Source organism: Marinisporobacter balticus (assembly GCF_004345705.1).
Classification (GTDB): Bacteria; Bacillota; Clostridia; order Peptostreptococcales; family Thermotaleaceae; genus Marinisporobacter; species Marinisporobacter balticus.
In genome coordinates, this window is the sequence record NZ_SLWV01000002.1 from 1 (window position 1) to 57,671 (window position 57,671).

The following is a 57,671-nucleotide window of genomic DNA, read 5'->3' on the forward strand; positions in this document are numbered from 1 at the left end:
TTTTATCTTCCACCATTCTTGTTTTTTTCTATTATACATAAAAATACCCTACAGGGTAGACTTTTTTTAATGTCTACTCTATAGGGTACATTTTAAAGTAAGAATGATTTTTTATTTCATACGATAATCTCCAGTCTGAATGTAAACAACTTTTTCACATACGTTTTTTGCATAATCTGCAATCCTCTCAATATGAGAACAAATAAACAAAAAGTATGTTGATTGTGTAATTTTCTTCGGGTCTTCTATCATATAAGTAAGAAGTTCTCTATATACTTGTTTATAGATAGCATCTACCATCTCATCTAAGCCCCATGTCTCCCTTGCAAGGTCTATATCTTTTTTAATAAAAGCATCTAAAGATCTTTTTACCATGTTCGTTGCTAAATCAGCCATTCTTGGTATATCTATGAGAGATTTCATATATTTTTCTCCAGCTAACTTTATCGTTATTTTGGAAATATCTCCAGCATGATCCGCCATTCTTTCTAAATCAGCAATAAGTCTTAAAATAGAACAAATTTCTCGTAAATCGATTGCCATAGGCTGTTGTGTAGCAATTAATTTTATACATTTATCTTCAATTTCTTCTTCTAGATTGTTTATAGCTTTATCTTCATGGATTACTTTCTCTGCTAGATGCACATTTTGATCTTTCAAAGATTTTATTGCATCTAAAATGGATTCTTCCACCATGCTTCCTAATTTTAATAAATCCTTATGCAGCTTTTCTAATTCATTTGATAATTGTGATCTTGACATAATTTTAACCTCCTAAGTATATTTCAACCAAATCTTCCTGTGATATAATCCTCTGTTCTCTTATCATTAGGGTTAGAAAAAATATTTTCTGTTAAATCTGTCTCAATAATTTCACCATTTAAAAAAAAGGATGTATAATCAGAAACTCTTCCTGCTTGCTGCATATTATGTGTAACAACAACAATCGTATAATCTTTTTTTAATTCATCCATTAAATTTTCAACCTTCAGCGTAGATATGGGGTCCAGTGCAGAAGTAGGTTCATCCATCAATATTACATCTGGCTCAACTGCTAAACATCTTGCAATACAGATTCTTTGTTGCTGCCCTCCTGATAACCCTAAGGCAGGTTTATCTAATCGATCCTTTACTTCATCCCATATCGCAGCACCTCTTAAACTCTTTTCTACGATTTCATCTAATCTTGATTTTTCCTTTATGCCATGTATTTTAGGTCCATATACTATATTTTCATAGATCGTTTTAGGAAATGGATTTGGTTTTTGAAAAACCATTCCAACACTTTTTCTTAAATCAATTAAATCGCATTGATCACTATAGATATCTATCCCATCTAAAAGGATTTGCCCATTGATTTTTACATGATCTATCAAATCATTCATTCTATTTAATGTTCTTAAATAAGTTGATTTACCACAACCAGAAGGTCCAATAAGGGCTGTAACCTTATTCTCCATAATATTCATATTAATATCCATCAATGCTTGAAAATCTCCATAAAAAAGATTTAGATTTCTTACCCGCATCTTCATATAATTTGACATTCTTACAACTCCTTTCTAAGATATCGCCTTCGTATTTTTTATATATTTATTCGCAATCATATTTGCTATAAAGTTAATACATAAAACAAATATAATCAATACAGAAGCCGTAGCAAAAGTTTTTTCTTTCGATAAACCTTCTGAAGCTAATAGATATAAGTGCACAGACATAGTTCTAGCAGGATCAAAAATGGATTTTGGCACCCCTAAAGAACTTCCTGCTGTTAACATAACTGCTGCTGTCTCACCTACAGCTCTTCCTATTCCTAATATGAGTCCTGTAAGAATACCTGAAGTACTACTTGGCAATACCACCTTTACAATAGTTTGCCATTTTGTTGCTCCAAGGGCAAAACTCCCTTCCCGATAGGATTGTGGTACCGTTTTAATTGCTTCCTCTGTAGCACGGATCAATGTAGGTAGAATCATGAGTGCAAGGGTTAATCCACCTGATAATATGGACCATCTGAGTTTTAAAAATATAACAAAGAACACAAATCCAAATAACCCAAATATGATAGAAGGAATTCCTGCTAATGTTTCTGTACCAAACCTTATAACTTTTACTAATTTATTTTCCTTTGCATATTCTGTTAGATAAATTGCAGAAGCAACGCCTATAGGTGTTGCGATGGCAATTGATACAAGTGTTAAATAGATAGTTCCTACGATAATTGAAAATATACCACCCTTTCTTCCCATACTTTTTGGCTCTTGCATGAAGAAATCTAGATTGATATGTTTTACACCATTTAAAAGTACATATCCAACGATCGATAATAAAGCCAAAATCGTTAGTACCGCTACAAGATAGATCCACGTCAAAGCCATTTTTTCTTTTATATTGATTTTTTTCTTTCCTTTACCACGCATCCAATTTTCTATATACACCTTTGTATTCACAGCCATCTCTCTATTCACCCCCTAATCTTTTCATTGTCCATGTAGCAGATACATTCAGTAACATTATAAATACAAATAGGATAACTCCTGTAGCAAATAATGCTTTCTGATGCGTAGGTGTTGCATACCCCATCTCCATTGCAATAGTTCCTGTTAGTGTTGATACAGAATCTAATACACTCCCTGGAACTTTAGGCATATTCCCTGTAACCAATATAACTGCCATCGTCTCTCCAACCGCTCTACCCATTCCTAAAACAACAGATGTGATAATTCCAGACTTTGCAGCAGGTAAGATTACTTTAATAATTGTTTCAAACTGTGTTGCCCCTAATGCTAATGAGCCTTGCTTATACTCAATTGGAACAGACCTTATTGCATTCTCAGAGATATTTACAATTGTTGGCAATATCATAACCGCCAAGATCATTGCTCCTGCTAATATACTATATCCTGATGTATATGCTTCTCCATTAAACTTTTGTATGATGGGTAATATATGCATTCTAATGAGTGGCACTAAAATGGCTAATCCAAAGAATCCATACACAACCGAAGGGATTCCGGCTAATAATTCAATTGCTGGTTTAAAGATCTTCACAATAGATTTTGGTGCAATTTCTGCTAAAAAAACTGCACAACTTATTCCCATAGGCACCCCAATGATCAATGCTCCTAACGTTACAGATATAGATCCCATAATCATTGGAAAAGCCCCATAACTCCCATTTGTAGGACTCCATGTTTTTCCAAAAACAAAATGGATAATACCATATTCTTTTAGTATTGGCAGTCCTTCTTTAAAAATAAAGAATGTAATTAAAAATACAGATAATGTTGCAACCGTTGCACAAATCAAAAGAAATGCTTCTATTATTTTCTCGTATTTCTTCATAATAAGTTCCTCCTAAAATTCAATCTTTCTCTAAGATTATTATAATCTGATTCCTTTATTGATTCTTTATATCTAAATTAATTTCACGTTAATTTTGTGTAAAGTTCATAGATTTTTATTCAATCTTCCAAAAAATTTTATAAAAGTATAAAGGTGGACGAATGCCACCTTTATACTTTTCATAAACTAGGAGAATGCTCAATTATTTTTCATGTGCATCTATTCTATCTATTTTACTGAGATAAATTCTTCTTTCACAATTTCTTGTCCTTCATTTAGTACAAACGTAATATATGCTTTTACTACTTCTGATTCTTCTCCATTCGTCAAGTAATTGAATGGTCTTGCTATTTTATAAGTTCCTGCTTTTGCAGTCTCTTCTGTAGCTTCTACGCTTTCAACCTTTACACCCTTTACAGTTTCATCCATAGCGCCCATTGAAATGTATCCAATTGCATCAGGTGTATTTGAAACTGTTTGCTTTACAGCTCCTGTTGAAGGTTGTACTAATGCATTTTTAGTAGTATTATCCATATTTTTACCTTCTGCATTCTTTTCTTCTATTTTTGTTATTTCTACAAATGCGCCTCTTGTACCAGAACCTTCTTCTCTACTTACAACTGTTATTGCTTGATCTTCTCCACCAACTTCTTTCCAGTTTGTAATTGCTCCTGTAAATATTTTCTTAATTTGATCCAATGATAAGTCACTAACTTTGTTTGATGGATTAACAACAACAGCAATCCCATCTTTTGCAATAACATATTCAGTTAAACCTAATGATTTTTCTGATTCTTTAATCTCTCTAGAAGCAGCACCAATATCAGCGATTTTATCAGCAGCTGATTTTACGCCAACGCTTGAACCTCCACCTTGTACTTCAACAGATACTTCTGGATATTTTTCCATAAATACCGCTGCTAATTCTTCTGATAATGGTTGTACAGATGTAGACCCTGCAATAACAATCTTTCCTGATAATGTATTTTCATTTGTTTTTGTTTCTGCTTCATCTGTTGTTTCCCCTTTACTTCCACAACCTGATAACATTGTAATACCCATCATAAGTACTAATACAAGTGATAATATCTTTTTCATTTTCAATTTCCTCCATCCATTTTTATTGTTTTTTATTGTTCAAACTTTATTCTTTCTAAAGCACTGAACTTTATATTCAAAGTATACTGTTACTATGTTAAATCAAAATAAAGAAATTGTTAAATAACCGTTAAAAATAAAAAAAAGAGAAAAACATTTTATCCAAGTTTTCCTCTTCCCAATATAGGTATTCTTACAATAAATTCAGATCCCTTACCTAATTTACTATTTACCTTAATCTCTCCACCAAAAGACAAGACAATATGCTTAACAATTGCAAGACCTAATCCTGTGCCACCTACTTTCCTTGATCTTGCCTTATCTACTCTATAGAAACGTTCAAATAGTCTTGATATATCCTCTTTGGGTATTCCAATGCCTGTATCCTTCACCACAGCAAAAACATGCTCATATCTTTTATAAATTAAAACCTTAATTTGTCCATTTTCTGGTGTATATTTAATTGCATTTTCTATAAGATTCAATAACATCTGTTTAAACCAATCTCGATTTCCATAAATAAAAGGCAGATCCGCTTCTAATTCTGTGATATAGGTTATTTGTTTTCCCTTGGCTAAAGCTTCCGCCATCATGTTCACTTCGTTGATCATCTCATTGATCCTTATTTCTTCTCTCTTAATGGTATTTTTATCATTCTCTATAGCAGAAAGAGTTAATATATCATCAATGAGCCTTGTTAATCTTTCTGTTTCTATATCTATAATATCTAAAAAACGATCCCTTACTTTTTCATTATCCATTGCCCCATTTTTTAATGTCTCAATAAAGCCACTAATGGAGGTTAAGGGTGTCTTTAATTCGTGGGATACATTTGCCACAAACTCCGAACGCATATTTTCTAATTTTCTCATTTCAGTTACATCTTGCATTACAGCCATCACACCAATAATTCGATTTGGATCCATATCTAGTCTTATAAAGTTTGTATAGATCTTTAATATCTTTGTTTCAGGGTAATCTATAATAATTTCTCGTTCTCCAATATGTTTGTTATTCAGTATATCCTCGAGTACATCATGGAGTTTATTGTTTCTAATGACTTCTAATACATGTTTTCCATACACATTTTCATCTGCTATATTAAATAAAGACATGGCCACAGGATTGATTAATATAATTTTATACTCTTTATCAATAGCAAACAAAGCCTCTTTCATACTTCCTAAGGTAGAATGTAGTTTCGTATTTTTATCTCTTATTTCAGATATTGTATCATTTAGTTTTTCTGCCATAATATTAAACGTATTCGCCAATATACCTATTTCATCGTGGCTTTTAATATAAACTTTATCATTAAAATTGCCATTGGCAATTTTTTGTGCAGTTCGTGTAATTTCTTTCACAGGTTTTGTTACACTATTTGTAAACCGATAACCCAATATGGTTGTTACTAACAATCCGCAAAAAGCTGCAATTAACGCATTTTGCAAGAGGTTATAATTCAATTTTTTTATCTCTGTTAGCGGAAACGCCAGTCTCGTTACGCCATAAATTTTATCATTATTCATAATAGGGACTGTAATATAAATGTAATCTATATCCACAGTGGCACTCTTTCTTTCACTTTTCCCAATCTCACCCTCTAACGCTTTTTGAACCTCTGGTCTATATAGATGGTTCTCTATTTTAGATAGATCATCCTGTGCAATTTCTGAATCGCCTATAACCATTCCATCTTTATTAATAAAAGTCACTCTCGTATCAATTTCAGCGGCATACTCATGGGCATATTTATGAAAGTCTATAGGACTAGAAGGATCTTCTTCTATTTCTTTTTCGATGAATTTACTGATCAAATTTGCATTGGTTATTAATTTATTTTCTATGTTTTCAACATAACTTGTTCTTACAAACTTCAGCGTCAATAGTCCTGTTAATATAATACCCAGGAATATGAGTATGGTATATGTTACAAAAATTTTTCTTTGCATATGCTTCACCTATTTCATTTTATATCCTATCCCTCTTATGGTTTCAATGTATATAGGATACTTATCATTATCTTCTATTTTCTTTCGTAGATGTCGTATATGCACATCTACTGTTCTCGTTTCCCCAAAATAATCATACCCCCAAACTTCATCAAGTAACAGATTTCTTGATAAAACTTTTCCTCTATTTTGTGCTAAAATTTTTAATAACTCAAATTCCTTGAGTGTAAGTTCAATTTTTTCATCATCTTTTATTACTTCATGCTTTTCAATATCAATCGTAATATCATTTACTTTTATTGTTTTAATGACCTCTTTCGGAATCTCTTCAGATCTCCTTAAGATTGCCTTAATTCTAGCTATTAATTCACGTACACTAAAAGGTTTCGTTAAATAATCATCTGCCCCTAATTCTAAGCCTAATACTTTATCCATTTCTTCCCCTTTAGCCGTTAACATAATAATAGGAATTTTACTTATTTTTTCAATGTTCCTAATCTTTTTACAAGCTTCAAGTCCATCTATTCCTGGTAACATTAAATCTAATAAAATCACATCAGGAATCTCTTCCTCTGCAATTTTTATTGCATCTTCTCCATTTTCGCTTGTGATTACATCGAATCCATTATTTTCTAAGTTGAATTGAATTAATTCAATAATATGTTGTTCATCATCCACCACCAAGATTTTTTTTCTACCCATTCTCTCTCCTCCTAAGCCCCTATCTTAATGCCATTATTGCTGCCATTCTGCCTGTTAACCCTTGATCCCCGCGATGTGAAAATAACTTTTCTTTATTACACACGGTGCACATATTACTCATTGTTATATTTGTTTCTAAAACCCCAATTTCCTCTAGTGTTATTTTATTAACTTGCCACAAATCCAACATATATTTATTCTTTCCCTTAGGGACTATACATTGATTCATGTTTGTAAAATTCTCTTCAAATTGATCGATTACACTTTGATCCGTTTCATAACAGCATTTTCCTATAGCGGGACCAATAGCCGCTATACAGTCTTTTGGGTTACTTCCAAATGTTTCTTTCATCTTTTTTACTACTTTCTTGCCAATTTTTAAAACAGTACCTCTCCAGCCTGCATGCGCTAGCGCAATGACTTTGTGTTTGGGATCTAATAAAAAAATAGGTACACAATCGGCATATACTGTAGCTAAAGCTACTTTTGGTACATTTGTAATGAGTGCATCTATCCCCACAATACCACGATCTCTCATAATGCCTTTTCCACAATCTTCCTTTGTTACGATTTTTATATAATCCTTATGAATCTGATCTGAACAAACTAAATCATTTGTGGATATCTCTAATGCTTCACAGATTCGTCTATAATTTTCTATTATATTTTCTTCTTTGTCCTCTGTTTTTAATCCAAGATTTAAAGCACTATATTCCCCAGTACTGACGCCTCCAATTCTACTCGTAAAACAATTTTTAGCCATTCCTGTTTCATCAAAACTAGGGACGGAAAAATACACAACACCATTCTTCCCCGTATGTTCTTTAAAATAATTCACGATAATGATCCTCCTAAATCTATAAATAATAGCAAGTTATCATATAACTTGCTATTTTTCATTTAATATTTTTCTCAGTTCTTCCATAAATGTATTAATATCTTTAAATTGCCTATATACTGATGCAAATCGAACATAGGCAACCTCATCTAGATCTTTTAGATGATTCATGACTAATTCGCCTATATAGGTACTTTTAATTTCCTTCTCCATTGTATTGTGCATATCTTTTTCTATATGATCTATGATATTCTCTATATCCTTAACAGGTACAGGTCTTTTTTCACATGCTCTAATGATTCCATTAAGTATTTTATTCCTATTATAAGCTTCTCTATTTCTATCTTTTTTTATAACAATTAACGGAATTTCCTCTATCTTCTCATATGTTGTAAATCTTTTTTTACACTTGCTACATTCTCTTCTTCTACGAATTGTTTGTCCTTCTTCAGTAGGACGTGAGTCGACAACTTTCGTATCAAAATATTCACAAAATGGACAATTCATCTTTCAGCCCCCCTATAAAGCATCGTGAAAATTTAATAACCACTATATGGTGTTATACAAATTATAATATGCCAAATATAGTATGTCTACTAATTTTTTTTCTCTTCCTCATCATTTGTAACAATTGTGTTCTTTAATTCAACGAGTATCACATCTATTCCAATTTTTTTTATTTCATTCCAAGCAATGATATAATCATTATCTTTTCCAAACAGTCCCAAAAACTTGCCTGGTCCAGGAACAATCAAAGCATCGATTCTACCTTTTTCTAGATTTACTTCTATATCTGCCACAAATCCTAGTCGTCTACCATCTATCAGATTGATAATTTCTTTTTCTCTCAAATCAGAACTACTAATCATTTTATCACCTACTTTTATTATTTATCCTTGTTATAATATATAAGCTTGCCTAAAAATATATGAATCTTTTGCATAAAAAATTCAAAGAAAAAACAAAAGCAAAATATTTGCTTTTGTTTTAAACATACTTTCTCATATGGGTCAAAGCTGTTTTTTCTAATCTTGAAACTTGTGCTTGTGAAATACCTATCTCGTCTGCAACTTCCATCTGTGTTCTGCCTTCAAAAAACCTTAAGGTTAAAATGTGCTTTTCTCGGTTGGTTAATTTTCTTAATGCTTCTCGAAGGACAATTCCTTCTAACCAAGTTTCATCTTCACTTTTTTCATCACTTACTTGGTCCATAACAAAAATAGCATCTCCACTATCATGATAAATTGGTTCAAATAGCGAAATGGGATCTTGAATGGCGTCTAATGCAAATACCACATCTTCCCTAACCAGATTTAATTCTTTTGCAATTTCAGATACAGTAGGTTCTTTTGAATTTTTATTGATTAGTTGGTCTCTTACTTGTAGTGCTTTGTATGCCGTATCCCTTAAAGATCTACTTACGCGTATTGCATTATTATCCCTTAAATATCTTCTGATTTCTCCTATAATCATGGGCACCGCATATGTAGAAAATTTTACATTATGACTTAAGTCAAAATTATCGATTGCCTTAATTAATCCAATACACCCAACCTGAAACAAATCATCTACATGTTCGCCCCTATTATTAAATCTTTGTATCACACTCAAAACCAATCTCAAGTTTCCTTGAATAAATTCTTCTCTCGCAGATAAATCCCCTGCATATATCCTTTCAAATAATTTTCTCATTTCTTTATTCGTAAGTACTGGAAGTTTTGATGTATTCACACCACAGATTTCAACTTTATTGATATGCATGACAATTCCTCCATTTCTATGGATTATTGCCCCCTTACACTAAAAATTATTGCCTGATTGTTTTATCTTTATACTTTGATTTTTATCCAAAAAATAGCAAAGCAGCCTTTCGGCTACTTCAAGTTAATTTTTTGATTTCTTTTTTTAATCTTGAAATAATTCTTTTTTCAAGTCTTGAAATATACGACTGAGAAATGCCTAACATATCTGCAACTTCTTTTTGTGTTTTTTCCTCTCCATTATTTAAACCAAATCTTAATTCCATTATTTTTTTTTCCCGTTTAGATAATTTTTTTAGAACAATACCTAATAATTCCCGGTCTACTTCTTCTTCTAAAAACTTATAAATTAAATCATTCTCTGTGCCTAATATATCTGATAATAGAAGTTCATTCCCGTCCCAATCAATGTTTAAAGGTTCATCGAATGAAATCTCAGCCTTTGCCTTACTATTCCTTCTTAGATACATTAAAATTTCGTTTTCAATACATCTTGATGCATATGTAGCCAATTTGATCTTTTTTTCTGGATCAAAAGTATTTACAGCCTTAATCAGCCCTATAGTTCCTATAGATATTAAATCTTCTACGCCAATTCCTGTATTTTCAAACTTTCTTGCGATGTAAACGACTAGCCTTAAGTTTCTTTCTATCAATACCGTTCTTATTGCCCCATCATCTTGCCCTAATCCACCTACTAAAAACAATTCTTCTTCTGGCTTTAGGGGAGGTGGTAAAGCTTCACTCCCTCCAATGTAATATATATTCTCTTCATTTAAAATTTTTAGTTTTCTTAAAATTTTTATAACAAATATCCTTGCTAGTAATTTCCATCTTTGTACAAATGCTAACACTATAACGCCTCCCTTTGATGAATAAACTCACTTCAAAATATCTGGATGTAACAATGCAGTATAGTCTCCATTTTGAGATAATTTTTTTGTATAAATACCTATAATAATATTTTTTATACATTTTAAATCATTTGCATCTTCTAATTTCACACTATCTGGTTTAAACCCCATAAGCATTCCATTTTCTTTTCCTAAAGATTTGAAAGGAATAATTCTAAACCGGTTGATCCATTTAGATGTTTGTAATATTTTTGATATCAAGTCCAAATTAATATCTTGAGATTGATCAAAAACACTTTGTACATCTGTTGGTAACAACTCTTTTATGGCAGTATATTCTACAATAATTACAGGATATTTAGATAATGGGTCTAACAGGGAATTTCCTGTGTCTAATAAAGCATTTAATTTACTCCTATGATTTTCAACTTCTATCCATATTGGCATATAAATTTTGTCCCTTGAAATCTTGACTTGTATATATTCCCAACAAAATCGAATTAATATATACGCAACAATCCCAGAATAAATTAATAATTTTATTGAAAAATTACCAATATAGAAAATTCCATTGCTTAATAAACCATTAAAGTCCGTTAAATAAAATAAAGCAAAAGCTGCTCCTCCAAACATAAATGACATGAGATAAAAAATAGCTAATTTCTTTAAAAAATCCATAAACTTGTACGGCGTAAAAGTAATCAAAACAATCAATATTGAAATAACTACTTTCATTAAAAATGTATACATAAACGCAAGCGCAGGGAAAAAAATTACAAAAGCATAACATGCTCCAACAATAGCACCTATCCAGACTCTATATTTGGAAATTTGCGCTTTACTAAAATACGCAGTCAAATGCAAGATCAACCAATTCATAAGTAAATTCTCAATAAATAGATACTCTCCATATACTTCAAACATATACATTCCTCCATTTAGGAGATCATACTACTTGTTACACGATTATTTAATTGTCCTATGTTTTATGACTATTATAATTTATTTTTTTTTAAAACTTTGTCATTCTCTGAAGTCGAACAAATATAATTTTTCCAAAAAAATTTTCACAATACGACAAAGGATCGTTTAGTTATCTAAACGATCCTTTGCTTATCTTCTTCTTCTTAAAAATGTAGGAATATCTAAATCATCATTTAACGTATTGTTATCTACTTCATTCTTGGGTTCATCACTTTTATTCTCTTTTATTACAGGCTTTGGTGTAGCAACTTTGTTTTCAAATCCAGTAGCAATGACAGTAATAATTAATTCGTCCTTAAGACTTTCATCTATCACAGCACCAAAAATAATATTTGCTTCCGGGTCAGCAGCTTGGGCAACTAATTCAGCCGCTTCATTCACCTCAAATAGTCCTAGGTTCGCCCCACCAGTAATATTAAGAAGTACGCCCTTTGCTCCTTCAATAGAAGTCTCAAGCAGAGGACTCTGTATCGCTTGTTTCGCAGCTTCAGCGGCCCTATTTTCGCCACTTACTCTACCTACACCCATGTGGGCTAGTCCTTGTTCAAACATAATCGTTTTTACATCAGCAAAGTCTAGATTCACAAGTCCTGGAACAGCGATCAAATCTGATATACCTTGTACACCTTGCTTTAATACGTCATCGGCAATTGCAAAAGCCTCCATGATAGAAGTTTTCTTTTCAGCTACTTGAAGCAGTCGGTCATTTGGAATCGTCACTAACGTATCTACTTTATCTTTTAACTGTGTGATTCCTAACTCTGCATGTTGCATTCTTCTTTTTCCTTCAAAAGTAAATGGCTTGGTTACAACCCCTACTGTTAAAATACCCATTTCCTTAGCAATCTGAGCTACCACGGGTGCTGCTCCGGTTCCAGTTCCACCACCCATTCCAGCAGTTACAAATACCATATCAGCGCCTTGTAGTGCTTGATAAATTTCTTCTCTACTTTCTTCAGCAGCTTTTCTACCAATCTCTGGATTAGCTCCTGCACCTAAACCCTTTGTAAGTTTATCTCCTACCTGTATTTTATACTCAGCTTTAGATGTAAATAGCGCTTGTTTATCCGTATTTATTGCAATAAATTGTACGCCTTTAAGCTGTGACTCAATCATACGATTGACAGCATTATTTCCTCCACCACCAACTCCTATAACTTTAATTTGTGCAAACTGCTCCATATCTACATCAAATTCTAACATTAATTTACCTCCTCCACACAACTATTGAAAAATTTAAGTACTATAATCGAATTGGTCCGATTTTTATTTGAAACTAATTTTTATATATAAAAGATTTTTGCCAGTAATGTCCATCCTCTTTCTAAAATATCTTTAACTCCATTGTTTAATTCAACGTATTTTTAAAATATCCTCTTTTTTTTCGTCCTATTTTTGTCCTAATTTTTCAATCAAACTTCTTCTAGCCCTAGCAAAATTATTGAATAACCTTCCACCGAATGTGAAAATTGCAGCATAATAGAGTGGCACCCCAAGCCGATCACCTATATAGGCAAGAAGTCCTGCTAGAATAGCATTCCCAAAAAAACCTGACACAAATATATTTGTGTTAAATGTATCCTCCATATATGCTCTAATTCCTCCAAATACAGTGTCTAGCGCTGCCAATATGGCTACAGACATATATAATGAATAAGATGTTGGGTAAGTAACAGGAAGATACCATCCAAAAGCAACACCTATAATCAAACCAATAATTGCGATTAACAATTTATTCACCTTCTTCTAATACTTTTAAATATTTGAAGTCTACACCTTCAGAATATTTTGGTATTTTCATATTAAGCACCGTGTTCACTTCTACATAAAGACCATAAATATCTTTTAACTTAGCACCATAGCTTACTGGCAATATTAGAGCTGCTTCTAATTTTTTAGGGTCTCCAATGGCTTTGATAATAAAGGGCTGTGCAAAAAATTGATTGTTGATCCGCATGCTATGTCCCCCACAGTTTATTTCACTATTGGCTAATAATCTTTGTCCATTAATAGATATGGCTTCAGCTCCAGCAACTTTTAAATCTCTGATGATATTGAGTATATCTGCATCATGAACCATCACAGCATCTGCTTCTTCTCCTTCGTATAGTTCTCTTGTGCCATCATCTAGTGTCAAGATGACACCTGGACCTTCCACATCCACGAATCCACTAATCAACTTTTGTGCATTTATTTCTTCTTCCATAGTTTCTTTAAATCGACCACCTTCTTCTTTTATTTTTTCATATTCAGTAATTTTATTTTTCCTATCTTCGATCATTTCTCGAAGATTAGCTATTTCTTTTTTTTCACTTTCCATAGCTATTTTATAATCATGAATAACTTTCATGGGCACATACTCATATTGTCCTTGAACATTTTTAAACTGTAGCGTACACAATAACCCTAGTACTATCGCAAACATCAAAATATTAAACTTCCATACATTTCGTTTCATAGATTCACCTCGACTATTCCACATCCTCTACAGGCTTAGCATATCTGAACTTTATCACTTCATTATACCTAGGAATAATAACTTCATCTTGTTTTTTTACAGCTACCTGAAGATTATATTGACTTTTCAGATAATCAACAATACCAAATCTTATATTTAAAGTAGCTTCAAGCGTATCTGGATTTCCAATAGCCTTTATTACAAAAGGTGGTGCCGTGGGTACCGAATTAATATTTACATTACTCCCTGCAAGGTTTATTTCTGTGCGGGATACATATCTTTGATCATTTATAGAAATAGCTTCTGCCCCCGCATCATTTAATTTGTTAATTACACTTAAAAGCAAATCACTATTATACATAATAACACTGCCTGTTGAAAATTCTGGATTAATGGGCGGATCATCTATTATTACCACTACCCCTGGACCTTTTACTTTTCTAAGTCCTGAAATAATCTTATATTTTTCAAGCTCTTCACTCATATTTTTTACCAAAACAGATTTCTTTGACTCAGCTTCTTCTATTTCTTTTATCTTTCCTTCTAATGAAGAAACTTCATTGATTAAATTTTCTTTTTCTTCTCTGATTTTTTTAAGTTCTGCAACCAATTCTTCTGCCTTTTGTGCAGGGGCTGCTCCTTCTAAATTGCTTTGTATTGTTCTAAATTGCAAAGCTAAGACCACCCCTAATACAATACATACAATTCCAATGGCTAACTGCGCTTTAATATTTCTCATGCTACACCTCCTATTCTACAGGTCTGTAACTAGGATATCCTTCATTACTTATGTCAATAATTCCTCTTGTAATATTTTTTTTCTTTAAATCTTCTAATATTTGCTTTAATATTTGTAGCTCATATTCTACAATCTCTCCTTCTCCAATCTTACATATTAAATCATCTGTGAGTTTTATGATGATATTTTCTTTATTGGTTATATCTAATTCTTTTATTGTGATTTCATTCTCATTTATCTTTCTAACGATTTCAAGAGATTTACTTAATTGGTCTTTGTCTTTTGCTCTGAGGATTGTTCCTTCCATAAAATTAGAACACTCAAGTCCTTCTATTATTTTTAACAATTCATTACTAGCAGAAGATCTAAGAACCATCCCCTCTTCATCAATCATTAAAAATTCATTCATAAATGGAATAGCAGCTTCCTCAATTCTCTCTGTCACCTGAATAATTATTCTATTAGGAAGTTTTCTTTTTACCAAAACAGTTTTAATATAAGAATTCCTATATAAATTTAACTGAATATTATTCACTTTTTCTTTAAAAATATGATTCCCCAAAACAATTCCAGAATCAGCTAATAGTTCCTCTTTTGAAATATTTTTATTTCCCAAAATATCCACATATTTCACAGTAAATACATCTGTTTTAAATATAATAATAAAAGATATAACCCCTATTAGTAGCATCATTAAACAAACAAAAATATTTTTTTTTCTTTTTATATTTTTATTAATGCTTTGATTCAATCCATTCATATCTTCTCACCTTATAAGGTTTGTCCATTATTTTTTTATTACTTAAGAGCAGCAAACGCTGACTCTTAATCAATTCTATGAACATAAGCACCCAATCTTTCTAGCATCTTGTCAAGTTGATCATAACCCCTATCTATATGACTAATATGCTCAACAATTGTAACGCCTTCAGCTACAAGTCCAGCCAGTACCAAGGCAGCTCCACCTCTTAAATCCTTTGCACAGACCTTTGCTCCAGTAAGTTTTTTTACACCCTGTACAACTGCAACTCTTCCATCAATCTTAATTTTCGCACCCATTCTTGTTAACTCATCCACATGTTTATATCTGTTTTCAAAAACAGTCTCTGCAATAATGCTGGTTCCTTGGGTCACAGTCATCAATGACATAAACTGAGCCTGCATGTCTGTTGGAAATCCTGGATAAGGTAGCGTCTTTGTCATTTCAACAGCTTTAAGCCTTTGCGCTGTTTTTATTTTTAGATTATGGTCTTTCTCTAGCACCAAACAGCCTGCTTCTTTTAGTTTTACGAGTATTGGTTTTATATGATCAATCACTACATTTTTCAATAAAATTTCTCCACCTGCTATAGCACCTGCAATCGCTAATGTACCTGCAACAATTCTATCTGGCATAATTTTATGTTCTACACGATGAAGTCGACCCACTCCTTCAATAATAATTTCACTTGTTCCGCCACCTCGTACTTTTGCACCCATTTTGTTTAAATACTCCTGCAAGTCAACAATTTCAGGCTCTTTAGCTGCATTTCTGATTGTAGTAATCCCTTTTGCCATCACTGCTATTAGCATGGTATTTTCAGTTGCTCCAACACTTGGATAATCTAAGTGTATCTCGCTTCCTTGTAATTTTACCACATCGCACTCTAAAAAACCATGTGCTTCTGTAATTTTGACACCTAATTCTCTTAAAGCTTTTAAATGTAGGTCAATTGGCCTAGGCCCTATTTCACACCCCCCTGATTATGCAAACACATGGTTATTAATCGATCATTCCACTTAAGCCTTACCTCTAACTTAGGCTGGCATCCTCTACCTTCTATTTCCTTTTGATAAATTGTAATCCTATCAAGGAGTATTTCTATTTGTTTTCTGCCTAGATTCCCTTCTTCTACGATCTCCTTTAATTTATCAATTCCTTTGATGATCTCGTCTTTTGATGAGATCATACTATCTTTCATTTTTCTAATTTCTACTAATTGGTGCTTTAATGTTTTTAGTTCTTGATTTGTTTCAGATGTTAACCCATTAAAAACTTCTTCATCGATCAATCCTTTAGCTAATTGTCTGGCATAATGCTTCATTTCTAATTTTTTATCTAAAATACTTTTTACGAATTTATTTTCTACTTCAACATAATTAAATACTAATTTTTTTTCGTCTTCTAAATCTTGTTCTAGTTTTTCTTTATTAATATGACTATATTCAATCAAATTTTGTAGCTCATTTGAAATAATATTTATGATGTCTTCCTCTTTAATATGATGTGAAGTACAATATTTTTTTCCTTGTGTATGATAAGCACCACATACATAAGCATCTGATTTGTTTTTTCTTTTCCACTTAACCATATACTTCCCACAATCTCCACAAAATAGAAACCCTGATAATAAATTCATCCCATTGGCACCCGATCTTATTTTTCTCTTATTTCGCCGCTTCCCTATCGTTTGCGTCAATTCAAAATCCTCCTTTGAAATGATTGCAGGATGATTATTTTCATATATAATATGTTCATCTTTGGGAACTCTTACTGAATCACCTTTTACTTTTTTTTTCTTGGTCTTACCACATCTTAATGTGCCTATATATACATCATCCGTAATGATTCTTTGCACATGAACAGGTGTCCAAAATTCGGCTACTGCACATTTATGCCCTGTTTGAATTTGTCTATATTTAGAAGGTGTCATGACACAATCTTTATTTAATATCTCTGCAATTTTCCTGTATCCATTTCCTTCTATGTATAATCTGAAAATTCTTTTCACAATCATCGTTGAACTTTCATCAAGTATCAACTTTTTTTTATCATAAGGGTCTATATTATAGCCAAAATAAGGCCTAATAATCATTCCTCCATTTTTTTGTTTTATCCGAATATTTTCAGTAATCTTTCTAGATATATCCTTTACATACCTTTCATTATACCATGTTTTGATACCAATAATATCATCATCATCAGAAAAACTATCGTAATTATCTGAAATACATATAATCCTTACATCTTTTTCTCTTAGAAATTCCAAATATAGAAGCGTTAGTGCGTTATTTCTTCCAATTCTTGATAAATCTTTTACCACTAATACGTTCACTTTCCCTAATTTTATTTCTTCCTCTAACATTGAAAGTCCTGTCCGTTCAAATTTATAACCCGATACATTATCATCCTCATATATTTTAAGAACTTCTTTTTCAAACTTTTCTTTCACATATCCACGAATCATCTGTTTCTGCGTAAGGATTGTCTCATAATTCTCGCCGTTGTCATCTCTAGAGATTCTAACATATCCATAAAAATTCATGACCCATCTCCTTTCATTGTTATACAATTTCCTCTTTTTTCAATTGCATCGTTACTAATTTTGTAACTAATGCTTGTACATCTACATTTAAATCTTTAAGATTTGACGCTGTTATGACTATATTTGTTGCTACTGGACGTCTTTTAAATTTTATTCCGCAAATCTCTCCTTTTGTTATGTGTTTCATTTGACTATTATTCATATCATCAACCTCCTATATCTATTTTATGAACATATAGGAATGTCTTATGAATATAATGTGATATATTCCATCTCAAAGCAGGTTGTAATATCTTATTTCCCTAAATCATAGCACAAATAAATGGTGTGATACATTCCACACCATAATACATATTTTTGCATATCGTTTTTTTATATCTTCTACTAATTAACAAATTATACATATACTTCATTAAAATCTATAAACGAAGCTGCATCTTTCCCATCAAGGAAGAATTGATTTATTTTAAAAAATAATATTACACAATAATCTCATCCGCATTATCATTAAATAGTTCCAATTTTATCCTATAACACACTTATATTATATACTAAACAATACTTATTTCTAACTATTTATAAAATATTCTCCTCAGTCTACTCTTCAATACAAAGCTAACTACGTTGATTCTGTGAATCTCAACGCTTTCTACCAACGCACTTCGATTGTCACTTGATCTTATGGCAAAATTAAAAATGTTTCTCAATGATGCCACTGCTATGAATAATACTAAAAAATCTGTTTATAATCATAATATTGATGTTATTTGCTGTCATAGAGAATATTTTCTATATATCGGTGCTTTTAATGCAGAATGATTGACAACTTATTCAATAAGAATAAGTCGTGACAGCATAAGATTAAGGGGAGGTAAAAAAATGAATGATGAGATTATGAAAAATAGAGTTGGGAAAACACCTTTGATACGTGCAAAAAAACTTGAACAAGAACTGAATATAGGAAATATTTATTTGAAATTGGAAGGAAATAATCCTAGTAAAAGAAAGGCTGACCGTCTAGCCTACATGATTATCAAAGATGCGTTAGATTTAAATAAGAAAACTATTTGTTTAGGGATGGCTCGGGATTTAGCTAAATCCTTAGCTTTTCTGTGTGCGTATTACAATTTAAAATGTGTTCTTGTGTTTCCACAGAAAGGTAGATGGCTAAAATACAGGGAATTTCAGCAAGATTATATAGAACTAATAGAGTACGGAGAAAATGAAATACAAAGTATAGACTATAGTAACGAGTTATCAAAAGAAAAGGGATATTATAATGCCAACTTAGGTGTAGAAAACAATATTTTAAATATGACAGCCCTTTCTTCTATTAGTGAAGAGTTAGCGCTTCAGACAAAGGAGCCTATTGATTCTATCTTTGTACAGATGAGTTATGGGTTTTCAATATCAGGGATTTATTTGGGATTTAGAAAGTTATGGATGAATGATGAAATATCTAAGATGCCATCACTATATAGTTGTACTGTAGACCAAGGTAATATCATTTATGATAAGTATAGAGAAACAAGTGGATCTTTGAAAGAATATACCCCTGTTAAAAAAACAAAATATAATAAGTATGTTAGGATAGCTGAAAGTAAGATGATGGAAAATACATTAGATGCTATTATGGATACAAATGGAACCATTATAGGAATAGAAGAAGATGAGTTGGTTTTCTTTGTTAAATATTTTAAAAACTTAGAAAATATTAAGCTGTCAATTGAAAATGCATATGCTTTAGCCGGATTTATTAAAAAAGCGAAAGAGGGTGATCTGAAATATGGAAATCATATAATTTTGCTAAATGATGGACATATAGATTTAGAAATCAAAACCATAGAAGAGGTTGATGGCATTACTATTATTAAATTAGTTGAATTGTTAAATGCTTGGCTAATGGAATATACGGATCCGTTACAGGGAATACGCGAAGCTGTGAATAATGCACTTAACAATGGATATATTTTATTGGCTATATTAGACAAGCGGATAGTAGGCATATCTGTCATTGTAAATACTGGCTTTAAACCATTTGCACCGACTTATCATTTAGCTTATATTGCAACCGATAAAAATGTTAAAGGAAGAGGTATCGCTACTCAGCTTTTACAAAATGCAATAGATTTAACTGAAGGGAATATTTCATTGCATGTTGAAAGAAATAATAAAAATGCTATTAAATTATATGAAAAAATGGGTTTTAAGAAAAGTTATCTTAGAATGCTACATCAAACGTGGTAAAAAAGTATTTATTAAAAAATCAGAAAGTACAAAAAAAATTTTACTACTTTCTGATTTTTGTTAATTTACAACCTGTCCCCCTTTTGCTTGAAAATTAATGATACCCTCTATGTGCCTTATATTCAGACTCTTATCAAAATATTTATGTATATCAAACAATCCTTTTGTACCAACAAGTTCTGTTACCCACCTGGATAACTAATCTTAATTTTGCCACATCTCGCTAACATAGGGCCCATTAAAAATATGGAAGATCTCATTTCTCTTACTAAATGTTCTGGAATTTCATGAGAAGAGAGTGTACTTGAATCAACGGTTAAAACAGCGTTTTGAAAATCTACTTTACATCCAATCGCTTCTAATATCTGAATCATTGCATGCACATCACTTAGATTTGGGCAGTCAAATAGTACATTTTCTCCCCCATTCATTATCGTAGCAGCTAATATTGGAAGTACTGCATTTTTTGCTCCACCAATTTTTATCTCTCCATTTAATTGTTTTCTACCTTGTATAAAAAACTTGCTCACATATTCCACCTCCGAATTCTATTCCAATACGCAATCATTGCATTCATTATCTATAAATTCACTATTATCATAGAAATAATACATACTATATTATTCATTTTATGCATAATTCTCAAAGGTGTTACGCTAACAAATATATAAAATCATCTTAGAACTAATAAAAAACAATTACCTCATATTAGAATGGTTAATTTCCAATATAAGGCAATCTATTTTTTCTATTAAGTTTCAATTAAATTTAATATATCCGTGTAAATCATATCTGTTGCATTCGGTTTTGCTAACGCTTTGCTTTTACATGCCATTTCTTTTAATAGATCTGGATCCTTTGAAAATTGATTTACTAAATTTATAATTTTTTTATCCGTTAAATCCTTTTCATGCACTAAAACAGAAGCCCCATTTTTTTCTAATACTTTTGCATTATATTCTTGATGGTTATTCGCTACATAGGGCGATGGGATTAAAATCGATGGCAGTCCCATCGCTGTAATTTCAGCAAGGGTTATGGCACCTGCTCTACCTATTATTAAATCACAAGCGCCCATAAATTTCGCCATATCATAGATGTATTCTTTAATCATAATATTTTTTTTTATTTCAAAGTTGTTTTGGTTTAAGCTTTTTAAAATGCCTTCATAATGCTTGCTTCCTGTAACATGAATGATACTAATCTTATGGTTTCCATTGAAATTTTTTAAAACGTTCGCCATGGTTTCATTTATTTTTTCAGCACCCCTACTTCCTCCAAATGCCATTACTACAAAACGATTTTCATCAATCCCTAGAGCTTTACGGGATTGTTCTTTACGCACATCTATAAAATCGTTCCTGACTGGATTACCCGTTACAATGACTTTACTACTATGATTAAAATATTGTTTTGATTCTTCAAAGCTAACCAATACACGCTTTACAAATTTCCCTAACATTTTATTCGTAACACCTGGAATCACATTTTGTTCATGTATTACCGTTTTTATATTGAATAAAGATGCAATAAAAACAACTGGTCCACAAACATATCCTCCTGTGCCAATTACCAAATCTGGCTTAAATTGATGAATAATCTTTATGGCATCTTTTAATCCGAAAAATAAATCTTTTATAGATTTTAATGTATCTAAAGATAAGCGCCTCTTAAATCCACTAACAGTTATTGTTTTTAGCCGATATCCTGCATTGGGTACAAGCTGACTTTCGAGTCCTCTCTCAGTTCCCACAAATAAAATTTTCACACCTTTGATCTCTTGTTTTATTTTATTGGCTATTGCAATTGCAGGATAAATATGTCCTCCTGTTCCTCCACCTGAAATTAGTATTTTCATTATTTCAACTCCTATCTAAATTCGAATATCTAGATATATTCAACAAAATACCTATAGCTGCCATAAATATTGCCAATGAATTTCCTCCCCAACTAATAAACGGTAGCGGTATACCCGTAACAGGCATGGAAGATGTTGCAACTGCAATATTAATGATCACTTGTACTGCTACCATAGCTGTTATACCCGTAGCAAGTAAACAACTAAATAAGTCTGGTGCGTTAACCGCAATTCGTACACCTCTCCAAATTAATAAAAGAAATAGTAGTATTACCGTGACACAACCAATAAATCCTAATTCTTCTCCAATTATCGCAAATATAAAGTCGTTCTGAGGTTCAGGTATATACAGATATTTCTGAATGCTTTTTCCAAGTCCCACACCAAATATTCCTCCAGAACCTAAAGCATATAGAGATTGGATCACCTGATACCCAGTGCCTTGTGGATCTGCAAAAGGATCTAAAAAACCTGTTAATCTCCTCATACGATAAGGCTTTATGATAATCATAACCGCCAAAAATACAAAACCACAAATACCCATAGCGGTAACATGAAGCCACCTCATACCTGCCACAAACATCATAGATGCAATAATCATCGTAATGGTAACTGCTGTACTCATATTAGGCTGTAGTATAATTAGTCCAAAATATACGCCTATAATGATGAAACCCGGGATCACACCATTTACAAAATTTTTTATCTTTTCTGGCTTTCTTGAAAGATGAGAAGCTGCAAAAATAATGGCACAAATTTTTGCAACTTCTCCTGGCATGATTGTAAACCCACCAATAGGAATCCATCTTTTTGCACCATTAACTGAATGCCCGGCTGGTGTTAAAACGAGGATTAGCAAAATTACACTCAAAACAAAAGCATATGGGGCTAATTTTTTATATCTCCAATAATCAAAATTCATGGTGAAAAACATACCCAAAAGCCCTAATCCCGCCCACATTAATTCTCTTTTTAAAAAATGATAAGAATCATTCATTTTAGACAAGGCAAAGTAATGGCTTGAACTAAACACCATAACAATCCCAACTACAACCAGTATGATAACTATAAGCAAAAGGGTAAAATCACTGGATTTTTTTTTCGCCATTCCTACTACCCCCTCAATTTTTTAACGCATTCTTTGAAATGCCTACCTCTAACTTCAAAACTAGGATACATATCCCAACTCGCACAAGCAGGGGACAACAATACAGCATCTCCCTTTTTTGCGATTTTCGAACAGATTGCTATAGCACCTTCCATATTTTCTACAATGCTACATGCATAAAATCCATTTTCTGCTGCTGTCTTTTTAATCTTTTGTGCTGTTTCTCCTATTAACACCATATGTCTAACTTTCCCATTAAATACATGGATAAATTCTTCAAAATTACTTCCTTTATCCATCCCTCCAGCAATTAATACAATAGGTGTTTTCATAGCTTCTACTGCTTTTATTGATGCATCAGGATTTGTTCCCTTAGAATCATTTATGTAACGTATTCCTTCAATTTCATCTACGAATTCTATTCTATGAGCTACCCCCATAAACATTTTCAAAGTATCCGCAATCACTTTTTTATCAATACTAGCCCAATATGCAATTGCAACTGCAGCCAAAGCATTTTCTAGATTGTGTTTCCCTGGCATTTTTATATCATCTACCCTACAGATTATCTCATAGCCTTTATGCTCTTTTTTTACAACAATCTGATTATCTAGTACATATGCTCCTTTTTCTAATACTTTCTTTCTACTAAATGAAACAATATCTGCTTTTGCAAATTCTTTTAATGCATAGGTTTTTTCATCATCTGCATTTAGTATTAAAACATCTGCATCTTCTTGATTTTTAAATATATTTGCCTTTGCATCAATATAGTTTTCCATGGTCTTATGTCTATTTAAATGATCGGGTGTAAGATTTAAGACCGCAGCAATTTTCGGTTTAAAATCTATGGTACTCTCAAGCTGAAAACTACTAGTCTCTGTAACCATAATTCCATCTTTTGATGCTTCTTGTGCTTTAGATATTGCTGCAACACCAATATTTCCTACCACATAGGTTTCTTTTCCTGCATTTTTAAATATTTCTCCCGTTAAAGCTGTCGTCGTTGTTTTTCCATTGGTGCCTGTTATAGCAATAAATTTTCCGCTACATAATTGATACGCTAACTCTAACTCTCCCATGATTGTTATATTCATATCTCGTGCTTTTTGTATAAAAGGGAGATCTGTTGGCACTCCTGGGCTTAATATAATCAAATCGAATGGCATTAAATCATTTGGATGCTTCCCTAGTATGAATTCTATTTTTCTTCCATCTAAATCCTTTAATATATCTTCACATGCTTCTTTGTTTTTTTTGTCATTAACCGTTACTTTTGCGCCTAATTTTAATAATGCTTCTACCGTTGGTATCCCAGATATTCCTAGTCCAACTACTAAAACACGCTGATTTTTTATTAACAATAACGCCACCCGCTTTCATATATCTTTTTTCTTATTCCTCCGTCTCTATATTCATTTAAACCTTTAAGCTAAATAATCCAATAATACATAAAAGTAATGTAACAGCCCAAAATACAATCACTACCTTTATTTCTTTCCATCCCTTTAGCTCATAATGATGATGCAGCGGACTCATTCTAAAAATTCTTTTACCTGTGAGTTTGAAGGACATTACTTGAAGGATTACTGATAATGCTTCTACAAAATAGATTCCTCCAACAATTGGAATAAACAGCGTCATATTCGTTAAAATTGCAATTGCTGCAATAGCACCTCCAAGAGCCATAGAACCCGTATCCCCCATAAATATTTTTGCAGGATGGACATTGAATCTTAAAAATCCTAAACATGCACCTGTTAATGCTCCTGACACTAAAGTAGCACTAGAATTACCATAATACAGGGCTGCTAACGCAAAGAACAAAGAAACGATTAAAGTTACTCCTGCAGCTAATCCATCCAAACCATCTGTTAAGTTTACACTATTTGTTGTAGCAACAACAACTGTTGCAATAAATGGAATATATAAAATACCAAAATCCAAACTTTGTTTCATAAAAGGTACAAATATTTCTGTACCGTATTGTGATGTTTTAGACTGATACACAGCAATAATAATTGCAATAATAATTTGTCCTACCAGTTTTTGATATGCTTTTAGTCCTAAATTTCTTTTTAATACTACTTTTATAAAATCATCAATAAATCCTATTCCTCCAAAAGCAATGGTTGCAAATAAAATAACATATAAATCATTATTTGCATGTCCTGAAGTTAAAGTCGTTATACAAATGGCCGCAATCATTATTAATCCACCCATAGTAGGTGTACCAGATTTTGATATATGCGATTTAGGGCCTTCATCCCTTATGCTTTGTCCTACCTTTAATCTTTGTAAGATAGGTATCGCCAAAGGCCCTAAAATAAGTGTTATAAGAAATGATATGATGATTATTGTTATTAATTGTGTATGTTGTATCATAAAGTTAACTCCTCTCTTGTATATATTCTACGATTTCCTCCATTCGCATTCCCCTCGACCCTTTTACAAGAACCGCATCCTCTTCCTTTAATATTTTTTCTAATATATAAATCGTTTCTTGATTATTTTTACATGAAAAAACTTGTCTTTCGTCCATCCCTGTTTCTTTTGCGCCGTTAGCAATATATCTAGCATCTTTTCCTACAGCAATTAATACATCTACAGCTTTTCCTGCTTCACACCCTACATCATAGTGCCCTTGCTTTGCATATTCACCCATTTCAAGCATATCTCCTAAAATTGCTATTTTTCTATGCTTCTCCATTTTCCTTAGTACAGATAGTGCTGCACGCATTGAGTCAGGGCTTGCATTATATGCATCGTTAATCACTTTTATTTTTTCGTTTGTAGTCATCACATTTAATCTCATTTTACTATTTTTAAATTCTTCTATCCCTTCCTGAATCAACTTCATAGCAACATGAAAATGCAACCCTACAGCAATAGCACATAAAGCATTGTAGATATTGTGTTCTCCTGGAACATTTAATATAAAAGGATAAATCTTATCATGAATGCAAACATCAAAACGAATGCCCTCTTCTCCTAAATCCTTTATATTTATTGCTTGATAGTTACAATTATTTCCAAATCCGATAAAACATTTATTATAATTGCACGCTTTATCTTTTATGGTTTTCAGGAGTGGATCATCACCATTTATGACTAATGTACTTTTTTTATCAAAATAATTAGTAATCTCCATTTTTGCTTTCATAATATTTTCTTGAGAGCCTAAATGTTCAATATGAGATAATCCAACGTTTGTAATAACCGCAATTTCTGGCTTTACTAATCCTGCAAGGAGATCAATTTCGCCAAAACTGCTCATCCCCATTTCAAATATGGCTAGTTCATGTGCCTTCTTTAAATGCAAAGCTGTCAAGGGCAACCCTATATGATTATTAAAGTTTCCTTTATTTTTTAAAACTTTATATTTCTTTGCCAGTACGCAGTATATCATATCCTTTGTAGAAGTTTTCCCCGTACTACCTGTAACTCCTATAATAGGGATATTGAATTTCAAACAATAATATTTAGCAAGATCCTGTAAAGCTTTTAAAGTATCCTTTACTTTTATAATATTTAAATGAGGATACTTAAGAAAATTTTCTTCAGTCCATTCGCTTGTTATTACGGCTATAGCCCCCAAACTTACAGCATTTTCAATATAATCATGTCCATTAAATTTTTCACCCACCAATGGAATGAACAATTCATTTTTAATGATACTTCTTGAATCTGTCGAAACTCCGTAAATAATATCTTCACTATTTCCTCTTACCAATTCCCCCTTTGTACCTTCTATTACTTCTGTTATCCTAATTTCCATCTAGCATTTCCTCCCTCAGTATTTCCTGAGATACTTTTTTATCATCAAAATCAATAATTTTTTTCCCAATGATTTGGTAAGTTTCATGTCCTTTTCCTGCAATTAAAATAATATCGTCAGGTTCACTTATTTTTATAGCTTCTCTTATAGCTTCTTTTCTATCTACTATCATTTTATATTTGCAATTTGTCTTTTTTATTCCTACTTCAACATCTTTTATGATTTCATCTGGTTTTTCTGATCTTGGATTATCACTTGTAATTATACAAAAATCCGAAAGTTCTCCAGCAATTTCTCCCATCATCGGCCGCTTCGTCTTATCTCTATCACCGCCACACCCAAATACAGTAATAATTTTACCTTTTACAAATTCTTTTATAGTATCTAGTGCATTTTCAAGGGCATCTGGTGTATGGGAATAATCCACGATAATCGTATATTTCCCTGTATTTTCAACCGCCTCAAATCTTCCTAACACACCCTTTATAGATTCAATACCTTTTTTTATTTGTTCAAAATTATATCCTAAAACATAGGAAACAGCCATGGCTGCTAATGCATTATACACGGAGAACATGCCTGGCGTTGAAATTTTTATATGCCCTTCAAATTCAGGCGTAACCAATGTAAATTCAGTTCCTTTTGGAGAAATCGTAATATCTTTTGCATAAATTTCCGCTTTTTTTTCAATCCCATAAGTAATAAGCTTTGCATCTAAATTTTTCACTTCATTGGCAATTTCTGCCCCATATTGATCATCAATATTTATAATATTTGCTAGAGAAGTTTGATAGAAAAGCTTTGCCTTTGCATTTTTATAATTTTCTATATTTTTATGAAAATCTAAATGATCACGTGTCAAATTTGTAAACACACCGATTTTATAGTTGATCCCTGCAACCCGATCTAAATCTAGTGAGTGGGATGAAACCTCCATAGCACAGCTATTTACATTTAACCCAAGCATTTCTTTAAATAAGCTTTGTAGTTCTAAAGATTCAGGTGTCGTATTATTTGCTTTATATTCTTTATCCAGAATTTTATGAGATATGGTTCCTATTAAACCGCAATGAACACTATTTTTTTCTAAAATATTCTTTATTAAGTGCGTTGTGGTTGTCTTTCCATTTGTACCTGTAACCCCTATTATATGCATATTTTTTGTTGGATGTTTAAAGAAGTTTGCAGAAATCAAGGCTAATGCTTTCCTACTATTTTCCACCCTTATTATGGTAATTCCTTTTATAGGTGGAATATTTTTTTCAACAATCAATGCTTTTGCACCTTTTTTAATCACTTGCTCAATATACTCGTGTCCATCTGTTTTCAATCCTATAATGCAGGCAAATAAATAATTTTCATCTACCTTTCTAGAATCATACGCAATTCCTGTTATATCTATAGCTTCTTCTCCTACTAAATCCATGATAGCTATATTTTTTAATAATTCATTTAATTTCATAACATCGCTCCTTATGTAAAGGTTTCCCATTTTTTTATTATAGACTATGATGTGCATTCATAAACAAAACTCACGAAAAGGCAACTTAATTCAAAGTAATCTTACTTCGACCTAAGTTGCCTTTGCTATTTGGTTTGTTTCCATTATACCACATATTTTTAAAAATGATTATTTTTACTATTTGCTAAAAGCTAGTTTGTAGCATCCTTTTTTAAATACAAAATAATAATAGAGTTTTCTTCAATTTTTGCTCCTGGTTTTGGAAATTGTTCTACAATGATCGTATCTGGATTTTCAACATAAATCGGTTCTGTTTCATATTGTAATTTACGTTCTCCCAAAACCTTTGTTGCCTCTTTTAAGGATAAATTCCTAACTTCTGGAACAATCACTTCATTTTTCCTATATTCTTTTGCTTCCTCTTCATTAAATTTCGGTTCTACATCTAAATATCTTAATGTATCCTTTAATATTGCATGGGCTACTGGTGCTGCCGTCTGACTTCCAAAGTGGGTTCCTTGTGGCTCATCAATGACTACTAGTACAGCAAGTTTTGGGTCATCTACTGGTGCAAGCGAAATAAAAGAAGAATATACTTTTCCCTTAGCATACTTCCCATCTACAATCTTATCTGCTGTTCCCGTTTTTCCACCTATTCTATATCCTGGAATATATGCTTTCTTACCTGAACCTTCTGATACAACAGATTCCATAATCAATCGTAATTCTTTAGATGTTTTTTCTGATAAAACCTGTCGAATCATCTTTGGTTCATATCGGTTAATCACATTTCCAGAATCGTCTACCAGTTCTTTCACAATTCTTGGTTCCATTAATTTCCCATCATTTCCAATAGCAGATATGGCATTAATCAACTGTAAAGGGGTTACAGATATTCCCTGTCCATAAGATATTGTTCCTAATTCTACAGGTCCTACATATTTTTTATTTTGTAAAATAGCGCGACCTTCTCCTGGTAAATCAATTCCTGTAAGTTTATCAAAACCAAAAGACTCTATATAATCATAATATTTTTCAACCCCTAACCTTTGACCAACTTCTACAAATACTGGGTTGCATGAATTTTGTACAGCTTGTGTAAAAGTTTCTGATCCATGGGGATTATAATATCTCCAACATCTTAGCTTTTGCCCTGCCACCATAATATATCCTTTATCATAAAAGGGTGAATTTGGTGTGACTACCCCTTCTTCTAACCCAGCAGCTGATGTAATTAACTTAAATGTGGATCCTGGCTCATACGTATCACTAATGATTGGATTTCTCCACATTTCATTCCACATTTTTTGCTTAGCCTTGTTGTCTAAGCTTTCATAAAGCCTTCGGTTATTTTCATCTATAGGTATCCTTGGATTATTCGGATCATAATCAGGCTTTACGGTCATAGCCAAAATATCCCCTGTTTTCGGCTCCATCACAATGGTAAAAACTCTCTTAGCTTGTGTTTGTGCCAATCCATCATTTACTGCTTTTTCCACAAAATGTTGAATCACTTCATCAATGGTAAGTACTACATTTAATCCATTCTCTGCTTTATAATATTTTTCCGTTCCGTAAGGAAGCTGTCTTCCTACTACATCCGTGTTTTTTATCCATCTTCCAGGTAACCCACTTAAATATTTATCATATTCAAGTTCAATCCCCACAAGCCCTCGATTATCATCTGTTGTATGTCCAATGACCTGTGCAGCAAAATTTCCAAATGGATAGTGCCTTCTATTATCTTCTGCAATCCATATCCCCTCTAGTTTTCCTTTTCGAATAGCATCTGCTTTATCTTTATCAATCCATTTTTTAATCTTAATCAATCCAACATTTTTTTTCGTTAAGGTTTCCTTTAACTCCTTTTCATCCATTTCAAGGATGTCAGCAAGTGTTTCTGTAACATGATCAATTTTTTTTATTTGAGCAGGTCTTGCCCAGACTGTATTTGTACTTGCACTAATAGCCAATTCTTTTCCATTCCTATCGTATATTGTTCCTCTTTTTGCAGGAATTGGAATATCTCTTGTTTGCTGAATATGTGCTAACTGTCTGTATTTCTCTCCCTGTACAATTTGAATCCATCCGATTCTAGCTACAAGCCCAAATAAAGTAATACTTACAAAAAACAACAGCAAAACCAGTCTTTTTTTGTTACCAATACTCGTAATAGACGTTGCCAATGCTACTGCCCCCCATGTTAACTAGTCTAATAGGGTAAATAGTTTATGTACGGTTCCTTTTATACCTGCTATTATACTAGTTTTCTTTTCTTTTTCTAATTTTGCTTTCTCTTTTGCATTTGCAGATTTCGGCATTTTACTGTTATCTACACTTAAAAATACCATTTGCGTTTTTTCAGGATACTGCATGCCTAATTCTTCTTTTGCGCTTTTCTCTATAATATCGCTTCTCTTTATCCCTTCAACATCTACCCTTAGGTTCTCAGCAACTCCCTCTAGTTGCTCAATCTCCTTATTCAAACCATTGACTTTATATTTTAGTTCTGAAACCTTCACGTATCCTAATAAAATACCGATACATAAACTAGCAATAATGATAATACTCAAAATCATTTGCACCTTATGAATGGTTTTGATTTTTTTGCTTTCTTTATGCTTGTTTGCATTGTTCTTTTTAGGCGGTTGATATATAGCTTCTTCTTCAAGATAATTATATTTTCTTTGTGCTACTACCAAATTTATTCCCCCCTTCTCACTTTTAGAACATTAAGCCTTTTCTGCTACTCTAAGTTTTGCACTTCTAGATCTTGGATTTTTCTCTACTTCTACCGCTGATGGTAATATCGGTTTTTTGGTTATTCTTTTTATATCTGCTTTTCCATTACATCTGCATATAGGATATTCTGGTGGACATTTACACACCGTACTTAAATCTTTAAAAGTATTTTTTACAATTCTGTCTTCTAATGAATGGAAGGTAATGATACAAATCCGCCCCCCCGGGTTTAAATTTTCTGAAATGTCTCGAATCGTTTGTTCTAATATACCTAATTCATTATTTACTTCTATCCTTATAGCTTGAAAAGTTCTCTTTGCAGGATGTGGTCCATCTCGTCTAGCAGCTGATGGCACTGCTTTTTTTATAATATCAACGACTTCTCCTGTCGTACGGATTACTTTATTATTTCTCTCTTCAACAATAAAGTTCGCAATACGCTTTGCCCATCGTTCTTCTCCATATTCTTTGATTACACGCACTAGTTCTTCCTCTTCATAATTATTTATAACATCTTTTGCGCTAAATGCTTTTGTTTGATCCATTCTCATATCTAGTGGTGCATCTTGCATATATGAAAAGCCTCTACTTCCTTCATCCAATTGATAAGAAGATACACCTATATCCATAATCATTCCATCAATTTTTGAGATATTATGCTTAGCTAATATGTTTTTAATATTTGAAAAATTATCATGCACAAAGATTTTTTTATTTTGATATTTTTCTAGTCTCTTTGATGCCGTATTAAGTGCATCCTTGTCTTGATCTATCCCTATAAACAATCCGTCTTTACCTAAACACTCACAAATTTTAGATGCATGTCCACCACCTCCAAGTGTACCGTCCACATATATGCCATTTGATTTTATATTTAGATTTTCAATTGTCTCTTCTAGCAACACTGAAACATGTTCAAAATTCAAATCTTCACCTGCTCTCTCAAGTTTTAAAAGTAGTATCTGTCTTTCTTTAAAAAAATATTTAAATGCCTAGTTCAACCATTTTTTCAGCAATATCATCATAACTTAAATCAGCAGTTTTATTATAGATCTGCCACTGCTCACCGCTCCAAATTTCTACCCTTGTGGATACGCCAATACTCACAATCTCCTTATCCATCTTCCCATGTATTCTTAAATTAGGTGGAATAATTATTCTCCCTTGCTTATCCAGCTCGCACTCTGTTGCACCAGAGAAAAAAAATCTTACAAAAGCGCGTGCATCTTTACTGGTTAAAGGTAGCTCTCTCAATTTTTTTTCGATACTTTTCCATTCGTCTTGTGGATAGACAAACAAACAATGATCTAGCCCCTTTGTGATAATAAATTTTTCACCTAACGCTTCTCTAAATTTAGAAGGAATAATCACTCTTCCTTTTGCATCAATTGTATGAAAATATTCTCCAATAAACAAATTCTTCCACCCCATTTTGGGAAAAAGTCACCACTTCCTACCACTTATCACCACTTTTCTATTATTTCTATACCTTTATGAAAATTCCTTCTAGAATAATCTTTTTTTTATTAGGCATAAATTACTATCTTTAGACAAAAAAACCTTTAAGCGTAAAGCTTAAAGGCATTTCTTAATGATCATAGCTTATTTATTTTTATAAAATGCAATGATGAGTTTGTCTAATTCAACGCTTGCATTATAAATCTCCTCATAGCTACATCCAAATTTTATAAGATCATTTAACTTATTCCTTACTCTCTCTATATCTCTTTTTGCCATCTGCCACACCTCATATTTCATTAATAAAATAAATTGAACTCGAATATTATTATATTATTACAATTTGAAATATATGTCAACATTATAATATGACAGCATAATTACAATTATATTACATTTTTGTATATTTCTAAAAAAACTTTGGATTTTCTTAAATTTATTTCGACTCTATTTATATCTTGCTTTTTCTTTTACCAATATATATGATGGTGCCTGCTGCAATGATTACTCCTACACTCATTAATTGTGCTGCTCTAAATGATCCAAGCATCAAGCTATCTGTCCTTAACCCTTCTATGAAAAATCTAGCCGTTGAATAAAGTGCCGCATACAATAAGAATAACTCCCCATTAAATTTTTTCTTTTTATCATACCAAAGTAAAAAACAAAATATTAAAAAATTCCATATAGATTCATAAAGAAATGTTGGATGCACCCGTATACCATCTACCATGATCCCCCATGGTAAATCTGTAGGCCCTCCATGGGCTTCTTGATTGATAAAGTTCCCCCATCTCCCAATTGCTTGTCCTAAAATAATACTTGGAGCACATATATCCGCCATTTTTTTAAACGAAATATTATTTTTCTTACAAAAAAAATATCCTACTAAAAGACCTCCTATGACGCCTCCATGAATGGCTAACCCCCCTTGTCGAACATTAATCATACTAAGCACATCACCCACATATGCATTCCAGTTAAAAATTACATAATAGGCTCTTGCCCCAATAATGGCTGCAGGAATTGCAAACAAGAGTAAATCTAGCACTTTTTCTTCATGAATATTTTCTTTTTTTGCTCTTTTGATTGCCAATACTGCCCCAAGTACTATTCCTGTCGAAATAAGAATTCCATACCATCTTATATCTAGTCCAAACAATTTAAATGCCACTGGATCCAATAAAATCACTCCTTAAAATACAATTTTATCTCGCCAACGAAATTATTCACTCACGTTCATAATTTCCGTTGCTCAAAATAATTTGGTTGTCAGCAATGCTGACAACCATCATATATATTATAATGAATTTTTACCTATTATTCAAATCATTTTGGGCTGATAATAGATAGCACACATCTTTCTTCACAAAAATGTGCATGAAATCTTTTTTGTACAGTTTCAAATTCTATTTCCTTTAATGCCTTTAAATAATCAAAAATATTGATCCCTTTAAAGTAGTAAGAGACAAAAGTTGTTGCAATAAATTCCACAGAATTGTAATAGCTTAAATGCTCTCCTATTTGTTTACTCTTTATTCTTTCAAAATCTGCTTCATTCAATCCTGTACTTTTTATTTCTTCAATATATGCAAGTACTTTTTCTAAAACTTTTTTAGGATTTTTAGATTCTCCACCTAACATAGAGTAGCCATACTCCACTTCCCCAGTATATTCATTTTCAAATGTATCATTAATGAGCCCTTCTTCATAGAGGCTCGTGTATAAATCTGAACTCTTACCAAACAATAAATCTAATAATATCTTTGTAGCAATGTCTTTTCTTAATATCTTATCTACAGACAAATCATTGTCTATATCTTTAAAAGCAATATTAAATAATGGGATAGACACATCTAACTTTTCTTCGATGATACTTTGTACAATACGATCTGGTTCTACAGGATAGATTCTCTCTATTTTATTTTCAAGCTTTTCTTTTTTCTTTTGATTTTTTTCTACGATAGAACATACTTTATCACAGTCTACATCTCCTACAACAAATACAATCATATTTGAAGGATCATAAAAAGTGTTATAGCACTTATAGAGATCTTCCTTTGTGATTTTACTGATGCTCTCTACAGTTCCTGCGATATCAATTTTCACTGGATAATCATGGTACATTGCTTTTAACCCATTAAAAAACACTTTCCAATTTGGATTGTCTTCATACATCTTTATTTCCTGTCCAATAATTCCTTTTTCTTTTTCCACATTTTCATCGGTAAAATAAGGCGACTGCACAAAATTGATCAAAAGCTCTAAATTCTCATAAAACCGATCTGTAGATGAAAATAAATAGCAAGTAGAAGTAAAATTTGTATATGCATTTACATTCGAACCCAACTCTGAAAACTTATCAAATATGCTTCCTTCAGGCTCTTCAAACAACTTGTGCTCTAAAAAATGTGCAATCCCATCAGGTACTTTCGTTATATCCTTTTCCCCAGGTATAATAAACTGACTTTCATTCGATCCATAATTTGTTGCAAATATAGCATATTGTTTTGTATACCCTTCCTTTGGCATAAAAATGACTTTTAGACCATTTGGCAATTCCTTTAAAAACATTTTTTCTTTTAACACTTTGTTTTCTATTGTTTGCATTGTCATATTTATCGCACCTCCTCTTTCTTTTTAAGGAAGTATATTGTATCTAATTTTATGCTTTTTCCCGCTTCAATAATTTGTGTTTTCTCTACATTTCTAATTTTTTCAATCATTGTTTCTAATGTATCCTCATTATTGCTAATCGCTTGTGTATAATAAAAATCAGCAAGCATATGAGGAGTATCTGTCATACTTCGAATAGAAGTAATAATTGAATTCTTTGCACTTTCAATATCTTCCTCAGAAAAATCTCCCTTATTCATATCCATCATTTGTGCTTTGATCAGTGACACAGCCTTATCATAATTTTCAAATTCAATACCCGCACCAACTAATAACAAGGACTTGAATTTTTCAACCCTTGAAAATATATAATAACAAAGGCTTTCTTTTTCTCGTATATTCTTAAAGAATTTCGAATTAGGGCCTCCACCTAAAATATTTGAGTAAAGTACTAAAGGCTGATACATAGCACTTTCAAAAGGTATATTTGTTCGATATCCTAGATTTAATTTTCCTTGATTAATGTCCATATTTTCTTCAACCACATTAATTTCATCAGGAATATATTCAATTTTTTCCCTTTTAACAGCTATAACTTCCTTTTGATTAAATTTCAGCTTTTCTGTTACCAACTTTTCAATCTCTTTTTCATCAAAGTCCCCTACTACACAAATATCTATGGGTGAAGAGGTAATTACATTCTTATAGTGTGCATATAGCGATGTACTTGTTATATTTTTCAAATCATCTATATTTCCATATGGATATAATGAAAAGGGTTCATTCCTACACATCTCTTCAATGCATCGATCGAATGCATATTTCATTTTGTCGTTTTTTCTGCCTTCAATTCTTTCTGCCAGATTCTCTTTTTCTTGATTTACATAATCATCTTTAAAAGAACCTTCTACAATATAAGGATTATTAATGACCTCATTTAAGATCTCCATCCCTTTTGCCAATACATTTTCATCTTCTACATATTTATCATTGGCAAGCTGCATTCTAAATTGGAGTATATTTCTTTCTCCCTTTTTCGTCACATCGCTCCCTAAAAACGCCCCATATAAGCCTTCTAAGGCTTTTGAAAGTGCCTTCGAACTCGTATAATTCTTCGCCCCTCTAGGCAATACCATCGATAACAATGCATTTTTTGTTACTTCTTCTTTTGCAAGTGGTCTTTGAAAATAGACACTGACTAAATTTGTTTTAAATTTATCCGTTTTAATAATATGTAGCTTTATCTGCTTCTCGATTGCTATAGGTTTTAGTCGCTTTAGCAAATTTTATCCCTCCTTGGCATATTTTGTCTAATCTATTTATAACGCAAAATTTCAATATTGTCACTATTTATTATGGTTAAAGTTTTCCATTATATACATAAATCCCTTTGTATATCTCTATTCATCCCACTCTTCTACATTCATCACTCTGATCCTAAATTCTAATTCCTCTATCATTCCATCATTTTCTCCCCAGCCTTTCATATACTTTATATCTGTATCTTCTGCGTCTTTAAATTTTTTAATTATTTCTTCAATTTCATACTGATCTTTCACCTTATCTACAATATCATTGACCCCTATTAATAAAATTTTTGCAACACCATATTGCTGAAGCTCTCCTAAAATATTTTTTATTTGTGTATCATCTGGACTAATTCCTATACATTTTATTTTTCGATCCACATAACCATTATGCACCAATTGTTTTTTTATTTTTTCTCTAAATACACGGTTTTGATTCATCCCATCACGATTACCCATTAAAACAATGCCTACTTCATTTTTTCTTGTATCCATATTACAAACATCTTTTACAATCTCATTTACAATTTTTTCACTATCCCAAAGAGGCGGCATAAACTTTATCCTAGTTTTTGGGGTATATAAGTTTTCCATTTCTAATTCATTGACAACATATTTATAATCTACTGATTCCGTCAAAAAAATAGGTGCAACAATCATTTTTTTATAATTCTCTTTTCTAATTTCTCCATTAAGTACTTCTTTGTAATAGGGTGTATTATTTAAATATGAAACATAAACATCATAATCTCCTTCTAGATGGGTTGCTATTTTTTCTCCTACCCTTTTACTTATATCATTATATTTACTGATTCCTACATGCTCATATACGCTCTTATACCCATATAATCTGAAAGGAATACATATTTTATGCCCTACCCCATTATTTCTATGCATATTCTTTAAAAGAATCGATAAATCATATTTTTCAGGCTCCCCATCAAACACTAATAATACCGCTGTATTTATATTTTCATCCATATTTATTGGTTCTTTCTTATTATCATTTTCATATTTAAAAAAGAACAAACCATAACTACACAATATTGCCCCAATGATCATGCCAGTAATTCCTATACACAAAGATCTTATCTTCACGCTCTTTACATTTTTAAAAAAAGTATAAGAAAATATAGTCAGCATCACAATTGAAAATCTTTCAAAAAATCCAAAGGATACAAAATAACCTATAATAAATACTGTGAAAATTATGGGCAAAAAAAATATTTTCATATTTTCTATTATTTTCACAAAATGCCACCCCCTATTTCATTCTATTGTTTTTTTTATCAAATATGATTTTTATTGAACTAGTTGGATTTATCAGTTATAATTTAATTTGTATGAAATCACATAGATCGTTTGAAAGGAAGCGTTATAGATGAAATTAGGTATCGTAGGTTTACCAAATGTAGGAAAAAGCACACTTTTTAATGCAATCACAAAAGCTGGTGCTGAATCAGCAAACTATCCGTTTTGTACCATAGAACCAAATGTGGGTGTTGTTTCCGTTCCTGATAAAAGACTCGAAGTATTAAGAAAAATGTATGATTCAAAAAGAGTACTTCCTACTGCTATTGAATTTTATGATATAGCAGGACTTGTAAAAGGCGCTAGTAAAGGTGAAGGACTTGGTAATAAATTTTTAGGAAATATTCGAGAAGTTGAATCAATCGTTCATGTTGTAAGATGTTTTGAAGATGAAAATGTAGTCCATGTAGATGGAAGTGTAGGTCCCCTACGAGATATCGAAACGATTAATCTTGAATTAATTTTTTCTGATCTTGAGTTAATTGATCGAAGAATCCAAAAAGCTAGAAAGATGTTAAAAGGAGATAAATCCCTTCAAAAAGAACTTGATTTATTAGAAAGAATCAAAGAAACGCTTGAAGAAGGAAAGTCTATCAGGGCCCTTGATCTAACAGAAGATGAAGAAAAAATGGTACAAGAGTATACTTTATTGTCCTTTAAACCAATCATTTATGTTGCTAATGTATCTGAAGATGATTTGCTTGATTCTGAAGCTAATAAAATGGTAGCAGAAGTAAGAGAACACGCAAAAACTGAAAATGCAGAAGTTGTCGTAATCTGTGCGAAGATCGAATCCGAAATTTCAGAACTTGATGATGAAGAAAAAGAACAATTTTTATCAGAACTTGGTCTTTCTGAATCAGGTCTTGATAAACTGATCCATGCTGGATACAGACTTCTTGGTCTTATGAGTTTCTTAACGGCAGGTCCACAGGAAGTACGCGCGTGGACCATAACGGTTGGAAGCAAAGCGCCACAAGCTGCTGGAAAAATTCATACTGACTTTGAAAAAGGATTTATCCGCGCAGAAACCGTTAGTTTTGATGATTTAGTAACTGCTGGAAGTATGGCAGCTGCTAAGGAAAAAGGATTGGTTAGACTTGAAGGAAAAGAATATGTTGTAAAAGATGGGGATGTAATATTATTTCGATTTAATGTATAAATAAAAATTATTTCTAATGATAGTAAATCAATTATTTTTGAATAATTGATTACTGAAATGAGATTATTAGATGGAAAAGATATTACTGTGTAGATTGTTTCTTTCATTTCACAAAAACATGAAACATATACAAAAACAATAACTCCCTGCTCAAGCTTTGCGCAAAGCTTGAGCATACTTTTCAACAACCATATCTTTTTCAAGCATAATTATATATTAGCCATCTCTTACTTTTAAGATTACTCAGTCCCATTATACATATTCAGAAGCATTGTTTTCATATCTGATTTACCTACTTTTACAGGGTTCCTTTGAGTCGAACCTTTTAAAGAATTCTCTACCAATTCATCCATATCTGCAAGAAAAATTTCTTTAGAAATTCCTACTACTTCTTTAAAAGAATTAGGGATACTCATCAAGTTGTTAAGATTCTTTATTTCTTCAATCAAATCTTTCCTCTCAATCACTTTTGCTAAATAGTCTAACTTCTCTTTCACAATTGCATTTGAAGAATTATACTTCAATACATAAGGTAAGGCTATTCCATTCACTAACCCATGTCCTAAATCATATTTTCCACCAAGCGCATGAGAAATTCCATGTGCCATTCCTAAGCCTACATTATGAAAAGCCATTCCTGCCATACTTTGATAATTATGAACTTTTTCACGACTCTCAATTGTTTTGTCCTTATATGATACAGGTAAATATTTAAATAATCCAGCTATTGCTCCTTTAGCTAAACATTCTGTATAATCATCCAAATTGTGATTTATATAACTTTCTAAAGCATGCGTGATGGCATCTAATCCCGTTTGCGCCACTATGTTATCTGGCATTGACATTGTAAGCTCAGGGTCTAATATTGCGATCTCAGGAATAAATGCATTTGTCTTCAAACCAATCTTTATGTTTTTATCCTTGAATGTAATAACTGCAGCCTTTGTAACCTCAGCGCCCGTTCCTGATGTTGTTGGTATTGCAACGAACTTAATATTTTTTTTATATTCGGGTAAATTAATTTCTAAAACATTGTTAAAATTTATGGTTGGATATTCATAAAATAATGTCATTACTTTAGCTGCATCAATTGGAGAACCCCCACCAATAGCTATAACTGTATCTGGCTTAAATTTTTTCATCTCACAAAGCCCTTTATCAACAATTTCAGTATCAGGATTTTTTTGAACACCGTCCATTATTGTATACTTTTTACCAGATTCATTTAACATACCTTTAATTCTATCAATTGTTCCATTATTAAACATAGATTTGCCACCTGTAACAATGAAAATTCTACTTCCCTCTATATCTTTAATATAATTAAGAGCGTCCTTACCTGTAATGAGTTTATCACCATATAATTTCAATATTTTCATATAATTAGTTCCTCCCTCGTATATCCTTACTAATCATCTATTTTCAATTTAATTTGGTCTATATCCAACCTTGAATCAATAATGATTTCATCCATTTGAAGATTTGTATTTAAAATATCTTTCAAATTTGATTCGATTTCTTTTTCTTTATCTTTGAAAAATAGTTCTCGATTGTAATTAACCAAACGGATGTTTTCAAGATTATCTAATAATGCCTTTTCATATGTCGTCCTTGTTTCAAAACATTGAATGGTTAATAGATCTCCTTGTATAAAAGCCTGTACATTTTTAGGTCCCTTCCCTGTATAATGTTTAATAAATCGAGCCATTTCTTTTTGAATTTTATTTTCAAGTTCTTTCTTGGCTTCTTTCTCAATAATAATCGAATGAATAACCGTCTCTTTTGATTTTATTTTATACAATTTCAGCGCTGCTTTTTCCATAGCATCCACTAATTCTTTTGTGTCAATCGGTTTAATAATATATTTATCAATCCCTACATCTATCGTATGAATAATAGAATCCGCATCAGAAATAGCCGTGATTACGATAATTGGACAAGTATTGTCTATATTTCTAATTTTTTTCGCCATTTCTAACCCATCCATCTTAGGCATTTTCAAATCTGTAATAATAAGATCTGGTTTATGTTCATCAAACTTAATGAGTCCATCCTCCCCATCAATACCAAGATATAGTTTTCCAACACGTCGTTTGATAAAACGCGCTAATTCCTCACGAATCATCTCTTCATCTTCTACATATAAAACTTTTAGATTATACAAAATGCTTTTATCCTTCACTTTCATCAGCTCCATTTCTTGGAATGATCATAGAAATACATACACCCTCTTTTCTATTATCAATATAAATTTTCCCATGGAAATTCTTTTCTATAATTACTTTTGACATATAAAGACCTAATCCTGTACCTTTTCCTTTTCCTTTTGTCGTAAAATGTGCTTCAAATACACGCCCAATAATTGCTTCATCCATACCCTTGGCATTATCTTCAATCTCTACATTCACTACAGATTCGTGCGCATTAATGCTTATATCTATTGTACGATCATAAAGTCTTTTTTCAATTAAAGCATCCACAGCGTTTTGAACAATATTAAAGATAACTTGTGAATATTGATTGGCATGTCCAAAAATGAATCCATCTTTTATCACATGCATATTTAATTGTATTTGATGCAGCCTTAAATGCTCTTGCAAAAAATCTATGGTTGATTCGATATTCTCTCGAATAGAAAAACATACTTCTTCTCTTTTTGGATTAAAAAAATATCGAAAATCATCAATGGTCTGTGACATACGATTGATCAATTTTTTAGCTCTTTCCATCAGTTGTGCCAAATATTCTTGCGTTAATTCTTCATATTGATAAGCATCCTCAATATTTGAAAAAATAAGACCTAACCCACTTAACGGTTGTCGCCATTGATGCGCAATATTTCCAATCATTTCTCCCATTGCAGCCAATCTTGATTGATAAATCATTAAAGCTTCCTTTTTCTTATTTTCATCTACTTCTTTTTGAAACATTTCTTCTAATTTTATATTAATCTGTTCTAATTCTAAAGCAATACGATTCTTATTTTCCACATCTGAATAATAAGTACTTGTGTTCTTTTCTTTATGATAAATATTTATTTGGTTTTGAGGCAACCCATTTGAAATCTCCGATGCAACTTGATGAATAATCTTTCTAAATCGTCCTTCACTTCTTTTTAAAGCCTCTTCTTGAATTTTTTTATTGGTAATATCCCTAGAAATCAAAATCATTTTTAATTGGTTTTCAAGTTGAAATAAATGTGCACTGATTTCTACTGGAATGAATTTGCCATGACTTGTAATCAATGTATCTTCAAAAATAGTCATCTTATCTTTCTTTAAACTTTCTACCATATTTTTAAATTTTTGCGCATTGCTATCCTTAGAAATATCTAAATAAGACATTTTTAACAAAGCCGCTTTATCGTAATGAAGACTGCAATAGGCTTTACTATTTACTTCTAAAAATTCTGTAGGTAAATTATTTTGATCTAAATTTAATACAAAAGTACAATCACTTCCACTATTAAAAAGACGTTCATACTTTTCTTTGTTTCGAATCAATTCTTTTTCAAGTGATTTTCTTTCTTCAATATCTTTTTCTAGTTCCTTGTTTAGCTGATTTACTTTCGTTGATAAACTTGCTTCTTTTTCTAATTGCCTCTTGTCTTTTTTAATTTTATAAATATAGAACATTCCTGAAATAAAAATCAAAAGAATAATAAAATTAAAAGCAAGAATTTTATAGGTACCATAGCGTATAAATTGTGTCATTTCCAAATAATCCATAGATACTGTAACAATCCAAAATTCAGCCCCGAGCCTTGCAGGTGAATAAGCACTGAATTTTTTCACTCTTTTTTTATTTTTGTCTTGATACCAGATAGAATGATAGATCCCAACACCTGATTCTCCATTTTTCTGTTTCTGAACCAATTTTTCTAATTCATACCAATCATAATCAGGAAATTCCTCTCTTCTCGCTTTCATCACATTTTTTCCAATATCTTCTTTTTTAGGATGCATCAATAGTATCCCATTTTTACTTTTAACCGAGGCATATCCCTTCTCTCCTACACGAATAGGTTTTACAAACTGTTGATAAATTTTATCCAAACTTATCTGTGTACATAGGATCGCTTCAATTTTTGAATCATAAAATATAGGTTCAAAAATTTTAATATAAAATTGTCCGTTATAGAAATAGACCTCACTGATCATTGCATCTTTTCTAGTTAAAACATTTTGTACATCTTCATTTATTTTTGGATGTGTAGATAGTTCTTCATCCGGATAGGTTTCAATTACTTTTGCTTCTAAACTTAATAATTGTATTTTGTCAATATTATCTTTTTGAATAATATAATAATCTTCTAAACTATTAAATCTTGTGTCTACACCATTAGATAACATATAATTGCGAAATTGTTCTTGAAATGATCTATTTTTTGTAATAATTTTAAGATTCTCGCTTTGATAGCTGAAAAAACGTTCAATACTTCTAGATATAGATTTTGAAATAGTCAATAATTGCTGTTGTTCCTTCGCGATAATATGATCTTGCACACTTTTATAATTCATATAAGAAGCAGATAATATCATGATTACACAAATAAAAATAGCGCCCATGAGTATATACAAATCCATATTGCCTTTTTTCATCTTCACTTTTTATCCCTCCTAGTAATATTATAGCATATCACTAATGTTAAAACTTTTCTAAACATAGCAAAAAAAATTAGTAATTTTACTAATTTTTTTTGCTATGTTTATGCAGTAATTTTCTCTTTTTTTATATACTCTTTTATCATTGGATAAACAATAGATATAATTGTTATGGTTATTAAACAAATTGCTAAAGTTGATCCGTAAAATATGTTCATACTTCCATTTGCAATCTTAATCGCTTGTCTAAAGGATTGTTCCATTGTCCCACCAACAATTGCCGCTAAAATCATAGGTGCTGTAGGTATTTTTAGATTCGTCATAAAATATCCTAATATCCCAAATAAGATGAGTAAATAAAAATCTATCACACTATTCGAAATAGCGTAAGTTCCTACAAATGCTAGTGCAAGAACGATTGGATACAATATCTTAGGCGGAATAGATAAAACACGAACCAAAATTCCTGCCAAAGGAATATTGATCACTGCTAAAATAATATTTCCAATAAACATACTCGCAATCAATCCCCAAGCAATATCTGGGTTCTGTGTAAATAATAAGGGGCCTGGTTGAATCCCTAACATAAGTAAGGCACCCATCATTACTGCAGTTGTTCCAGATCCCGGAATCCCCAAAGTCAACATAGGAATCAAAGCACCTACTGAAGCTGCATTGTTCGCAGACTCGGGCGCAGCTAATCCTTCAATTGCACCTTCTCCAAATTCTTCTGGATTTTTAGACATTTGTTTTTCATTATTGTATGCCATTAAAGATGCCATTGTTCCACCTGCACCTGGTAACGCACCAATAATAAATCCAAGGGGTGCACTTCTTAGAATAGGCCATTTACTTTTTTTCCATTCTTCTTTAGTAATCCAAATTTTTCCGAATTTTGTTTGTGCTTTTTTCGTTCCTTCATTAATCACTTTATAACTTTTAAATACCTCACCGAGTGCATAAATACCAATGATTACTATTAAAAAGTCTATTCCTGTTTGTAATTCTAATACGCCAAATGTAAATCTTTCAATTCCTGATTGCGCATCGATCCCTACTGTTCCAATCATCAGCCCAAGAATCATAGAAATAAATCCTTTTAACACATTATTTTTTGACATCGATGCAGTCATAGATAAAGCTGCAACCATCAACAAGAAATACTCTGCTGGGCCAAATTTCAATGCGAATCTTGCTACAGGTGTAGCTAGTGCAACCATGAAAACTGCTGCAATTGTTCCACCAATAAATGATGCAATTGCAGAAATAGCCAAAGCAGATTCTGCTTTTCCTTTCATTGCCATTGGATATCCGTCAAATGTTGCAGCAAGTGCTGCACCATCTCCTGGTGTGTTAATTAATATCGAACTTCTTGAACCACCAAACATAGCTCCATAATATACACCCGTCATTGTAATAAGTGCTGCTGTTGGTCCCATGCTAAAAGTAATTGGCAGTAATACCGCAACACCCGTTGCGGGTCCTAATCCAGGTAACATTCCAACGATTGTCCCTAAAATACCTCCAATCGTAACCATTAATAGATGATATGGCTGTAGTGCGACCATAAATCCATTCAATAAATTTGCAATTACGTCCATGCTTTCCCCTCCATGCAATATTTAGATATATAAATAAGGTATTTGTGGCAAGTATATGCCTAACAATTTTGAAAAAATTATATAAATACCAATACTAAAGAAAAGAGATACGATGGTATTTATTTTCCATTTTTCCTTGCCATTAATAATGACTAATATAATTTGTAAAAATACAAAGGTTGAAATCACATAGCCTAAATGATCAAATACAGCTGCATATAAAACACATAGTACACTTGTTTGCATAATCATTTTCCAGTTTAATCGATCATTATCACTTGCTTCCTTTTTTAAACTTTCAAAAGATGCAATCGATTGCTTTATATCACTTTTAATAATAAGAATAATGCCTAGCATTACTAAAACACTCGCAAGTATCAATGGATAAATACGAGGGGCATTAGGATTACCAATAGCTGCTTTCGGAAGCATATAAGCACTCAATCCATAAATCAGAGCAATCATCAAAGTAATGATCCCTGTTAATCCATTAAAATCTAATTTTTTCTTAACTTTCTCCATTTTCACCTCTCCTTTTTTTTAATAAAAGGATTCGTGTTCAAACACGAACCCTTTTGTCAAATTATTTTTTAGCCATACCAATTTCTTCTAGTATTCCTTTATATTGATCATTTGCAGTTCCAAGGAAGTTTTCAAATTCTTCTTGATCCAAATAAGCCTTATCCCATCCATTTTTCTTACAAGCTTCATCCCACTCTTTTGTTTCTACCATTTTTGCTAAAGTTTCTCTCCAATATTTTACAGCATGGTCAGGCATTTCTGGTGCTGCAAATAATCCTCTCCAGTTTTCAAACGTTACATCAATTCCTTGCTCTTTCACTGTTGGAATTTCTGCAAGAACACCTTGACCCACATGTTTATCTGCTGTTTGTGCTAATGCTTTTAATTCTCCACTTGCAAGCAATTGCTCTACATCACCCAAACCCGTTGATAATAAATCAACATGTCCTCCTAATATCTGTGCAGTTGCTGTACCATCTTGGAAACTGATATAATCAATATCCTTAATATTTTCTACCCCAGCAGCTTTTGCTACCATTAAGAATTGAATATGATCCATACTTCCAGCGGATGAATTTCCACCGATTTTAACACTCTTAGGGTCTGTCTTTAATGCTTCCATTACTTCACTTATTGAAGTGTATTTGGAATCTTTTGGTACTACGAAAACTCCATAATCTGTAATCAATCTAGCCAGTGGTGTTGTATCCTTATAACTTAACTCTGTAGAACCATTTAAATTGATTAATAATAGTGGTGGTGAATAAACAGAAATTAAACTATCTGAGCCTTTCTTCGTCTGCATATACGCAAGATTTATTCCACCGCCACCACCAGATTTGTTTGTGATCGGCATAGGTACAGATACTAAATTTGTATCTTTAAGTATCTTAGCAGTTGTACGAATCGTTAAATCCCAGCCACCTCCAGCACCTCCTGGTGCGATAAATTCCATTGCTTTTTTAGGATATTTCTCTGTAGGCTCTTCCTTTGCAGTTTGTGTATCTTTGCTACCACACCCTGTTAATAAGCCTGCGCCCACTAAACTTACTGCCAAGCCTAGTGCAATGATTTTCTTTTTTATTGCCATTTTATTTCCTCCTTTTTCTTTTTTATAAAATATGTCTTGGCTATTTTTTCAATAAACGTTAGCATTTCATCCACAGAATGTGCTCTCGTTCTTGAACATACCCAGACATACTCATTACATAGAAAACATTTTCTTTGATCTTTTCCTATTTTTTCTCTACTAACTGCATTGCCTAAAGAATCTATCACATCAAAATCGTATATTCTTCCTAACACATCTGTTTCCTCAATCTCTATACAAATCTCTTTCATCTTTACAGCTTCTGTATCTACTATGATAAATGCTTCTGATCCGGTAGATTTATTACATATTTCTTCAAATATAATCTTTATTTTTTGTTGATCTAGGAAAGCTTTCAAGACATTCAATCCATTATTAAAGATTTTTCTATATAACTTTCCATCTTTCTCAGATCCCGGAATATTTAATTTCAATGCAACCAACGTCTTTTCATATTTTTTTATAAGCTTCTTTTGATAATAAAATCGTCTTTCTCTTGCCTTAAGAATTTCCTCTATATTTTTATTCTCATTCATAAGGCATCTCCTTATTTTACTTGCTTAATCACATCAATAATGCTACCATCACGATATTCTACAATCCCAACAATCTTTTCTAAATATGCTATAGGTTTTGCTTTTCCCACGATCTTTTGTGCCTTCTCTTTTAGTTCTTCAATTGTAAAGATCGGCAAATCCGTATTTTTAAATATTTCCAATAAATCTGTTCTTTTTGGATTGATAGCAATTCCTCGATCCGTCACTACTACATCCACTGTTTCTCCAGGTGTAATCACTGTATTTACACCATCTACAACTGTTGGAATTCTTCCTCTAATAAGAGGTGCCACAATAATTGATAATTTTGAAGCTGCTGCTGTATCTGAATGTCCTCCCGATGCACCTCGGATAACACCATCAGAACCTGTTATTACATTTACATTAAAATCTACATCTATCTCTAATGCACTTAATATAACAATATCTAATTGGTTCGCAACACATCCTTTATTATGAGGATTTGCATAAAGAGATGCATCAATTTCATGGTGATTTGGATTTTTCATAATAGATTCACATGCAACTAAATCAAAACTTTGTACATCAAATAAGTGTTCAATTAATCCTTCTTCATGCATCTGAACCATCGGTTTTGTGATGCCCCCTAATGCAAATCTCGCTTTAATATTTTTACTTTTCATTTCTGCTTTGATAAATCTTGTTACAGCTAAAGATGCTCCTCCTGAACCCGTTTGAAATGAAAATCCTTCTTTAAAATAGGGGGAATTTACAATCAATTTGCTAGCATATTGTGCGATTAATAATTCTTTTGGGTTCTTTGTAAAACGCGTTGCCCCTGAAGCAATGCCACTTGGATCTCCCACAGCATCCACCTTTATAACATAATCTACATCTGTTTGTGAAATGCTCGCTGGGTAATTCGGATAAGCTACTAAATCATCTGTAATCAATACTACTTGATCAGCATAAGCTGCATCAACTTTTGCATAACCTAGCGAACCACAAATCGTATTCGCTCCTTTTCCACTAGCGTTTCCATATTCATCACATGAAGGCACTCCTAAAAATGCAACATCAATTTTTATTTCACCTGCTTCAATGGCTCTTGCTCTTCCCCCATGAGAACGAATCACAATGGGTTTTTCCATTAATCCATTAGAAATTGCCTCCGCTAATCTACCTCTTATACCACTTGTATGAATTCCTGTAATCACGCCATTTTTTATATGCTCTACTAATGATTCATGAATATTTGAAAGAGAACTTGGCACAATCGTAATATCTTTTATCCCCATTTGTGCAATTTTCTCTACGATACTATTGAGAATATAATCTCCATCTCTAAAATGATGGTGAAAAGAAATGGTCATACCCGTTTTTAATCCAGCTTTTTGAATCAATTCTTCTATACTATTTACTAGCTTATTTTCACTAGGCTTTACTTGCTTTAATAAAGGGGCTATTTTTCTACCAGTAGGCTCTTTCTCAAAAGGCGTAGCATAATTAATTACCGTATCATACCAAACAATATTCTCTGGAATTTCTCGTTCAATTGCATTCTTCATTTTACTCGCCCTCCTTTATAAGCCCTGACATTTTTGCTAGTTCTAATACGCGTTCTGCCCTTTCTACAATTGGCTTATCAATCATTTTTCCATTTAAAGATATAACCCCTGCGCCTTTTTCATTCGCTTCTTTAATAGCTTTCATTACTTTTTTTGCATGATCAATTTCCTTCTCAGTAGGCGCATATATTTCATGCACTGGCCCGATTTGTCTTGGATTGATAATTGATTTACCATCAAATCCAAGCTGTTTTATAAGCTTAACTTCTTCACGGAAGCCTTCTTCATTATCCACATCAGAATAAACTGTATCTAGTGCATAAATTCCTGCTGCACGCGCGGCTGTTAATATTTGACTTCTTGCCAATAATAATTCTATTCCTCCTGGACTTCTCTTTGTTTTCATATTTGTAACATAATCTTCTGCGCCTAGCGCAATGCCCATTAATCTTTTACTCGCGGTAGCAATTTCTACCGCATTGATTACCCCTAAAGGGCTTTCAATCGCACCCATCATTTTTGTCGATCCAATTTCTTTTTCGATTTTTTTTTCTACTTCTTCTATAATCTTTTCTACTTCAGTCACGTCTTGTGCGGTTTCTGTCTTAGGTAGACGAATCACATCCACCCCAGCACGCACCATCGCTTCTATATCTGCACGTCCATAAGGTGAATCTAAGCCATTGATTCTTACGACAATTTCCATTCCTTCATAATCCATTGACTTCACTGCATTATATACGAGTAATCTTGCACAATCTTTTTCTGAAAGAGCGATAGAATCTTCTAAATCAAACATTAATGAATCTGCACCATAAATATGTGCATCTGTTAACATACCAGGGTTATTACCAGGAACATACATCATCGTTCTTCTTAGTTTTTGCATCTATAATAACCCCCAATCTAATTCATTTTCTTTCAATATGCTACGCATAACAGCACTTTGTACACGTGCACGAATGGTACAGTCTAATGCGCCGCGATCCATCGCGCGAACAACAACATTGATTATATCCATTTCCTTTAATGTCTTTAAAATCACTCCCTCGATTTGCTCTCCAAATTGTTTTTCAACCGTACTATTAAGAAAAATTTTAATTCCTGCTTCTTCATTTTTCTCTATTATCACATGAATATCGCTAGATTCCATTGTTCCAGCCATTCCAGTTTTGATAATTTCCACATAAATCACCTCTTTATCAGTGTCTTTTCTTGCATTTTTGTATTTTATGAATAATTTTTTTCCCCTCTTCTGAAGCTAAAAAAGTATATGTAGCCTCAGGAACAAAAGAGTTTATCTTTTCAATATTCCCCGTTGCTATAAAATCTCTCACTTTCGATGCACTAATGGTCCCATCTTCTATTGCTTTTCTTGCGATTTCTTTTACATCAATCCCATATTGTGGTAATATCATTTTCATGACTTGGTTGTATTGATGCGTCGTTTCACAATAAGGTTCTTCTCCAACATATCTTTGATGTATCCCTAGACTTGGTCCAATATACTTTGCAAATATTTTTAGATCTAGTGTTGCATGTATTTTAACGATTTCACTTTTTTCTTTTATGAAATAAGAGGGAAATGTAGCATTTGAGATAATATAATCTCCGCCTTCATGCAGTGTAATATTTTTTATATGTTTTGTTCCTTCTGTTATCAATTGCTTGCGCACACTATAAGGAAAACTAGAAATATCAGAAGATACCATAAAAACATGTACATGGTCACTTTCTTTTGATGCCCTTTCAATTAAATAAAGATGACCATTCGTAAACGGATTAGCATTCATAACAATCGCACTTATTTTATCTCCTGATACTTCATGCTTTGATAACCGATCTAAATAACTTTTGATCCCATCCATTTTATTTTCCATTAAAATCACTTTTTCATTTACTTCTTCAATCTTATGAAATCCCATAAATTGAAAACTTTTTTGTGCTGTTGGTTTTGTATATACAAACAAATGACTTCTTTCTCTCATGTATTGCATACGGACTAACGTATCCATTAATAGATTCAATACACTTGTTCCTTGATAATCTTGATCTATAGCGATACATCTTAAAGTGTTTCCCTTAATAGACCCGGTTGCAATCAAATTTTCTCCATCATACACGCCCACACTATCCTCTAGTCCTATATCAAGAGTGAGATCATTTTTTTCTAATAGATCTAGTACTTGTTTTTTTGTCTTTTTTTCATCCATATAAATTTTTTCAACTGTAAAATCTTTTGTAACTGTAAAGCCTTCATATATCATATTTATTTCTCCTTATTAAAAACAAAAATCAAAAAAGGTCAACATATAAAATTCAAAAATTTTATATGTTGACCTTTGAAAGCATAATCATTCATTATCTCTCGCCTTGTCAAACAATAGGATTCAATTGTATTAAAACACTCGTCATATTTCCAACAGCCTTATCTTATTGATAGTCTACACCATGTATCTATCACAAGCTTAAGTTTTTTGTATTGGAAACGTTTTCTAACTAGATTATACTACACCTTTTTTTTAAATACAATACTTTTTTATCAAATTTCTATAAATTATATTTGTTCCACTAAATATAACATAATGGTAATCGCCAACAAATCAGCTGCACCACCAGGACTTACCCAATGATTTATGCACCATTTATCGAATTCCTCAATATTTTCTAATCCGTTTTTAGAAAAAACTCCCCCTTGTTCAAAAACTATTTTTGCACGTGCTTGTACTTTTTGTAGCATGTCTAAATCGTGTCTTCCGAGAATATTAGAATCTTCAGTATGTACCATTAAACATAACAACACCTGTATCAATCGCTCATTAAAGGTTCCTTTTTTAGATTTCATTAATCCTTTTAGTAAAGGTAGTCCATAGGTGCAAACCGTTTGAAATCCAGAAGCTACTTCTCCTCTTATACCGGTTATTCCATGTTTTACATATAATTGTTCACCATAAGTCAATGCTTTACCAAAATCTTTTTTCTTTAATTCCTGATCTACTAAGTCCTTAGTCATAAGTTTTACTTGATTGCAAATATCATAAGCTAACCAACGATCTCTCTTTTTCTCTTGATAAAGAGATCCTATCGCAGCTGCTATAATTCCCAATGAAAAAATGAGACCTTTATGGGTATTAACTCCGTTCGTCACAGCAAACATTTTTTCTTCGCCGCTCCTACCTATAGGACGAATAGCATGAAGTAATTCTTTTAGATCTCCCTTATATGCTATTCCCGTCAATGTAGCATCATAAAAGATCTGTCCTAACACAATACTACTGTCAATAAATGTAAAAAAATCCATATCCCTATGCGCACCATTATTTTTCCGATCTACAAGGCCTGGTTTTGGTGTAGTAGATACTTCATATAAAAGGGCGCGAACAGCAATCGACTCTATGTCCCTTGCAAATTTTTCTTGATCTTTCATGTAATCTCTCCTAATTTTCACAGATTTCAAACTACAAATTTTCTTTTATCATATATGATTATTTAAAATTTTTCAATAATGCTTCTTAGAGATCAAAAAATATTGCTCGTAAATTAGAAATACTATTTTGTAAAAAATATTGAAATAGCGCATTAAGTAGTTATAATAGTAAATAAGAGAAATGTTGTTTGGATTTTCAAATTTTCTATAAAAAATATAATTGAAATAGAGGGATATTTTATGTTATTACTAACAAAACAAGATATAAAAAAAGTATTCACGATGAGAGATGCGATCAAAGCAAATAAAGCAGCCTTTAAACTTTACACTGATAAGAAAAGAATCGTCCCTCTAAGGACGAATATCTGTTTTACTAGATAATAGCGGTCTTTTTTTATCTTCAAGTATTCTTTCAATTTATTTCACGATCCTTGAATATTGTCCCTTCGTAATGAAATAGAATATGCTATACACAATAGCATATATGCCATACATCACAGCTGAACATAAAAGCACGGTAGAATAAGAGTTTTCATCTGCTATCATATTGGAAAAAACCAAGGTGTCTGCTGACTTCATCGCAAAAATACTGTGAACGATTCCGACTAGCAATGGTATCAAAAACACTGGAATCAATCGCTTAGCAATCACTCTTTTCTCCATATAATCATCCATACCAATTTTTCTTAACATTCTATATTGATGTCTTTCTTCCTCTGCCGCCATGATCTGCTTAAAGTACAGCAAGCTAGCAGTCATCAGTATAAATACGCCCCCCATAAAGAAGCCGATAAAGCACACCAACCCAAAGGTTTGTAAAGATTCATCATAAAGCGTATATGCCGTCCTAAAACTGCCTGTATTACCAGATAATATTTGGGTTAATTCACGGTTTAGCTCTGGTGAACTCAAAGGTTGTTGATATTTAAATACCGTTACCTTGTCATATGGTGCTCCACCCTCATTTGTATCGGTTATATCTCCACTATTTAAAAGTATATCAAAATCAGCATCATTGATTACAATTGTATGAATTGCACCAAAGGATAAAATACCTGCTCTTATTGTTGCTGTAACTTTCAAGGCTTCATCTGTAAAAGTAAGCGCCTGACCCGTTATTGCATCTGCTATATTATCAATCATAAACGGATAAACATAGATTGCCTCACCAGATTTTATGCTAACAGTTTTGTAATCACATCTGGTTATAGACATAAGCTTATTATATATAGATTCAGAATATACTCTGAAATAATCGTCCTTACTTATATTGAAGGATGAATTCTTAATCCTAAGAACATCTGCACTAGGTGAACATGTATATCTTTGAGCGGTAAACTCCTCAATAATTTCATTTCCATGTGCTTCAAAAGCAGCTTCTACATCACCCAACAATTCTTCCTGTCCACCATAGAAATACATATCATACCCTAATTGTTCATATGTATTATTTTCAATATTATTGTATAGAGTATATCCTGTAGCAATAGCCGTTGTAGCAACTGCAGATAGAACAGCTATTGTGGCCATAACCATAGCTATAGACTTCACCCTATGGTAAAAAGCAGATACAGATATTAAATTAACGCCTCTGTAATAGTTGCTCTTTTTACTTTTTATCAAATTTAATACCTTTGGCAGTCCACCCCAAAAGAATAAATATGTTCCTGTAACAACCAGAAAAAGAACAGGAATAGCTGCATTTACAACGATTCTAACATTAGAACTTGACGCTAAATAATAACCTGCTCCGATTAGTATAAGGGATAAAATCAAGACGATTACTGAGCCCTTTGATCTACCCTCAGATACTTTATGGGCCTTGAACAAATCAACCAGTTCAAATTTATTAATAACTCTTAGTCCCGATAAACCCATCACGCAAAATATGGACATAAATATGATAGTTGTAATATAAGCAGCTTTAGGCGCTATTGTAAATTCTATTTTACCTGTAAAGGATGCCAAAGAAATATCTAGTAAAATCATTGCCATCAGCTTAGAAAAAAATATCCCTACGCCAATCCCAATAATCAGGGCTATAGTACCTACAATTATAGTTTCAAGAAATATCAGTCTACCAATTCTACCATTTGTCATTCCAAATAATGCATAGGTTGATATTTCCCTTTTTCTTGCCTTAATAAAACTGTTATTGGAGCTTATCAAAAAAAACATCACAAATACTATTATGATAATACCAAAGCTTTTAAGTAATGCTTTGTATCTGTCATCGTATGTAAATGCCATTAGTACATATTTGTTCTGCATCAATGCAAAGAAGGTATATGCGGTAAACACGCTAAAACTTAATGAAAAAAAATACATTGCATATTTTTTAAAGTTTCTTTTTATATTGGATAGGGCTAATGTGGTTAGCTTCATTTTTATTCCCCCCCAAGGATGCTCATAACATCAATGATGGCGTCAAAAAATTCTTTCTTATTATTTCCTGCATATAGTTCATTGTATATCTCTCCGTCACGGATAAACATTATTTTCTTACAATATCTAGCAGCAAAAACATCGTGGGTTACCATAAGTATTGTGGCTTTGTATTCCCCATTGATATATGATAATAATTCGAGTAAATCCTTCCCAGATTTTGAGTCTAGGTTACCTGTGGGTTCATCTGCAAGTATAATTTTAGGATTCGTTATGAGCGCACGACAAGCAGCAGCTCGTTGCTGTTCTCCTCCCGATACTTCATATGGATATTTCTCTAGTACTTTAGTAATACCCATATTTTTAGTAATTTCCATTAGCTTTTCTTCCATAGCATTCGGCTTATAACCTGATAATGCTAGGGGCAATATTATATTCTCCTTTAAAGTCATTGTTTCAAGTAAATTGTAATCCTGAAAAATGAATCCAATATTATCTATTCTATGCTTAGCGAGCTGTTTCTTATTGAAGGTTGTAATATCCGTATCTCCCATGAAGAATCTACCCGTTGTAGGTTTATCAATACTACCTAATATGTTAAGCAGTGTTGTTTTTCCAGAACCGGATGCCCCCATCACACCTATGAATTCCCCTTCCTTCACCTCAAAGCTTATACTCTTTAGCGCCATATACTGCTTAGCACTTTTCTTCGTTCCATATACTTTGCTAATATTTTCTGCTTTTAATATCTGCATTCTATTTCACCTCCATATGATTTACCAAGTGGTATAAGTAAATCATATCCTATAAGGAATTTTAGTAAAATCGAATCATCTTACATTACAGGTATTTAATCTTACATTTTCGTCACACTATAAATGGTATCATGATGTACAAATGTCAAATTAAATTGCGCATACTTCCCATATTCCGATTCTACGGTCAATTTATGCCCAAGCATATCACTAAGTTTTTTTGAAAGATACATCCCGTAGCCCGTTGCCTTCATTCCATTTCTATCCTCCGATGAGGTATAACCTTTGTTAAATATCTGTGAAATATCTTTAGATAAAATTCCTTTTCCACTATTTCTTATTTGTATGGTAGTTTCGTTGCTCTTCTTATTCGTGTTTATGGTAATGTAGCCATTAACTGGCGTATGCTTCACTGCATTTGAAAGAATTTGGGAAATAATATATCCGCTCCATTTTCCATCAGTCAATACTTTGTAATGATTATCTGAAATCGATATATTGATCTTTCTATAACTAAAAAAATTAGAGTATCCCTTTAGCGCATCTCCAATTAATTTCTTTGTATCCACTTCTGAAATCTTGTAATCATTATGGAACGTATTCGATTTAATATGATAAAAAATCCTTTGTATACACTGCTCTATAGCTACTATTTCTGTATCCATCCTACGATAGAATTTCTGCCCCAGATCATTATCATGACTTTCTAAAATGAGTCGCATGGCGGAGATCGGTACTTTTATATCATGTATCCATTTTGTGATAAATTCCAACTCCTCTGAGGATTTTGTACGCATATCTACTTTAAATTTTTCATATTCTTTCACGATATTCTGGACAACTTTACCGTATTCTCTATCCATAGGGTATGTAAATGCGTCCAATTCTTCATCAGACAAAACACTATTCCTGCAATAGCTTTTAAATTTCTTTACCCTTGAATTATAAATAGTATAGTCAATTAAAACAAAAATAACAAATAATAGTGCTAGCCCTACAGCGATGTAGGTTGCATTTGATTGAGTCATAGTAAACTTTTTATCCAATTTATACACAGTAACCGCAAATATAATACTTGATGTAATAAAAGTATATGCCACCCATTTTTCTTTTAGATAATTGATCATGCTCATACCAGTTTATACCCTTCTCCTTTTATTGTCTCTATGTAGTCAGAGCACACTAATTTCTTTAGTTTTCTGCGTAAGCGATTCACATTTACGGTTAAAGTGTTATCATCAACAAAGCTTTCATCGTCCCATAGCGCCTTTATGAGCCGTGGACGAGTAATAATTTTGTTAGAATTTCTAATGAGCAAAGATAGTATCTTGCATTCATTGTGGGTTAGTCTTATTTCATCTTCCCCGCAAAATACACGGGCATCCTCTATGTTTAGTATAATATCTTTGTGTTGTAATACATTTAATGTCTGGTCACTATATGAATAGGCCCTTCGTAATATCGCTTGAATCTTTACAATAAGTATATCAAGCGAAAATGGCTTTTCTATATAATCATCTCCACCTTGTGTTATTGCACGTATCTTATCCCCTTCCGTATCCCTTGATGATATAAAAACAATGGGTACATTTGAAATTTGCCTTATCCTAGCACACCAATAGAACCCATCATAGTATGGTAGATTTATATCCATTAACACAAGGTGTGGTTCAAAGGATGTATACGCTACCAGAACATTATTAAAGTCTGAAATAATAGAAGCATCATATCCCCATTTATTTAGTTTGTCGCTTATGATTGAGGATATAATATTATCATCCTCAACAATTAATATTTTGTACACAATTCATCACTCCCAGATATAATAGCTTCCATCTATTTTGTTATTTTATACCATATACATCTTAATATAATTCTTTTATTTTGAAAAGCCTATTGACTGTTTTTACTTCATTTAATTTATAAAATCCTCATTAGCAAAACATGCTAACGAGGATTTTATTTTAATCTTCTATTTCAACATATATTCTTTTATTGACCTTTCCTTTGCTTTTATACTTTATAATATTGATCTTTCCAACCTCACGTGTATTCTTTACATGGGTTCCTCCATCTGCTTGGAGATCTAAGCCTTCAATTTCTACTGTACGAATTTC

57 protein-coding genes (1 of these 57 running past the window's edge) are annotated in these 57,671 nt (G+C 32.2%); 3 read left to right on the top strand and 54 right to left on the bottom strand.

Annotation, left to right across the window (positions count from 1 at the left end; translation table 11 throughout):
• Positions 1–111: 111 nt before the first annotated feature.
• The 21 genes from phoU to EV214_RS01725 all read right to left on the bottom strand — a co-directional run bounded on the left by phoU (position 112) and on the right by EV214_RS01725 (position 18,237).
• On the bottom strand, positions 112–762 hold the full coding sequence (gene phoU, locus EV214_RS01625; protein WP_132242051.1) for a phosphate signaling complex protein PhoU: 651 nt from the start codon (positions 760–762) through the stop codon (positions 112–114).
• Between the two features lie 23 nt (positions 763–785).
• On the bottom strand, positions 786–1,547 hold the full coding sequence (gene pstB / locus EV214_RS01630; protein ID WP_132242052.1) for a phosphate ABC transporter ATP-binding protein PstB: 762 nt from the start codon (positions 1,545–1,547) through the stop codon (positions 786–788).
• Positions 1,548–1,562: 15 nt separating this feature from the next.
• A complete protein-coding gene (gene pstA, locus EV214_RS01635; protein ID WP_330571233.1) occupies positions 1,563–2,456 on the bottom strand; it encodes a phosphate ABC transporter permease PstA in 894 nt (297 codons plus the stop codon).
• Between the two features lie 4 nt (positions 2,457–2,460).
• Positions 2,461–3,345 (bottom strand): phosphate ABC transporter permease subunit PstC, encoded by an 885-nt coding sequence (pstC, locus tag EV214_RS01640; protein WP_132242053.1) that lies wholly within the window; start codon positions 3,343–3,345, stop codon positions 2,461–2,463.
• 228 nt (positions 3,346–3,573) lie between these two features.
• Positions 3,574–4,443, bottom strand: a complete 870-nt coding sequence (locus EV214_RS01645; RefSeq protein WP_132242054.1) for a phosphate ABC transporter substrate-binding protein — start codon at positions 4,441–4,443, stop codon at positions 3,574–3,576.
• Between the two features lie 158 nt (positions 4,444–4,601).
• The gene (gene pnpS, locus EV214_RS01650) at positions 4,602–6,395 is read right to left on the bottom strand and encodes a two-component system histidine kinase PnpS (RefSeq protein WP_132242056.1); all 1,794 of its coding nucleotides are present in this window, start codon (positions 6,393–6,395) and stop codon (positions 4,602–4,604) included.
• Positions 6,396–6,404: 9 nt separating this feature from the next.
• Positions 6,405–7,097: a response regulator transcription factor gene (locus tag EV214_RS01655; protein ID WP_132242058.1), complete on the bottom strand. Its 693-nt coding sequence runs from the start codon at positions 7,095–7,097 to the stop codon at positions 6,405–6,407.
• A gap of 19 nt (positions 7,098–7,116) precedes the next feature.
• The gene (gene pgeF, locus EV214_RS01660) at positions 7,117–7,935 is read right to left on the bottom strand and encodes a peptidoglycan editing factor PgeF (RefSeq protein ID WP_207669602.1); all 819 of its coding nucleotides are present in this window, start codon (positions 7,933–7,935) and stop codon (positions 7,117–7,119) included.
• Positions 7,936–7,986: 51 nt separating this feature from the next.
• Positions 7,987–8,442: a transcriptional regulator NrdR gene (nrdR, locus tag EV214_RS01665; RefSeq protein WP_132242062.1), complete on the bottom strand. Its 456-nt coding sequence runs from the start codon at positions 8,440–8,442 to the stop codon at positions 7,987–7,989.
• Between the two features lie 89 nt (positions 8,443–8,531).
• Positions 8,532–8,804: a YlmC/YmxH family sporulation protein gene (locus EV214_RS01670; RefSeq protein WP_132242064.1), complete on the bottom strand. Its 273-nt coding sequence runs from the start codon at positions 8,802–8,804 to the stop codon at positions 8,532–8,534.
• Positions 8,805–8,922: 118 nt separating this feature from the next.
• Positions 8,923–9,696, bottom strand: a complete 774-nt coding sequence (gene sigG / locus EV214_RS01675; RefSeq protein ID WP_132242066.1) for an RNA polymerase sporulation sigma factor SigG — start codon at positions 9,694–9,696, stop codon at positions 8,923–8,925.
• A gap of 118 nt (positions 9,697–9,814) precedes the next feature.
• Positions 9,815–10,549 carry an RNA polymerase sporulation sigma factor SigE gene (gene sigE / locus EV214_RS01680; RefSeq protein WP_132242068.1) on the bottom strand — a complete coding sequence of 245 codons (735 nt, stop codon included), beginning with the start codon at positions 10,547–10,549 and terminating at the stop codon, positions 9,815–9,817.
• 27 nt (positions 10,550–10,576) lie between these two features.
• Positions 10,577–11,473, bottom strand: a complete 897-nt coding sequence (gene spoIIGA, locus EV214_RS01685) for a sigma-E processing peptidase SpoIIGA (protein WP_132242070.1) — start codon at positions 11,471–11,473, stop codon at positions 10,577–10,579.
• A gap of 189 nt (positions 11,474–11,662) precedes the next feature.
• Complete coding sequence (ftsZ, locus tag EV214_RS01690) at positions 11,663–12,736, bottom strand: cell division protein FtsZ (protein WP_132242072.1); 1,074 nt, start codon at positions 12,734–12,736, stop codon at positions 11,663–11,665.
• A gap of 186 nt (positions 12,737–12,922) precedes the next feature.
• Complete coding sequence (locus EV214_RS01695) at positions 12,923–13,273, bottom strand: small basic family protein (RefSeq protein WP_408631295.1); 351 nt, start codon at positions 13,271–13,273, stop codon at positions 12,923–12,925.
• Positions 13,266–13,991: a DUF881 domain-containing protein gene (locus EV214_RS01700; protein ID WP_165916176.1), complete on the bottom strand. Its 726-nt coding sequence runs from the start codon at positions 13,989–13,991 to the stop codon at positions 13,266–13,268. Before EV214_RS01700 ends, EV214_RS01695 begins: the two co-directional genes overlap by 8 nt.
• A 13-nt stretch (positions 13,992–14,004) precedes the next feature.
• Complete coding sequence (locus EV214_RS01705; protein ID WP_132242078.1) at positions 14,005–14,730, bottom strand: DUF881 domain-containing protein; 726 nt, start codon at positions 14,728–14,730, stop codon at positions 14,005–14,007.
• Between the two features lie 10 nt (positions 14,731–14,740).
• Entirely contained in the window at positions 14,741–15,490 is a 750-nt protein-coding gene (locus tag EV214_RS01710) for a cell division protein FtsQ/DivIB (RefSeq protein WP_132242080.1), read from the bottom strand.
• A gap of 65 nt (positions 15,491–15,555) precedes the next feature.
• Positions 15,556–16,458 (bottom strand): UDP-N-acetylglucosamine 1-carboxyvinyltransferase, encoded by a 903-nt coding sequence (locus EV214_RS01715; RefSeq protein ID WP_132242082.1) that lies wholly within the window; start codon positions 16,456–16,458, stop codon positions 15,556–15,558.
• Positions 16,455–18,035: a recombinase family protein gene (locus EV214_RS01720; RefSeq protein ID WP_132242084.1), complete on the bottom strand. Its 1,581-nt coding sequence runs from the start codon at positions 18,033–18,035 to the stop codon at positions 16,455–16,457. Before EV214_RS01720 ends, EV214_RS01715 begins: the two co-directional genes overlap by 4 nt.
• A 19-nt stretch (positions 18,036–18,054) precedes the next feature.
• The gene (locus EV214_RS01725; protein WP_132242086.1) at positions 18,055–18,237 is read right to left on the bottom strand and encodes a hypothetical protein; all 183 of its coding nucleotides are present in this window, start codon (positions 18,235–18,237) and stop codon (positions 18,055–18,057) included.
• A gap of 677 nt (positions 18,238–18,914) precedes the next feature.
• Here EV214_RS01725 and EV214_RS01730 point away from each other — a divergent pair.
• Positions 18,915–20,282 (top strand): pyridoxal-phosphate dependent enzyme, encoded by a 1,368-nt coding sequence (locus EV214_RS01730; protein WP_132242088.1) that lies wholly within the window; start codon positions 18,915–18,917, stop codon positions 20,280–20,282.
• A 182-nt stretch (positions 20,283–20,464) separates the two neighbouring features.
• On the opposite strand, the gene EV214_RS01735 is transcribed toward EV214_RS01730, so the two are convergent.
• From EV214_RS01735 to EV214_RS01810, 16 genes are all read right to left on the bottom strand, one after another.
• Entirely contained in the window at positions 20,465–20,812 is a 348-nt protein-coding gene (locus EV214_RS01735; RefSeq protein ID WP_132242090.1) for a UDP-N-acetylglucosamine 1-carboxyvinyltransferase, read from the bottom strand.
• 221 nt (positions 20,813–21,033) lie between these two features.
• Complete coding sequence (gene murG / locus EV214_RS01740; protein WP_132242092.1) at positions 21,034–22,140, bottom strand: undecaprenyldiphospho-muramoylpentapeptide beta-N-acetylglucosaminyltransferase; 1,107 nt, start codon at positions 22,138–22,140, stop codon at positions 21,034–21,036.
• A 4-nt stretch (positions 22,141–22,144) separates the two neighbouring features.
• Positions 22,145–23,248 (bottom strand): stage V sporulation protein E, encoded by a 1,104-nt coding sequence (gene spoVE / locus EV214_RS01745; protein ID WP_132242094.1) that lies wholly within the window; start codon positions 23,246–23,248, stop codon positions 22,145–22,147.
• 5 nt (positions 23,249–23,253) lie between these two features.
• Positions 23,254–24,612, bottom strand: coding sequence for a UDP-N-acetylmuramoyl-L-alanine--D-glutamate ligase (gene murD / locus EV214_RS01750; RefSeq protein ID WP_132242512.1), 1,359 nt, complete (start codon positions 24,610–24,612; stop codon positions 23,254–23,256).
• A gap of 55 nt (positions 24,613–24,667) precedes the next feature.
• On the bottom strand, positions 24,668–25,633 hold the full coding sequence (gene mraY, locus EV214_RS01755) for a phospho-N-acetylmuramoyl-pentapeptide-transferase (RefSeq protein WP_132242096.1): 966 nt from the start codon (positions 25,631–25,633) through the stop codon (positions 24,668–24,670).
• 4 nt (positions 25,634–25,637) lie between these two features.
• Positions 25,638–27,026, bottom strand: coding sequence for a UDP-N-acetylmuramoyl-tripeptide--D-alanyl-D-alanine ligase (locus tag EV214_RS01760; RefSeq protein WP_132242098.1), 1,389 nt, complete (start codon positions 27,024–27,026; stop codon positions 25,638–25,640).
• A complete protein-coding gene (locus EV214_RS01765; protein WP_132242100.1) occupies positions 27,016–28,488 on the bottom strand; it encodes a UDP-N-acetylmuramoyl-L-alanyl-D-glutamate--2,6-diaminopimelate ligase in 1,473 nt (490 codons plus the stop codon). Before EV214_RS01765 ends, EV214_RS01760 begins: the two co-directional genes overlap by 11 nt.
• Positions 28,489–28,679: 191 nt before the next feature.
• Positions 28,680–30,674: a stage V sporulation protein D gene (locus EV214_RS01770; RefSeq protein WP_243116524.1), complete on the bottom strand. Its 1,995-nt coding sequence runs from the start codon at positions 30,672–30,674 to the stop codon at positions 28,680–28,682.
• 21 nt (positions 30,675–30,695) lie between these two features.
• The gene (locus tag EV214_RS01775) at positions 30,696–31,190 is read right to left on the bottom strand and encodes a cell division protein FtsL (protein WP_132242102.1); all 495 of its coding nucleotides are present in this window, start codon (positions 31,188–31,190) and stop codon (positions 30,696–30,698) included.
• A gap of 30 nt (positions 31,191–31,220) precedes the next feature.
• A complete protein-coding gene (gene rsmH / locus EV214_RS01780; protein WP_132242104.1) occupies positions 31,221–32,156 on the bottom strand; it encodes a 16S rRNA (cytosine(1402)-N(4))-methyltransferase RsmH in 936 nt (311 codons plus the stop codon).
• Between the two features lie 58 nt (positions 32,157–32,214).
• Positions 32,215–32,646, bottom strand: a complete 432-nt coding sequence (gene mraZ, locus EV214_RS01785) for a division/cell wall cluster transcriptional repressor MraZ (protein ID WP_132242516.1) — start codon at positions 32,644–32,646, stop codon at positions 32,215–32,217.
• Positions 32,647–32,832: 186 nt separating this feature from the next.
• A complete protein-coding gene (locus tag EV214_RS01790; RefSeq protein ID WP_132242106.1) occupies positions 32,833–32,967 on the bottom strand; it encodes an aspartyl-phosphate phosphatase Spo0E family protein in 135 nt (44 codons plus the stop codon).
• 172 nt (positions 32,968–33,139) lie between these two features.
• The gene (lgt, locus tag EV214_RS01795; RefSeq protein ID WP_132242108.1) at positions 33,140–33,871 is read right to left on the bottom strand and encodes a prolipoprotein diacylglyceryl transferase; all 732 of its coding nucleotides are present in this window, start codon (positions 33,869–33,871) and stop codon (positions 33,140–33,142) included.
• Between the two features lie 146 nt (positions 33,872–34,017).
• Positions 34,018–35,304: an EF-P 5-aminopentanol modification-associated protein YfmH gene (gene yfmH / locus EV214_RS01800; RefSeq protein WP_330571234.1), complete on the bottom strand. Its 1,287-nt coding sequence runs from the start codon at positions 35,302–35,304 to the stop codon at positions 34,018–34,020.
• Positions 35,305–35,306: 2 nt separating this feature from the next.
• Entirely contained in the window at positions 35,307–36,587 is a 1,281-nt protein-coding gene (gene yfmF / locus EV214_RS01805) for an EF-P 5-aminopentanol modification-associated protein YfmF (protein ID WP_132242110.1), read from the bottom strand.
• A 117-nt stretch (positions 36,588–36,704) separates the two neighbouring features.
• Entirely contained in the window at positions 36,705–37,862 is a 1,158-nt protein-coding gene (locus EV214_RS01810) for a ferrochelatase (RefSeq protein WP_132242112.1), read from the bottom strand.
• A 130-nt stretch (positions 37,863–37,992) separates the two neighbouring features.
• Here EV214_RS01810 and ychF point away from each other — a divergent pair, with 130 nt between their 5' ends.
• Positions 37,993–39,084, top strand: a complete 1,092-nt coding sequence (gene ychF, locus EV214_RS01815; protein WP_132242114.1) for a redox-regulated ATPase YchF — start codon at positions 37,993–37,995, stop codon at positions 39,082–39,084.
• A 239-nt stretch (positions 39,085–39,323) separates the two neighbouring features.
• On the opposite strand, the gene EV214_RS01820 is transcribed toward ychF, so the two are convergent.
• From EV214_RS01820 to citG, 12 genes are all read right to left on the bottom strand, one after another.
• Positions 39,324–40,463, bottom strand: a complete 1,140-nt coding sequence (locus EV214_RS01820) for an iron-containing alcohol dehydrogenase (RefSeq protein WP_132242116.1) — start codon at positions 40,461–40,463, stop codon at positions 39,324–39,326.
• 29 nt (positions 40,464–40,492) lie between these two features.
• The gene (locus EV214_RS01825; RefSeq protein ID WP_165916177.1) at positions 40,493–41,266 is read right to left on the bottom strand and encodes a Na-translocating system protein MpsC family protein; all 774 of its coding nucleotides are present in this window, start codon (positions 41,264–41,266) and stop codon (positions 40,493–40,495) included.
• Entirely contained in the window at positions 41,256–43,685 is a 2,430-nt protein-coding gene (locus tag EV214_RS01830) for a sensor histidine kinase (RefSeq protein ID WP_243116535.1), read from the bottom strand. The genes EV214_RS01825 and EV214_RS01830 overlap by 11 nt, the downstream gene beginning before the upstream one ends.
• Before the next feature lie 107 nt (positions 43,686–43,792).
• The gene (locus tag EV214_RS01835) at positions 43,793–45,289 is read right to left on the bottom strand and encodes a tripartite tricarboxylate transporter permease (RefSeq protein ID WP_132242122.1); all 1,497 of its coding nucleotides are present in this window, start codon (positions 45,287–45,289) and stop codon (positions 43,793–43,795) included.
• Positions 45,290–45,310: 21 nt separating this feature from the next.
• A complete protein-coding gene (locus tag EV214_RS01840) occupies positions 45,311–45,811 on the bottom strand; it encodes a tripartite tricarboxylate transporter TctB family protein (protein ID WP_132242124.1) in 501 nt (166 codons plus the stop codon).
• 61 nt (positions 45,812–45,872) lie between these two features.
• Entirely contained in the window at positions 45,873–46,901 is a 1,029-nt protein-coding gene (locus tag EV214_RS01845) for a tripartite tricarboxylate transporter substrate binding protein (protein WP_132242126.1), read from the bottom strand.
• The gene (gene citX, locus EV214_RS01850) at positions 46,892–47,437 is read right to left on the bottom strand and encodes a citrate lyase holo-[acyl-carrier protein] synthase (RefSeq protein WP_132242128.1); all 546 of its coding nucleotides are present in this window, start codon (positions 47,435–47,437) and stop codon (positions 46,892–46,894) included. Before citX ends, EV214_RS01845 begins: the two co-directional genes overlap by 10 nt.
• A gap of 11 nt (positions 47,438–47,448) precedes the next feature.
• Entirely contained in the window at positions 47,449–48,987 is a 1,539-nt protein-coding gene (gene citF / locus EV214_RS01855) for a citrate lyase subunit alpha (protein ID WP_132242130.1), read from the bottom strand.
• Between the two features lies 1 nt (position 48,988).
• Positions 48,989–49,876: a citrate (pro-3S)-lyase subunit beta gene (citE, locus tag EV214_RS01860; protein ID WP_132242132.1), complete on the bottom strand. Its 888-nt coding sequence runs from the start codon at positions 49,874–49,876 to the stop codon at positions 48,989–48,991.
• Positions 49,877–50,173, bottom strand: a complete 297-nt coding sequence (gene citD / locus EV214_RS01865) for a citrate lyase acyl carrier protein (protein ID WP_132242134.1) — start codon at positions 50,171–50,173, stop codon at positions 49,877–49,879.
• 16 nt (positions 50,174–50,189) lie between these two features.
• Positions 50,190–51,254: a [citrate (pro-3S)-lyase] ligase gene (gene citC, locus EV214_RS01870; RefSeq protein ID WP_132242136.1), complete on the bottom strand. Its 1,065-nt coding sequence runs from the start codon at positions 51,252–51,254 to the stop codon at positions 50,190–50,192.
• Between the two features lie 290 nt (positions 51,255–51,544).
• Entirely contained in the window at positions 51,545–52,414 is an 870-nt protein-coding gene (gene citG, locus EV214_RS01875; protein ID WP_132242138.1) for a triphosphoribosyl-dephospho-CoA synthase CitG, read from the bottom strand.
• A gap of 240 nt (positions 52,415–52,654) precedes the next feature.
• On the opposite strand from citG, the gene EV214_RS01880 reads away from it, so the two are divergent.
• On the top strand, positions 52,655–52,795 hold the full coding sequence (locus EV214_RS01880; protein WP_330571235.1) for a hypothetical protein: 141 nt from the start codon (positions 52,655–52,657) through the stop codon (positions 52,793–52,795).
• Between the two features lie 36 nt (positions 52,796–52,831).
• Here the strand turns inward: EV214_RS01880 and EV214_RS01885 are convergent, their stop codons facing one another.
• The 5 genes from EV214_RS01885 to EV214_RS01905 form a co-directional block, all read right to left on the bottom strand.
• Entirely contained in the window at positions 52,832–54,799 is a 1,968-nt protein-coding gene (locus tag EV214_RS01885) for an FtsX-like permease family protein (RefSeq protein ID WP_132242140.1), read from the bottom strand.
• A 2-nt stretch (positions 54,800–54,801) separates the two neighbouring features.
• Positions 54,802–55,554, bottom strand: coding sequence for an ABC transporter ATP-binding protein (locus EV214_RS01890; RefSeq protein WP_132242142.1), 753 nt, complete (start codon positions 55,552–55,554; stop codon positions 54,802–54,804).
• 101 nt (positions 55,555–55,655) lie between these two features.
• Positions 55,656–56,687: a sensor histidine kinase gene (locus EV214_RS01895; protein ID WP_132242144.1), complete on the bottom strand. Its 1,032-nt coding sequence runs from the start codon at positions 56,685–56,687 to the stop codon at positions 55,656–55,658.
• Entirely contained in the window at positions 56,684–57,358 is a 675-nt protein-coding gene (locus tag EV214_RS01900; RefSeq protein WP_132242146.1) for a response regulator transcription factor, read from the bottom strand. The genes EV214_RS01895 and EV214_RS01900 overlap by 4 nt, the downstream gene beginning before the upstream one ends.
• Before the next feature lie 160 nt (positions 57,359–57,518).
• Positions 57,519–57,671 carry the 3' portion of an alanyl-tRNA editing protein gene (locus EV214_RS01905; RefSeq protein ID WP_132242148.1) on the bottom strand. Its footprint extends 564 nt past the window's final position, so the window shows 153 of its 717 coding nt (coding positions 565–717); its start codon lies beyond the right edge, outside the window; the stop codon is at positions 57,519–57,521.

Bases quoted from the DNA above. Each gene is read 5' to 3' on its own strand.
- phoU (WP_132242051.1), bottom strand. From the start codon at position 762: ATGTCAAGATCACAATTATCAAATGAATTAGAAAAGCTGCATAAGGAT.
- pstB (WP_132242052.1), bottom strand. From the start codon at position 1,547: ATGTCAAATTATATGAAGATGCGGGTAAGAAATCTAAATCTTTTTTAT.
- pstA (WP_330571233.1), bottom strand. From the start codon at position 2,456: ATGGCTGTGAATACAAAGGTGTATATAGAAAATTGGATGCGTGGTAAA.
- pstC (WP_132242053.1), bottom strand. From the start codon at position 3,345: ATGAAGAAATACGAGAAAATAATAGAAGCATTTCTTTTGATTTGTGCA.
- EV214_RS01645 (WP_132242054.1), bottom strand. From the start codon at position 4,443: ATGAAAAAGATATTATCACTTGTATTAGTACTTATGATGGGTATTACA.
- pnpS (WP_132242056.1), bottom strand. From the start codon at position 6,395: ATGCAAAGAAAAATTTTTGTAACATATACCATACTCATATTCCTGGGT.
- EV214_RS01655 (WP_132242058.1), bottom strand. From the start codon at position 7,097: ATGGGTAGAAAAAAAATCTTGGTGGTGGATGATGAACAACATATTATT.
- nrdR (WP_132242062.1), bottom strand. From the start codon at position 8,442: ATGAATTGTCCATTTTGTGAATATTTTGATACGAAAGTTGTCGACTCA.
- EV214_RS01670 (WP_132242064.1), bottom strand. From the start codon at position 8,804: ATGATTAGTAGTTCTGATTTGAGAGAAAAAGAAATTATCAATCTGATA.
- sigG (WP_132242066.1), bottom strand. From the start codon at position 9,696: ATGCATATCAATAAAGTTGAAATCTGTGGTGTGAATACATCAAAACTT.
- spoIIGA (WP_132242070.1), bottom strand. From the start codon at position 11,473: ATGTTTGAAGTATATGGAGAGTATCTATTTATTGAGAATTTACTTATG.
- ftsZ (WP_132242072.1), bottom strand. From the start codon at position 12,736: ATGTTAGAATTTGATGTAGATATGGAGCAGTTTGCACAAATTAAAGTT.
- EV214_RS01700 (WP_165916176.1), bottom strand. From the start codon at position 13,991: ATGAAACGAAATGTATGGAAGTTTAATATTTTGATGTTTGCGATAGTA.
- EV214_RS01705 (WP_132242078.1), bottom strand. From the start codon at position 14,730: ATGAGAAATATTAAAGCGCAGTTAGCCATTGGAATTGTATGTATTGTA.
- EV214_RS01710 (WP_132242080.1), bottom strand. From the start codon at position 15,490: ATGAATGGATTGAATCAAAGCATTAATAAAAATATAAAAAGAAAAAAA.
- EV214_RS01720 (WP_132242084.1), bottom strand. From the start codon at position 18,035: ATGAATTTTTATGGATATGTTAGAATCTCTAGAGATGACAACGGCGAG.
- EV214_RS01725 (WP_132242086.1), bottom strand. From the start codon at position 18,237: ATGAATAATAGTCAAATGAAACACATAACAAAAGGAGAGATTTGCGGA.
- EV214_RS01730 (WP_132242088.1), top strand. From the start codon at position 18,915: ATGAATGATGAGATTATGAAAAATAGAGTTGGGAAAACACCTTTGATA.
- murG (WP_132242092.1), bottom strand. From the start codon at position 22,140: ATGAAAATACTAATTTCAGGTGGAGGAACAGGAGGACATATTTATCCT.
- spoVE (WP_132242094.1), bottom strand. From the start codon at position 23,248: ATGGCGAAAAAAAAATCCAGTGATTTTACCCTTTTGCTTATAGTTATC.
- mraY (WP_132242096.1), bottom strand. From the start codon at position 25,633: ATGATACAACATACACAATTAATAACAATAATCATCATATCATTTCTT.
- EV214_RS01760 (WP_132242098.1), bottom strand. From the start codon at position 27,026: ATGGAAATTAGGATAACAGAAGTAATAGAAGGTACAAAGGGGGAATTG.
- EV214_RS01765 (WP_132242100.1), bottom strand. From the start codon at position 28,488: ATGAAATTAAATGAATTATTAAAAAATATAGCTATCATGGATTTAGTA.
- EV214_RS01790 (WP_132242106.1), bottom strand. From the start codon at position 32,967: ATGGCAAAAAGAGATATAGAGAGAGTAAGGAATAAGTTAAATGATCTT.
- yfmH (WP_330571234.1), bottom strand. From the start codon at position 35,304: ATGACAATGCAAACAATAGAAAACAAAGTGTTAAAAGAAAAAATGTTT.
- ychF (WP_132242114.1), top strand. From the start codon at position 37,993: ATGAAATTAGGTATCGTAGGTTTACCAAATGTAGGAAAAAGCACACTT.
- EV214_RS01820 (WP_132242116.1), bottom strand. From the start codon at position 40,463: ATGAAAATATTGAAATTATATGGTGATAAACTCATTACAGGTAAGGAC.
- EV214_RS01830 (WP_243116535.1), bottom strand. From the start codon at position 43,685: ATGAAAAAAGGCAATATGGATTTGTATATACTCATGGGCGCTATTTTT.
- EV214_RS01835 (WP_132242122.1), bottom strand. From the start codon at position 45,289: ATGGACGTAATTGCAAATTTATTGAATGGATTTATGGTCGCACTACAG.
- EV214_RS01840 (WP_132242124.1), bottom strand. From the start codon at position 45,811: ATGGAGAAAGTTAAGAAAAAATTAGATTTTAATGGATTAACAGGGATC.
- EV214_RS01845 (WP_132242126.1), bottom strand. From the start codon at position 46,901: ATGGCAATAAAAAAGAAAATCATTGCACTAGGCTTGGCAGTAAGTTTA.
- citX (WP_132242128.1), bottom strand. From the start codon at position 47,437: ATGAATGAGAATAAAAATATAGAGGAAATTCTTAAGGCAAGAGAAAGA.
- citF (WP_132242130.1), bottom strand. From the start codon at position 48,987: ATGAAGAATGCAATTGAACGAGAAATTCCAGAGAATATTGTTTGGTAT.
- citE (WP_132242132.1), bottom strand. From the start codon at position 49,876: ATGCAAAAACTAAGAAGAACGATGATGTATGTTCCTGGTAATAACCCT.
- citC (WP_132242136.1), bottom strand. From the start codon at position 51,254: ATGATATATGAAGGCTTTACAGTTACAAAAGATTTTACAGTTGAAAAA.
- citG (WP_132242138.1), bottom strand. From the start codon at position 52,414: ATGAAAGATCAAGAAAAATTTGCAAGGGACATAGAGTCGATTGCTGTT.
- EV214_RS01880 (WP_330571235.1), top strand. From the start codon at position 52,655: ATGTTATTACTAACAAAACAAGATATAAAAAAAGTATTCACGATGAGA.
- EV214_RS01885 (WP_132242140.1), bottom strand. From the start codon at position 54,799: ATGAAGCTAACCACATTAGCCCTATCCAATATAAAAAGAAACTTTAAA.
- EV214_RS01890 (WP_132242142.1), bottom strand. From the start codon at position 55,554: ATGCAGATATTAAAAGCAGAAAATATTAGCAAAGTATATGGAACGAAG.
- EV214_RS01895 (WP_132242144.1), bottom strand. From the start codon at position 56,687: ATGAGCATGATCAATTATCTAAAAGAAAAATGGGTGGCATATACTTTT.